Below are 57,671 nucleotides of genomic sequence, written 5' to 3'. Positions count from 1 at the left end.
TCGGGCCGTTCAAATGCCGCCAGATAGGCGCGCCCGAAGCCTGTCCCGGCGACCACTATGCGCGGGGGGCGGGCAGTCACAGCTCTCCCTCCTCCAACCGGAGAGGGCCGAGGACCGGCTGCTGGAGCAGTTCGAGCGTGGTGACCGCCGGAAGGGCCCGGAGCGCCTCGAGCACGGAACCGGCCTCGAGCACGTCGGATGCGAAGTGGATTCCGGGCCCGATCTGTCCGTCCAGCACATCGAGTGCGGCCAGCGCGCTGATCAGCCCGGTGAGGGCGTAGGTGTCGTGGCCGCGCAGTGCCAGGCTCCGGGTCGCGGGCGCGCCGTGGTGGCTGCCGGTGACTTCGAACAGCATCAGCTGGAAGGGTTCCTTGCCGAAGAGGTCGAGGGCCGCGGCCCGGGTCAGCTCGTCGGCGGCCGCGGCCAGGTCGGACTCGCCGCGCATGGCGCCCTGGAGCCGGCTCAGGCAGGCCATCATGTGTGCCCCGCCCTCGAAGACGTTGAACCAGTCGACCTCCGCGAGGCCGAGGTTGTGCGCCAGCGCCTCGGCCTCGAAGCTCAGGTACGGGTAGGCGTCGAGTCGCCGCCCTGCGTACGGAAGCTCGATGTCGGAGCGCGGCTCCAGTTCGCGCTCCACCCGGATGCCATTGCGGATAGCGGCTTGGGCCTCGCCGTAGGAGCCGCCCAGGCTGAGCAGGTAGTCCGCCGCTCCGGCCGGGGTGAGCCGGTCCATCGTTCCTACGTACGCCGTCAGCGTGCGCGGTTCGGACATCGAACGGGCCAGGTGCCGGGGCAGCAGCCCGGTGAGGCCGGGCTGCATGCCTGCCGTGAGCACCGCGGTGCCGGCGAACGTCCCCGGCCGGTGCAGCGCGTCGAAGACCGGCTCGTCCCCGCCCGGGTCGACATAGGCGGCCCCGGCTGCCGTAGCGGCCCACGCCACCCGGTCAAGCACCTGGTACGACGGGCCGGCGCAGTTGAGGACCAGGCGGGCGCCGCGGCAGAACTCGGCGAGCGACCGGCCGTCGTCCAAGTCGGCCTGCCGGGCCTCGCCCTCGATGCCGAGCTTGTCGAGGAGCGCCTGCGCCTGTGCCTCGTTGCGCCCGCCGATCCTGACGGTCATGCCGGGGCGGCGCTCGGCGACGGACTGCAGGGCGGCGGCCCCGACCGCGCCGTAGCCGCCGAGCACCGCGATGTCGACCTCTGTCACGACGCCTCCTCTGGCAGGTCGATCAGGTCGCGGGTGAGGGTGTCGGTGCAGGTGAAGTGGGAGCCAGGGATCTCCTCGACCTCGAGGCCGCCGACGCAGACGTCCTTCCAGTAGGCGCGGCTGTCGCTCGCCATCGTCGGCCAGATGGGCGACTCCTCGCTGTGCACAAGGAGCCGGACCTCGCCGGTGTAGATGTCCGGCTTGTGCGTGGCGTTCGCGTTGAACAGCGCGCAGGTGCCCCGCAGCAGATCGGAGATGGCGTCCGCCGGGTAGTCGAACTTCTCCGCCATAGCCGCCACGCGGACCTCGCGAGGGCGCGCGGCGAGCTCGGCGAAGACCGACGCCACTGCCCGCAGCTCCGGCTCCGTACGGTCGGCGAGCCCGGCCAGCGCGTCGGTGGTGATCTCGCCGGACGGCACGAGCTCCTGAAGGGCCCGGCCGAGTGCGGCCGCATCGGGGTATCCCAGCTCCGAGGGGTCGGTGCCGGACCCCATCAGGAACATCGCCTCGTAGAAGGCCTCGTCGTGGATGGCGGCCTGCAGCGGGTAGCTGCTCACCAGGGTGAGTCCGCAGACCGGGACCCCGAGCTCGGTGAGCTGCTGGGCCGTCGTCAGCGCCAGCAGCCCGCCGCCTCGGGCGCCGACGAGGTGGAAGGGCCCGGGGCTGAGCTTGCGGAGTTCCTGGACGACCCCGTGGGCGAGGTCGTCGATCCGCAGCGTGTCCCCGACCGCGAGCATGGGGACCTGGATGACGGGGTCGCGTTCGCCCAGCTCGGCGCCGAGCTGGGCGGCGCCCTCGCCGAAGCCGTCGTTGAACAGGACGTGGACGGGGTTGCCGATCTGCTCGGTGGCCCCGCTCACCACGTACTCGGCCTGGTCCATCGTCTCCTCCTTGGCGGTCGGGGGGCTGTCGTCGAGGTATGTCGCGAGCTCCCGGACGGACGCCCCGTTGAGCAGCTCTCGGAGCAGCTCGTCGAAGAGGGCGGTCGCGGCCTCGGGGACGCTCTCGCGCAGCTGGGTGACCACCTGCGCGGCCAGCAGCGAGTCGCCGCCGAGCGAGTAGAAGTTCGTGTCCGGGTTGACGTCGGGCTTGCGCAGCACCTCGGCGTAGACCGCGGCGATGGTCCGCTGCAGCTCGGAGGTCTCGAGCTGCTCCCCACCGCTCGCCCGCTCGGATGCGGGGTCGCGCTGCTCGGCCCAGGTGGCGAGCGAGGCGCGGTCGACCTTGTCGTTACCGGTCAGTGGCAGCGCGTCCAGCACGTGGAAGTCCGATGGGATCATCTCGGCCGGGAGCCGCGCGGCGAGCCGGCGGGCGAGGTCGTCGGTGTCGATCGCCACGCGGTCCTGCTTGAGCCGGGCGGCGAATACGTGCATGCCGATGTCGGCCAGCTCGTCCGCAGCGTCGGGCAGGCAGTACACCACCTCCGCGCCGGCCTCGGTGAGGAGGTCCTGCCACTGTTGCCGGGCGATGAAGGTCTGGTCCTTGCCGTGCCGTACGTCCTGGAAGTCGCCGGCGGTGGCGTCGAACAGGAACTCCATCGAGGTGAGGATCTGGTAGTTGTCCCGCGTGGTCTCGATGAAGACCAGCCAGCCGCCGGGCACCAGTGCCTCGCGCATCCGGCGCAGCACCTCGCGGGCGTCCTTGGCGTAGTGCATGACGTTGCCGCACAGGATCACGTCGACCGAGTTGGGCCGTACGCCCTGCTCGCGGAACGGCTCGTTGAAGTCGAACATCGCGTAGTCGACCCAGGGGTACGCGCTGTAGGCGTCGGCGGCCTTGTTGAGGAAGAACTGCGAGACGTCGGTGAAGGAGTAGCGCACGTTCTCGCCGTCGAGCGCCGGGATGGTGTCGGCGCTGGTGCCGCCGACGCCGGCGCCGACTTCCAGGACCCGCAGCGGAGCGCTGCCGCGGTGCCGGCGGGCGACGCCGAGCACCGTGCTGGTCGCCAGCCGGTTGAGGTAGCGCGAGAGGAAGCCTTCCATGTAGGCGGCCTCCTGGATGCTCAGGTCACCCTCCGGGAAGAGCAGCTGCACGGGGTCCTGCTCGTCGCGCAGGAGCTGCGGCAGGTGGGCGGCGGCGGTCCTGAAGTACTCCACCAGCTCCGGGCGGTCGTGGGCTTCGGGCATCAGCCGCTCCACCTCGGCCCAGGCCTGTGCCACGTCGGCGGGCGCGATCAGCCGCGGGCACGTGTAGCCGCCGCCGTCCTCGCGGAGGTAGCCGTGCTCGGTGCAGGCGGCCAGCCACCGGCGTACCAGGCGCTCGTGCTTCGGGGCGACGCGGGCGATCCGCATGATGTCCGCGGTGGTGTGCCTCGCCTCGCTCGTGGGCCACAGGCCCGACTGGCGCAGCACGTCGATCATGCCGCGGAGCGCTGCGTCGTCGAGCACCTCGGCGAACTCGACCACCTTGGTGACTTCGACTCCCTTGCGGACCTCGTCGCCCGCCGCGACGACGTCGCCGACGAGGTCGGCATCGTCCGACGCAGGGGCGGGGGCGGCCTCGCTGCCGGCGGTCTCGACGAAGGCGACGAGCCTGCGCTCGTTGCGCTGGCCCCGGGTCGTCACGGCGACCGCGTTGACGTCCGGCTCGGCGGCCAGCGCGGACTCGACCTCGGCGAGTTCGACGCGGTGGCCACGGATCTTGACCTGGCGGTCGTCACGGCCGATGAATTCGATCGTCCCGTCGGGCAGATAGCGGCCCAGGTCTCCGGTGCGGTAGACCCGCTCCCCGGACGGCAGCTCGACGAAGGAGCGCGCGGTCTTCTCCGGATCGCCCAGGTACCCCTTGGCGAGGCCGGCGCCGGCGATGTACAGGTCGCCGACAACAAGGTCGGGTCGCGCCCGCATCGTGCTGTCGAGCACATGGAAGCGCTGGTTCTCCAGCGGCGTCCCGTAAGGGATGCTCGGCCAGGTGGCGTCGACTCGGCCGATCGGGTAGGCGATCGACCAGATCGCGGCCTCCGTTGCGCCGCCCAGGCTCGCGAGCTCGATCGACGGGATGCGGGAGCGGATCGCGTCGGGCAGGGACACCGGTATCCAGTCGCCCGACATCATGGCGAGCCGCACGCCGGCGCAGTCGACGGCCGCGCCGCGCAGGTACTCCTCCAGCAGCATCATCTGCGCCGGCACGGTGTTGAGCACGGTCACCCGGTGGTCTGCGACGAGCGCGGCCCAGTGGGACGGGTCGGTGCGCCGCCGGGCGTCGGGCAGGACCAGGGTCCCGCCGCGGCCGAGCACGCCGAAGATGTCGAAGACGGACAGGTCGAAGGCGAGGCTGGAGAGCCCGAGTACGGCGTCGTCCGCGGTGACGGAGAAGCGCCGGCACACGTCGTCCAGCGTGTTGACGGCCGCCTCGTGGCTGATCTCCACGCCCTTGGGCTCGCCGGTGGAGCCGGAGGTGAAGATGACGTAGGCGGAGTCCTGTGGCGTTCCCTGCGGACGGTGCGGGGTGCCCTCGGCATCGGCGAGGGTGTCGACATCGATACGGGCGCACTCCTGCGGCACGGTCGCCTCGTCCCCCGAGCGGGTGAGCACGATGCGCACGCCCGCGACGTCCAGAATCCGCCGGCTGCGGGCCTCCGGCTGGCTGGTTTCGACCGGCACGTACGCCCCGTCGGCCAGCAGGATGCCGACCGCGGCCGCCACCTGATGCCAGCTCTTGTCCATGACGACGCCGACGCGGTCGCCGCGACCGTGGCCGGCCGCGCGCAGCGCGGCCGCCACCGCGCCGGCCCGCGCCAGCAGCTCCCGGTAGGTGACCGCGGCCCCGCCGCCGTCCACGACGGCCACGGCGTCGGGACGGGCCAGCGCCTGCTCGACGAGAGCATCGGGGAGCAGGGCCGTGCTCAACGGCCGGGCCGTGTCGTTGACTTCGGCACGCCGGGCGAGCTGGGCCGCGGGCAGCGCCACCGGGGCGTCGCCGTACCAGGCGGCGTCGTCGTCGGCCAAGCCGTGCAGAAGCGTCTCGAAGGCCGCGAACATGTCGTCCAGCACGGCCGGGGGGATCACGTCGTCGCGCGAGTCCCAGTTGATCAGGAGGCCCTTGCCGTCCTCCATGGCCTGGCAGTCGAGCCAGGCCTGCGGGGTCTGGCTGATGCCGTTCTCGATCCGGGTGCGCATGGGACCCGAGGGCGCCGATACGCCCGACAGCCCGATCGCGCTGGTGAACACCACCGGCATCAGTGCGCCCTGCTGCCCGCGGCGGCGGCTCAGCTCGCGGATTACCTCCACCCCGGAGAAGAGGCGATGGTCCAAGTCCTCGAAGAGCTGCTCACTGAGCGCCTTGGCGCGGCCGAGGAAGTCGGCGGCGGCCGTCGTGTCGACAGCCAGCAGCTCCACAGAGGTGAAGTCGCCCACGATCGCGGTGACGTCCTGGTGCAGCGGCAGCCGGCTGAGGACCGTGAGGTCGAGCGTGAACCGGGGACGGCGACTCCACAGTGCGAGCACCTCGGCGTACGCGGCCATGACCACGTTCGACGCGGACAGGTGGTGGGTGCCGGCACGCTGCTTCAGAGCGGCCCAGGCGTCGGCGTCCAGGTACATCTCCCGCCGGGTGAACCGGGCAGCCCCGTACCGGCTCGGCTCGGCAACCACCGGCAGCTCCGGCGCGGCCGGCAGCTGGTCCAGGCGCTCCAGCCAGTACGCCCGGTCACGTTCGTAGGCCGGCCCCTGTCGCATGGTGCGCTCGGCTCGCAGATAGTCGCGGAAGCTGATCGCCGGCGCCGGCAGTTCCGTGCCGGGGTTCTCGTAGAACGCGCCGAACTCGTCCAGCAGCCGGTAGATGCTCACGTAGTCCGCGATCAGGAAGTCGATGGAGAAGTGCAGTACGGCACGGTCGGCGAGCTCAGTGACCGCGATGCTGTACAGCGGGCACTCGGTGACCTCCTTCGACTCGTGAGAGAGCCGCTCCCGGGTCTTCGCCAGCCGGTCTTCTGCGGCAGCCGGGGGCAGGTCACGCGCGTCGGTCCAGTCGATCACCGGGGCCGGCGGGTTCTCCAGGACGCGCTGGAAGCCGTCGTAGTCGATGACAATGCGCAGCATGTCGTGCCGGTCGACCACCGTCGACCAGGCCTGCTGGAGGCGGTCGCGATCGAGGGAGTCAAAGAACAGCTCGCCGTAGGCGTGGCACGGCACCGAGCCGTACTCGAACGCGTCCCGTCGGCCGAGGAGGTAGGCGGACTGCACATCGGTCAGCGGGAAGGGCTCGAAGCGCGCCTCGGGCTCGGAGTGCACTGCCTGACTGTCCTGCTCGCGCAGCACACGGAGCACTTCGTCGCGGCGGCCGGCGATCAGGGCACGACGCTCCGGCGTCATCGCCCCCTCGGGGCCGCGGAAGCGAAGCTTTCCGTCGTCTTCCCACAGTTGGATGCCGGCCAGTCCAAGCTCGGCGATGACGTCGCTGGCAGTCACAAGACACCTTCTTCCAGTCGGACGGGCGCGTCGAGGTCGTCGGTCACCCGGGTCAGTTCGTCGATGAGGGCTGCCACCTGGGTGAGTGTGGGGTGGTCGAACAGTTGCCGCAGAGTGAGTTCGACGGCGAAGCGCCGGGCGAGGCGCTGGGCCACGTGCATCGCGGTCAGGCTGTCTCCGCCGAGTTCGAAGAAGCCGGCGTCGCGGGAGATCTCGGTGACCTCCAGCACGTCCTGCCAGATCTCGGCGACGGCGCATTCCGTCGTGCCCTGCGGAGCGTGACGGATCCGGGCTGGTTCGACGGCCGCCGTCGAGGCGCGGGCCAGGGCCGCTCGGTCGATTTTGCCGTTGGGGGTCAGGGGCATCGCGTCCAGGAGCTGGATGTGCTCGGGGACCATGTAGCCGGGGACAGCGGCCGCGAGCTGCGCCCGTACACCGTCCGCCTCCAGGCCCGTACCGGCGACGGCGGCCACCAGACGCTTCCCGGTACCGGCGGCATCCACCCAGGCCACCGCATGGGAGACGCCGGGCAGCTCCCGCATCCGGGTCTCGATCTCGCCGAGCTCGATGCGGTGGCCGCGGACCTTGACCTGATGGTCGGTGCGACCGAGGAACTCCAGGCTCCCGTCGGGGTGATAGCGGCCCTGATCGCCGGTGCGGTACCAGCGCCGGCCGTCGTCGGTGGTGGGGAACGAGGCCGCGGTGCGCTGCGGATCGCCGCGGTAGCCGCGGGCCACACCCGCGCCGCCGATCCACAACTCGCCCGGAACCCAGTCCGGACGATCCCGGCCGTACGGATCCACCACCCGGTAGCGCTGGTTGGGCAGCGGATGCCCGTACGGGATCGACACCCAGGCCGGATCGATACGGTCGACGTCGAAGACATTCGACCAGATCGCCGCCTCGGTGGCACCACCCATGGCGACCAGGCGGGCGTGCGGCGCGATCGCATTCAGCCGGTCCATGAGATCGAGGCCGACCCAGTCGCCGGAGACCATCGCCACCTTCAGACTCGGCAGCCGGTGCCGGCCCTCCGCAGCGATCAGCAGCATGTCCAGCAGCGTGGGAACCGTGTTCCACACCGTGATGTCATGCTGCCGCACCAAACGGGCCCAGGCCGCCGCCTCACGACGGATGTCCTCAGTGATGGTGACCACCTGCCCGCCGACCGCCAGCAGACCGAAGATGTCGTAGACCGACAGGTCGAAGTCCAAAGCGGAGACCGCCAGCACCCGGTCCTTCGCCCCGATCACGTAGCGGTCGTTGAGCGCGTCGATCGTGTTCGCCGCCGCCGCGTGGGTGATCTCGACACCCTTGGGCTCCCCGGTCGAGCCGGAGGTGAAGATGACATACGCCAGCTCGTCCGGGGACGGCTGGGCCGGCACCTTCAACGGCGGATGGGCAGCCGCATCGAGCAGGTCGATGAGCTCGACCTCCGCCGGCCATTGCCCAGGATCATGGTCCCCGGTAACCAGCACGTGCCCGGCCCCGGCGGTGGCCAGAATCCGGTTGCGCCGTGCGGCCGGCTGATCCACGCCGATGGGTACGTAGCAGCCACCAGCGGCCAAGACCCCTAGGACAGCGGTGATCTGATCAGGACCCTTGGGCACCGACACCGCCACCGGATCACCCTCACGCACCCCCCGGGCACGCAGACAACCCGCGATCGCCAGCGCCTGACCGGCCAGCTCACCATAGGTGAGGACCCGGCCGGTGCCGCCCGCCCGGACCGCGACACGATCCGGAACCCGCACCGCATGCGCAAACACCGGCTGATGCAGCAACCGCGGCTCAATCGGCACGTCAGTCGCATTCACCCGCTCCCGCACCGCTGCCTGATCGACCGGCACCAAAACCGGCAACGGTGCTTCGTTCCAGTCGTGGTCGGCCAGTGACTCCAGGAGAGAGCGCATCGCATCGGAGGCGGCTTCGATGACGCCGGGCGAGAACAGGCCCTCGACGTAGTCCCAGTTGACGTTGAGTCCGCCGCCCTGCTCGATCACCTGGCAGTCCAGGGTGACCTGCGGGGTCTGCGACAGGCCTCGGGTCTGGGTTCCGAAGGAGAGCTCCAGGTCGGGGAATGCCCCGGCAACTCCCAGGGTCGAGGTGAAGACGACGGGCATGAGCATCTGCGCCGCGCCCTGGCGCTGTGCGAGCTGCTGCAGCACCCAGGTCGCGGAGACGCCGTTGTGCTCCATGCCTTCCCAGACCTGCCCCTGCACCCTGCGTACGGTCTGTGCCCACGGCTCGTCGGGTGTGCTCGTGTGACCCAGCAGCATCAGGGAGGTGAAGTCGCCGACCACCTCGTTGACCTCGGGATGGAGGTTCTGGCGGTCGAAGACGGTCAGGGTGAGGGTCAGTGCGGGGTCAGCGCTCCACGCGGCCAGCACTTCGGCGAACGCCGTGGCCACGACCGTCGAGATGGTCAGTCCGTGCTCGGCGGTCCGCCGCCGCAGTTGCTGCCACTGGTCCGGCTCGATCCGGAACTCGCGCCGGGCGAACCGGGGCTTTCCCACCTGCTCGGGCTCGACCTGCAGCGGCAGCACCGGCGGCGGTGGCAGCTCATCGATCGTCCGGAGCCAGTAGTCCTCGTCGCGCCGGCGGACGGCGTCGTCGACCTTGGTGGCCCGCAGGTAGTCCCGGAATGACAGCTCCAGCTCCGGCAGCTCCGTGCCAGGGTCGGTGTACCGGGCCGAGACCTCGCTGAGGACCGTGACGATGCTGAGCGCGTCGAGGACGATGTAGTCGAACCCGACGCCGATCACCGTACGCCCGTCGTCGCACTGGACCGCGCGCACATCGAACAGCGGCCAGCTCGTCACGTCCAGGATCTGGCTGTCCATGCGGCGCAGTTCGGCCACGGCTTCGTCGTGGTCTGCCCTGGTCGTGGTACGTACCGCGAGCCGGAAGCGCGGCACGGTCGGCAAGATGCGCTGGCTGCCGTTGTCGTCGAGGACAGCGCGCATCATCTCGTGCCGCTCGATGACCCGGTTCCAGGCGTCCTCGAGGCGCATGAGGTCCACCGAGTCGGCTTCGAACTCCCAGTACCAGTAGGAGCCGACCCCGCCCAGGGCGAAGTCGGGGTGGCGGCCCAGCCAGTAGGCGCGCTGCACGTCCGTCAGCGCGAACGGGTCGTGCCTGCGCTCCAGGTCGACCTCGATGACGCCGGTTTCGTCGCCGGAGCCGTCCAGCGGGGCGAGTCGGCCGGCGAAGCCCGCGACGGTCGGGGAGCTGAACAGGTCGCCCAGGCTGCCGGAGAGGCCTTTGCGGCGCAGGTCCGCCAGCATCCGGGTGGCCAGCAGGCTGTCGCCGCCGAGGTGGAAGAAGTTCGACTCGCTCGTGAGCGATGGCGAGCCGAACAACTCGGCCCACACGGCGGCGAGGGTGGCCTCCACTCCGGTGAGCTCAGTGGCCGCAGTTGCGCCGGCTTCGGTGTGCGCAGCGAGCTGCTCTGCGAGGTCCGTCTGCACCTTCGCTCGGTCGATTTTGCCGTTGGGGGTCAGGGGCATCGCGTCCAGGAGCTGGATGTGCTCGGGGACCATGTAGCCGGGGACAGCGGCCGCGAGCTGCGCCCGTACACCGTCCGCCTCCAGGCCCGTACCGGCGACGGCGGCCACCAGACGCTTCCCGGTACCGGCGGCATCCACCCAGGCCACCGCATGGGAGACGCCGGGCAGCTCCCGCATCCGGGTCTCGATCTCGCCGAGCTCGATGCGGTGGCCGCGGACCTTGACCTGATGGTCGGTGCGACCGAGGAACTCCAGGCTCCCGTCGGGGTGATAGCGGCCCTGATCGCCGGTGCGGTACCAGCGCCGGCCGTCGTCGGTGGTGGGGAACGAGGCCGCGGTGCGCTGCGGATCGCCGCGGTAGCCGCGGGCCACACCTGTACCGCCGATCCACAACTCGCCCGGAACCCAGTCCGGACGATCCCGGCCGTACGGATCCACCACCCGGTAGCGCTGGTTGGGCAGCGGATGCCCGTACGGGATCGACACCCAGGCCGGATCGATACGGTCGACGTCGAAGACATTCGACCAGATGGCGGCTTCGGTGGCGCCGCCCATCGCGACCAGCCGGGCAGTCGGCGCGACCGCCCGCAGCCGGTCCATGAGATCGAGGCCGACCCAGTCGCCGGAGACCATCGCCACCTTCAGACTCGGCAGCCGGTGCCGGTCCTCCGCAGCGATGAGGAGCATCTCCAGCAACGTCGGGACCGTGTTCCACACCGTGATGTCGTGCTGCCGGACGAGCCGGGCCCAGGCAGCGGCCTCACGGCGGATGTCCTCGGTGATGCTGACGACCTGCCCACCGGCGGCCAGCAGGCCGAAGATGTCGTAGACGGACAAGTCGAAGTCCAAAGCGGAGACAGCCAGCACACGATCTTCCGACCCGATGCCATATCGGTCGTTGAGGGCATCGATCGTGTTGGCCGCCGCGGCATGGGTGATCTCCACACCCTTGGGCTCACCGGTCGAACCGGAGGTGAAGATGACATACGCCAGCTCGTCCGGGGACGGCTCGGCCGGCACCTTCAACGGCGGATGCGCGGCAGCATTGAACAGGTCGATGACCTGCACCTCCGCCGGCCACTCCCCAGCCTCGTAATCTCCGGTGACCAGAGCATGACCGGCCCCGGCGGTGGCCAGAATCCGGTTACGCCGGGCAGGCGGCTGATCAACACCGATCGGCACGTAACAGCCACCAGCGGCCAGCACGCCCAACACAGCGGTGATCTGATCCGGCCCCTTGGGAACCGAGACGGCGACCGGGTCACCCTCACGCATCCCCCGGACACGCAGACACCCCGCGATCGCCATGGCCTCACCGGCCAGCTCACCGTAGGTAAGAACCCGGCCAGTGTCGCCGACCCGGACCGCGACACGATCCGGAACCCTCGCCGCATGCGCAAACACCGGCTGATGCAGCAACCGCGGCTCAATCGGCGCCTCAGTCGCATTCACCCGCTCCCGCACCACCGCCTGACCCACCGGCAACGACACCGGCAACGGCTGGGACCAGGCGCCGGCAACCGTGGCGAGCTGCCGCACCCGGTCCACGAACGCCTCGAGCATGGCGGCCGGCACACCCGGGCTGAACAGGTTCTCGGCGGCCTCCCAGTTGATCAGCAGGCCCCCGTCCCGCTCGACGAGCTGCAGGTCGAGCCAGACGCCCGGGGTCTGCGAGCTCATCCAGACCGGCTGGCCGAGCAGTTCCCGTGCGGGCGCGTCGAACAGCTCGCCCAGGCTCATCGCACTGGTGAACACCACCCCGGAGCGGTGGCCGAGCCCGGCCGCGGTGCGTGCCAGGTCGCGCAGGACGGAGGTGCCACCGTAAGTGGAGTGGGCGGCATCGCGCCGGTACTGCTCCTGGACGGCCCGGACCCGGTCGATGAACGGCCTGGTCGGGTCGGGGCGGACCTCCAGCAGCAGCAGATCCGTGAAGTCGCCGACCAACTCGTTGACCTCCGGGTGGACCGGGAGCCGGTTCAGCACGGGGAGGTTGAGGAGGAAGTTGGGACTGTCGCTCCACGCCGCGAGCACATCGGCGTACACCGTGGCGAGGGTCATGGAGGTCGTCACCCGGTGTTCCCGGGCCAGTTCGGCCAACCGGGCGTAGGCCTCGGGCGGGAGCCACGCGTGCCGCCGCACCGTCACGACCTCGTCGAGCTGTTCGGGAGCGGTGGACAGCGGAAGCGCGGGTGCGGTGGGCAGGGACTCGGCCCGGTCGCGCCAGTACGCGACGTCCCGGTCACGGATACGGTCCGACTGCTCGACCAGCCGCAGGTAGTCGGGGTACCGCAGGGCCGGCGGCCGCTCGTCGATGCCGTCCGCGGCGTAGAGCCGCGCGAGGTCACCGACCACGATGCCGAAGCTCCCGGCGTCGCAGACGATCATGTCGATGTCGAGGAACAGCCGGCACGACTCCTCGTCGACGAGGGCCAGCCGGGCGTCCACGCCCTGGCCGTCCTCGATACGCAGCGTCTGGTGGGACATCTGCGCCCGGATCTTCTCCAGCCGCGTGGCCCGCGCGTCGGCGTCGAGCCCGCGGAGGTCCACCACCTCGTCCAGCCCCCAGAGGTCGGGCCGGACCCGCTGGCTGCCTTCTTCGCTGACACAGGTCCGCAGCATCGGGTGCCGCGCGCGGAGCGCGCTGACCGCCCGGTCGAGCCGGCCGACGTCGAGCGGGCCGGTGTCGAATTCGAAGTAGAAGTGCGAGCCGGTGCGCATCGGCATGCCAGGCCGCCGACTGGACCAGTAGGCGTGTTGCATCGGCGCCAAGGCGAACGTCCCGTCCTGCACCGGCTCCTCCGGCGCCTGCCGGGTGGCACCACCCCGGCCCAGGAGTCGCTCCCAGGCCGTGAGCGTGGGCTCCTCGATCAGGTCGCCGAAGGTGATGTCCACGCCGGCCGCCTGCCAGGCCGTTGCGAGGACCATGACTCCGAGGGAGTCGAGGCCGAGGCCCACGAGATCGTCGTCTGCCCCGATCTCGGTGGCCGGGATCCCGAGCTTCGCCGCGACCTCCGCACGGATGGTGTCCGCCTGCGGCGGCAGGGAACGTTCCGTTTGGCCGATTTCTTGCTCGATCATGCGGACCCTTCCTACTCAGGCCATGGCTCAGCCGGCCGAGGCCGTGCAGATCTCGACGTACGCGGCGAGCAGCTCGCGGACGAACTCCGGGGAGAACCGGTCGGGGTTGTAGAACAGGAGGATGCGGACCGTGTCGCCGGCCGGCACGGCCACCAGCTCCAGCTCGAAGCGCGTCGCGACGTCGTCCGGTACGAGGACTTCGATGTCCAGACCGCCGGCCCGCGTGTTGTAGACGGGGTCAGGCATCATCTGGAAGACCACGTCGTCCAGCCGTCGGCTCGCATCCTTCAAGGTGAGCGGCAGCATCTGGAGAGGCAGTGCCTGATTGACGAACGCGTCCATGACGGTGGTGTGCGTGGCGCGCAGGTCGGCGGCGAAGTCCGCGCCGTGCTGCAGCCGCGTGCGCAGGAGCACCATGTTCGCCAGGAACCCGACGGTGTCGCGGTAGTCCGGCGCACGGTTGGCGAACAGCGTGGCCACCGCCAGGTCGTTGCTGCCGCTGACCTGCTGCAGGGCCCGGTAGTAGGCAGTGAGCAGGCCGACGAACAACGTGCTGCGCTCGCTGCGCGCGACGGCGTCCAGCGCAGCCACGGTCCCGGCGTCGAGCGTGTGCTGCACGAGGTCGGTATCGCGTTCCGCTCTTGGCGTGGCGGGGGACATAGGCAGCGGCGGGAGCGTGAGGTCGCGCAGTTGCCTGGACCAGAACGCGGTGAGCCGTTTGCCCGCATCCGAGGCCAGGGCCTGCCGCTGGTCCGCCGCGAAGGCCGAGTAGGGCCTGGCCGCCGCGGGGGCCGGCTCGTCCTCGGGCCGGTCCAGCGCCGCGCACAGGTCCTGGAGGATCACGCGGCACGACCATGCGTCGGTGATCATGTGGTGCATGTTGAAGCAGAGCACGTGCTCGTCCGCGGCGAGCCGCCACAGGGTGAGCCGTACCCCGTTCTGCGTCGGGTCGATGCGGGTGCCGAGCTCGGCCGTGACGGCCTCGCGGACGGCCGCCTGCGGGTCCGGCGCGCCGGACAGGTCGACCTCGTGTACCAGGGGTGACACGTCCTCGGCGACCAGCGCCCTGAGCCGGCGCCCGCCACCCGCGAACGTCGTACGCAGCGCTTCGTGCCGCGTCATGACGTCGGCGACGGCGCGGTAGAGCCGCGCCGTGTCGAGCGGCCCGCGGATTCGGCACAGGGTCGGGCAGTTGAGGGCTCCTTCCTCGCCGCGGTAGCGGTCGAGGAACCAGAGCAGGGACTGGCCGACGGAAGGCTGGATTTGGACTGCCACGCCGGAAACGTAGCCACACCGGTGTCCCGCCCAGGGAACCGGTGAAAGAAAGGTGCGAGGACTTGCCGGCCGCGGCCGCCGTGCCCCCTTCATGAACCTTTCGCAGGCCAGGGCGCCGACACGGCCGACGCGCCATCGTGGGCCCGAGGTGCGTCCAGGTGCGGCACGGAACCGGGCTGCGGCACCGCGAGATCTCGGAGGTCAGCGATGAGCCGGAACCTGTTCGAACGAGACGGGCAGAACTATGTAGTACTGCAGAACCACCGCGGTCAGCTGTCACTGTGGCCCGAGTCGCATCAGGTGCCCGAGGGCTGGTCCGTCGAATACGGGCCGGCCGGTCGCCACGAGGCGGACGCCTTCGTCGCGCGCGCGTGGCCCGACGTCCGTTCCGTACGCGGCCCGGCCCCCGATCTGCCGACGCTGCCGGAGTACTTCGCCCGGGTCGCGGCCGACCACGCGCGGCAGCCCGCGGTCGAGACGGACGGGAAGGTGGTGACGTACGCCGCGCTGGCGACGCGGGTCAACCGGCTCGCCCGGGTGCTGATCGCCCGTGGGCTGGGCCCCGGGGACACCGTCGGGCTCTCGATCGCCCGGGGCGCGTGGCTGCCGGTCGCGGCTCTTGCGGTCAGCACCGCCGGAGCTGCTTACGTGCCGCTGGACCCGGCCTATCCGAGCGAACGCATCGAGCACGCGGTGGGGGACGCCGCACTGAGCTGTCTGCTGCACAGCGGCTCACATGGCGCCGTCACCGACACGGTTCCGGTCCTCGACCTTGACGGTCCGGAGACCGGGCGCCTGTTGTCCGCCGCTGAGCCGCACCCGGTCGTGCCGGCGGAGCGCATCCGGCCGCTGACGGCCGACGATCCGATGTACGTCATCTACACCTCCGGCTCGACGGGGGTGCCGAAGGGTGTGGTCGTGCCGCACGCGGGCGTCTCGGACCTGGTCGCGACGCAGCGTCAGTGGATCGGCACCGGGCCCGGGGACCGGGTGCTGCAATGGGCTTCGTTCAACTTCGATGCCGGATTCTGGGACATGACTTTGGCGCTGCTCTCCGGCGCCACCTTGGTGATCACCGATGAGCACGAGGTCCTGCCCGGCGACGACTTGCACCGCACCTTGCGGCAGCGGCGCATCAGCCACGCGGTGCTGCCCCCGGTCGCGCTCAGCCTCACCGACAGCACCGGCGTCCTCGACGGCGGTGTGCTGCTGTCCACGGGGGACGTCTGCACGCCGTCGCTGGTGCGCGAATGGGCCCCGAACCGGCGCATGTACAACGGCTACGGCCCTACGGAGATGACCGTCGGCGTCACGATGGCCGGCCCGGTCGCGCCCGGCGATCCGGTGAGCATCGGCCGCCCTTGGCCGGGCAACGAGGTGCGGGTGCTGGACGACGACCTGCGCCCCTGCGGGCCCGGCACGGAAGGAGAGCTCTACCTGGCCGGCTCCGGTGAAGCGCTGGGTTACCTGAACCGGCCGGAGCTGACCGCCGACCGGTTCGTCGCCGACCCTTTCGGCGAGCCCGGCGGACGGATGTACCGCTCCGGCGACCGCGGCCACCGTTCGGCGGACGGCGAGCTGTTCTTCGCCGGCCGGTCGGACCACCAGGTCAAGCTGAACGGCTACCGCATCGAGCTGGGCGAGGTCGAGGCGGCGCTGGACGCCTGCCCCGGTGTGACGCTCAGCGCGGTGGTGGTCAGCGGCGCGCTCGACACGGCGCAGATGACGGCGTACGTCGTGGCGCGCCCGGACGACGCCCCGACGCCGGAAGGCCTCCGTGGGCAGCTGGCGCAGAGGCTGCCCGCCCACATGCTGCCCGCCCACATCGTGCTGCTGGCTGCCCTGCCGACGACGAGCAACGGCAAGGTCGACCGGCGCGCCCTGGAAGGACTGCACACGCCGGCGTCCGGGCGGGCCGAGGGGATTCGGCCGGCCGGATCTCCCGGCGGGCGGCGCCTCGACGCGCTGTGCGACCTGGCGGCGCAGGTGCTGAGCACCGAGGAGATCAAGCCCGACGAGAACTTCTTCGACCGGGGTGGCCACTCCGTGCTTGCCGTCAAGCTGTCCCGCAGAGTGCGGGACGAATTGGGGCTGACCCTTCCCGTCCGCGCGGTCATCGAGAGCCCCACGATGGCTGACCTGTGCGAGAGTCTGCGGGACTGAGCCCGGCCGGACGCGGATCGCCGGCCGGGCCCGGATCGTCGGCCGGGCCCGGATCGTCGGCCGGGCCCGGTCCGGGCTCAGCGGAGGGCGAGCTGCAGGTCGGTGTACCCGAAGAGGAAGGTGCTGTAGACCCTGCTCGGTGCCGCCAGCACCTCGATGGTCCGCACCCGGCGCAGGATTGAGGACAGTACGGCGGTGAGCTCGAGCCGGCCCAGGAAGGCGCCCAGGCAGAAGTGCGGGCCGCGGCCGAGGGCCACGTGTGGATTGGGGTCGCGCCCGACGTCGAAGGACCGGGGACGGTCGAACACTTCGGGGTCGTTGTTGGCCGAGATGTTCCACAGACTCACGATGTCGCCGGCCCGGATCTGCTGTCCGCCGATGTGCAGATCGCGGGTTGCGGTCCGGGCGAAGTGCATCGCGGGCGTGACCCAGCGGAGCACCTCTTCGACGGCCGTCTCGACGGTGGCGGAGCGCGTCGTGAGACGCTGCCACTGGTCGTCGTAGCGGCCCAGGGCATCCAGCGCTCCGATGGTCGACATGCGGGTGGATTCGTCCCCGCCGATGATCAGGCTGTAGCAGTTCAGGGCGACATCGTCGTCGGACAGCGGCTCGCCCTCCACGGGCACGGTCGCGAGCATGCTGATCACGTCCTTGCCGGGCCGCCGCCGGCGCTCGCGTACCACCTCGGAGAAGTAGGCGAGGATCTCACTGCGGGCCTCCAGGGCGTCCACCGGGTCCGCCTGGTCGTCAAGGGATGACAGCGCGCGCTTGTTCCAGGCGAGGAGGACCGGCCGGTCGGCGGCGGGCAGCTCCAGGAGGTCGCAGATCGTGTTGATCGGCAGTACCTCGGCGACCTCGCCCGCGAAGTCGAAGGGCCCCGCCCCCACGACGCGGGCCACCAGCTCATCGGCGCGGGCCGTGATCTGCTCCTCGACGTACCGGATCAGCCGGGGCGAGAACGCCCGCAGCAGCACGCTGCGCAGGTCGCGGTGGCGGGGACGGTCCATGACGGCCAGCATCCGGCCGCCCGCGGAGTCGCCGCCCTGCAGGAGCACATCGAGCACGGTGCCGCGGGCAGAGCTGAGGTTCGCCACGTCCTTGTAGGCGGCGACGACGTCGGCGTGCCGGGCGAGCGACCAGAACCCGGTGCCGTGCGGCGACTCGTGCCAGGCCACCGGTGCCTCTTCGCGCATCCGCTCCCAGTAGGCGTAGGGATCGTTGTCGACAAGCGCGGCGGGATCGGTCAGATCCAGATGGGACACCGGTCCGGCAGACCTGGGCATGACTCGGTCCTCCTGTTGCTGGGGCGGCATGAGACGTTCCTGCTCGAGCTCGCCTGAGAGCGTGGCAAGAGCGGGCGGCCAGGAGTAAGCGGCTTGAATGAAACCGGAAGGATTCAGTTGGCAGTTGACGGACGTGTGCCAGTGTCGGATGCCCATCGACCGAACGGAGGGCGGCATGGCAACACGCACATGGGTGAGATCCCTGGATGCTCGCCGCGTCTCTCCCAGCCGGTGCCGGACCCTCCTGGTCTGCTGCCCGCACTCGGGCGGCTGGGCCCAGAGCTTCGCACCGTGGCGCGAGCACGTCCGGGACATCGACGGCGATGCGGAATTACTGGCAGTCCAGTACCCGGGGCACGGCGACCGGGGCGCCGAGCGGCCAGAAGCAGACGTGCGAGCCATGGCGGATGCGATCAGTACGGAGCTGATCGCCCTGGCCCCGGCGGAGGTGCTGCTCTTCGGGCACAGCTTCGGCGCGATGGTGGCCTACGAGACGACGCGGCAGCTGGAGTCCGCCGGCGTGCCGCCGGCCGCGCTGGCGGTCAGCGGTGCACGGGCCCCGGGCGATCCTGCCGCACCGCGGGGTGACGCGGACCTTCCGGACGAGCAACTGTGGTGGCGTGTCGCGGAGCTTGGCGGCATCGACCCGCTGGTGGCCGAGGAACCCGACCTGCGCGACCTGGTGCTGTCCGGCCTGCGCGCCGACATCACCGCACACGAGCGGTACGTGTCCGCGCCGCCGGCCGCCCCCGTGAACGTCGGCATCCGGTGCTACTTCGGCGCCGACGACCCTCTGGCGCCCGAGGACGCCGGGCGGGGGTGGGCGGCCCGGACCAGGGGCCGGGTACGCACGCGGGTGCGGCCTGGCGGGCACTTCCACCTCTTCGAGAGCCCTCACAGTCTCCTGGCTGATCTGCTCGCGGATCAGCCAGGAGAACCGGCCGGGACCGAACCGGAGTCAGTGGCGTGGGCGTGAGCGGCTCCTGGTCCGGGATGCGTGTTGTGGTCACGGGCGGCGGTTCGGGTATCGGGGAGGCCATCGTGCGCAGGGCGGCCGCACTCGGCGCCGCCGTGCTGGCGGTCGGCCGCGACGCCGGCCGGCTGGCGCAGGTGGGCAAGGAGGCGGGCCCGGAAGTGTGCTTCCACGCCGGTGACGTGACCCGCCAGGGGGCCGCCGCGGCCATCGTGGCCGCCGCACACGAGCAGCTGGGCGGGATCGACGCCGTGGTCAACAACGCCGGACACGCGCGGTTCGCACCGCTGGAGCAGGCCGATGCACGGGAGTTCGAGCAGATGCTCGCCACCAACGTCGTCGCGGCCGCCGAGCTGACCAGGGCGGCCCTGCCGGAGCTGCGGGCCAACCGCGGCAGCGTCGTCAACGTGTCCTCGGTGGGCGGAGTACTGGCGATGCCCGGCCGCGCGTACTACGGCGCGAGCAAGGCGGCACTGAACTCCCTGACCCGCTCACTGGCCGTGGAACTGGCCCCCGACGTGCGGATCAACGCGGTGCTGCCCGGCCCGGTGGACACCAAGCTCTGGGAGCGAGCCCTGCCGGACGGCCCGGACGGCGTGGCCGAGCTCCGCGAGCAGGTCATCGCGGGCACGCCGATGGGGCGTTTCGGCACACCCGACGAAGTTGCCACCTGGGTCTGCCATCTGCTCGACCCCGGCGGAGCGGCCTGGGTCACCGGATCGGTGATCGCTGTGGACGGTGGCCGGACAGCCTGAAGGACATCCCATCGAGCTCAGGAGAATTCACGACCATGGCGCAGAGGACTCCGCACGCCCCGATCTTCCCGGAGGCGTCCGCAATACCCACGTCCTGGCTGTACGAATCGTTCAGGCTGGCCAACGAGCGGGAGGACCAGGCCGGTCCGTTGATCAAGCTGCATGTCGGTGAACCCGCGTTCGGGCCGCCCGAGTCAGTGGGCAGGGCCCTCGCCGAGGCGGTACTCGACGGCCGGACCCGGTACATCGACGTGCAGGGCCTCCTGGAGCTGCGGGAGGCGATCAGCGAGAAGCTCGCCACCTGCAACGGTATCGACGCCCCGCCGGACCGTCTCTTCGTCACTCCGGGCTCATGCCAGGGCCTGGTGGCTCTGCTGCGGACCCTGGCCGAACCGGGCGCCGAGATCCTGATCCCTGAGATCCACTGGCCGGTGCACCTGCAGCAGGCGCTGCTGGCCGGCCTGCGGCCGGTGTTCTACGGCCTGGACGACTCCCTCGCCCCCGACGTGGAGTCGGTGCGTGCCGAGTCCGGTCCGAACACGCGGATCCTGCTGCTCAACTCGCCCTCCAACCCGACCGGTGCGCTGCTGACGCGCGAAGCGCAGACGCGGCTGTACGAGCTGGCCTCCGAGCGGGGGTGGCAGATCGTCAGCGACGAGGCCTACGAGGACTTCGCGTTCGCCGCGGAGCATATGTCGATCGCCTCCCTCGAGCGCGGCGTGGCGGCCTCCCAGCGGCTGGTGAACAGCGTGTTCACGTTTTCCAAGGGGCTGGCGATGACCGGCTACCGGCTCGGCTACGTCGCCGTCGCGCGCCCCAAGGTGTGCGACGCGATGCGGATGGTGCAGGAGTCGAGCATCATCGCGCCGTCCGCCCCGATCCAGTACGCCGGGCTCAGCGCGCTGAAGGCGCAGGAGTCGATCGCCGGGAATCACGCGTTCGTACGGGCGAACCGCGACCGCGTGCTGCCGGCCCTGACCGAGGCCGGGCTGCTGCCTGCGCTTCCGGGTGGCGGCTGGTACGCGATGGTCGACATCTCGGCCAGCGGCATGACCGGCGAGGAGTTCGCCGCCGAGCTGCTGCGGTCCGAGGACGTCGCCGTGGTGCCGGGCGGGGGATTCTCCGCCCGCCCGGAGTTCGGCGCGGACGGCACGCTGCGCCCGCTGCGGCCGGGCGGTGTCGCCGGCGGTCTGGTGCGGATCGCGTTCTGCGCCGACCGGGAGCAGCTGGCCCTCGGGGTTGAGCGCATCGTGGCGCTGGTCGAGCAGAAGCGGAAGGAGATGCACTGATGGACACCGAGGAGTCCTACGAGAGTTACTTGTGCCTGGACCAGCTTCTGTCCTTGCAGCAGCCGTCCTCCTCGGGGCGGGCGAGCGGGCAGACGGTGCTGTCGGAGCAGTTCTTCATCGTCTGCCACCAGACGTGCGAGCTGTGGCTGAAGCAGGTCCTCGCGGACCTGTCGGCCGTCATGGAGGCGTTTTCCACGATGCGCCCGACCGACCTGGAGCACGCGGTCGCGCTGCTCCACCGTGCGGGCGAATTGCTGAGGCTGCTGCACGAGCAGCTGATCGTGCTGGAACGACTGCCCTTCGAGGACTTTGCGGCCTTCCGGCCGTTCCTGGGCTCCGCCAGTGGCGCCCAGTCCCCCCAGTTCCACCAGCTGGAACGGTTGATCGGCAATGCCGTGCGCACTGGCACGCTCTACATGGAGTTCGCCCGGGGCGCGGAACGCGCCGGCAGCACCGTGGACACCATCGTCGAAGCCGGCCCGGAGGCGGGCGTCGAGCACCGCATCGTCGAGGGGCTCTTGGACCTGGGCAACGGCTACACGCGCTGGAAGGTCGGCCATGTGGCGCTGACCAGCAGGATGCTGGGTGACAGCCCGGGTACCGGCGGGTCCGCCGGCGTGGCGTATCTGATGGACCACGCGACGCTGCCGTTCGCCGAACTGCGTCTGCTGCGTGGCAAGTCGCACCAGCGCATCGCGGAGACCCACAGTGGTGCGTCAACCGCATTCCACGCCGGGCTTCCCTAAAGAGCCAGATGTATGAACGGTCAACATACGGATTTCGTCAATTGGTGCGTATCTCTTGCCTGCCCGCACCGCCGCTCCTAACGTGAAGATCGCGACCGATAAAGCGAAAAAAACAAATCACTGAGTGACGCCGAAACGAGGGCACGCTATTGAATCGCCGCTACTGCACGCCCGACGCCCGTGCCACGACCGGCAATTGGACGGCCGGTTTCGAATTACCGACACTCCTTCACCGACCGGAGTGCGACTCGCTTCTTTGACGCCATCTGCATCACTGCACGAGTTCAGGATGCCCGAACACTGCAGGAATGACGGCTCAGCCGGCCTCCACGGAACCGGCTGCGGTAAACCAGATTAGAAATGCGCCGAACGGGGATCGAAATGCAACGCATTCGGGAATTCCGCACCCCAGTCGACTGTTGCCCGCCGCACCACAGACGCGTATCCCGCCTACAAAGAGAGGAAGCGTATTCAAGGGGCGCCGAATGAGCGCCCGCGATGTCGTGTTCCTCCGCTGGCCGGCCCAGGCCAGTGAGCGCACCCGGCTGCGCGAGACTGGAGTGCCTTCGCTGCTGGTCGTGGAGGGAAGCGCCCCACCGCCGACCGATATCGCCCCCAATGAAGACTGGATACGCCCTCCTGTCGCGCGCTGCGACGTCGAGGCCCGCGTATCGGTGCTGAGACAACGCACGGCCAGCGCCATGCCCGTACTGGATCCCACCGGGGTCCTCTACTACGCCAACGAATCGGTGCCGGTCTCAAAAGCCCAGGTGGCAATGATGCAGTGCTTCCTCGCCGATTTCCGGCAGGTCGTGTGCCGCGAAGAGCTGAAGGAAGCTCTGGCCAGCATCAACGTGGGATTCTCCAATAATGCGTTGGATCTGCATATCCTGCGGCTCCGCAAACGAATATCCAGGGTCAGCCTCGAATTGCGAACGGTGTGGGGGCGCGGATATCTCCTGGAGTGGTCGGACTTCACTGACATCGCAGATCAGCTGCCATGACCCTGCAGCTGTAGACCAGGGCAAGAGGGCTGCGGGAAGACATGACCGTGAATATCCGGCATGTCTTCCCGCGCCGTGTCAGGCCGTAGGCGCCCGGACCAACCACGCGTGGCCAAAAGAGTCCTTGACGCGGCCGGTACAGGCCTCGCACACGGCCACCGATCGATCCGGCCGCGAGAGCATGCGGACAACACGACCGCCGCCCGGAATGACAGGACGACGGCAGATTCGAAACAGCATTCAGCGGCAGCCAAAGCCAAGTGGCTAGCATGGCGGCCATGTTGATGTTTCCTCGAATGATCGTGCCCGACCCGGACCGTGCGGCGAAGTTCTACCAGAACGCGCTCGGTGCCGAGGAAGTGCTCCGAGTACCGGGCGAGGACGGCCGTCCCACCGTCATCGACCACCGCCTGGCCGGCGGGTCCTTCAGGATCTCGCCGGCCGTGGCGGAGTGGGGGTGGCTCTCGCCGGATGACCTCGGCGGCTCCCCCGTGCTCATCGAGATCGACGTCGATGACCCCGACGCCGTGGGCGAGCGCATGACCGCCCACGGCGCCGAGGTCATCGTGCCGATCGAGAACCGGCCCTACGGAAAGCGCTCCGGCCGTATCCGTGACCCGTTCGGCCACCTGTGGATCCTCACCGGCGAACTCCGCTGAGAGCCGGCCCGCCCCCGGTCACGCCACCTGGCCGGCCGGGGGCAAGGGGTGCAGCCGGTACCCGTAGTCCTGCGCGTTGTCCTTGATCGCCTTCTTGACCGCGACCGGCATGATGAGGTCGCGTATCGTCCGCTGCCACCAGTGCCGCGGGGTCATGACCGCGCCCATACGCTGGGCCTGCTTGTTCATCTCCGCCACGCGGGCGCGGCGGAGAGTCTGGAAGGCTCCGAAGGCGGTGGCGACATCTGACTCCCGCCGCAGCGCGGCAGTCAGCTCGTACGCGTCCTCCACGGCAAGCGTCGCTCCGATGCCCAGGTGCGGCTGGATGGCGTGGGCCGCGTCGCCGATGACGATCCCCGAGCCCCGGTACCACTGCTCCAGCTGCGGAACCTCGTACACCGGCCAGCGCCACACTGTCCCCGTGGAGGCACCGATCACTTCGCTGATCACCGGGGGGTCCGCGCGGTGCCGCTCGACCATGGAACGCACCCAATCGGCGTCCGAAATCGCGGCGAGCTCTGCGTACGAGCGCTCCTCGTACTCGTAGTGGTTCTCGAACCAGAGGACCTTCCCGGGGCGGACGACCTGATAACCGATGAAGCCCCGCAGCCCGAAGGTCATGTGGAAGAGCCCGTCGACCTCGTGGCGCTCTGAGACCTCCGACCAGCCCCCGGAGCCGACGACGCCCGCGTAGCGCGCCTTGGGGGCCTGCGGCAGCAGGTGGCCGCGGACCTCGGAGTGCACGCCGTCGCAGCCGATCACGATGTCGGCCTCGGCCTCCGCGCCATCCGCGAAGGACAACTCCCAGCTGCCGTCCGGCCTCGCGGCCAACGAGGACAGCCGGCTGTCGAGCCGCACGCCCACGCCGTCCTCGGCAGCCGCCTCGCGGAGAGCCGCGCTCAGTTCACCACGCATGATGTTGGTGGTGTTCTCCGGATTGTGCGCGAGCCGGCGCCCTTTGTGGTTGCGGAAGGAGAATCCGGTACAGGCCGATCCGGTCGTGAGCGCCCGGTCCGCCACTCCCAACTCCTGCAGAACGGTGCGGCCGAGCCGCGCCAGATTGAAGAACGAACCCACGGCCTCGGGCCCCTTCTTGTAGGCCTCGTAGAGGGTCACGTCGTATCCCGACCGGGCGAGACCGATCGCGACCGTCGGACCGGCCACTCCTCCTCCGACGACGGCTACGCTCTCGCCGCGCCTCGATCCACTCATGTCGGATTCCCTCCCGCAGATTGACTGTTGTCGCGATTCCTGCGCTTGCCACGCGGCCGCCTCCCGCTCCGGCGCACCTCAGCGCGCTTCGGCAGCGACCGTGGGCTCCCCGTCGGTGGTCAGCTCCTGCTGCTTGATGCGCAGCCCGAACACGATCAGGGCCGCCACGCCGAGCAGCATGATGCCGACGACCAGGAAGGCCCGGCCGGCCCCCTCCGTGAACGCGATCTCGAAGAACTTGTCCTTCGCCTGCCGGCCCATGTCTCCCGCGGCTGCCCCGGCGGCCAGCTCCGCCTGCTTGTCGAGCATCTCGCGCACCCACACCGTCGACAGCACCGCGATGCCGAGGGCGCCGCCCACTTGCTGCATGGAGTTGAGTACAGCCGAAGTGACTCCCTGTTCGTCCTGGCCGACGCCGTGGAGGGCCGTCAGGGTCAGCGGAATGAACATCAGCGCGAAGCCGCAGGCCGTGACCGGCATCGGCGGAAACACGTGCGCCCAGTAGGTCGAGTCGGCCTCGAGGAGCGAGTACCAGTACATCCCCGCGGCGGCCAGCAGCGCGCCCACCCCCGCGATCCGCGCCGGGGCGAATTTCGAGACCAAGAAGGACGACAGCTGCGATGCGGCCATCATGAAGATGGCGAACGGCATGAATGCGACGCCCGTCTGCAGAGATGAGTAGTCCAGAACGTCCTGCGCGTACTGGCTGAGGAACATGAAGAACGAGAACATCGCCGCCGACACGATCAGCATCGCGCAATAGCTCACGCCGCGCGTGCGGCTGCGCAGGATGCGCAGCGGCAGCAGCGGACCGGCCGAACGCCGCTCGGCCAGGATGAACACGGCCAGCAGCAGCACACCCGCCCCGAGAGCAATCAGCGTCCCGGTCTCCGACCACCGGCTGCCGCCGCTGGTCGCGTCGCCGCCCGCCCGCGTGAAGCCGTAGACCAGGGCCGCCAGGCCGACCGTCGCGGTCAGCGCGCCCACCAGGTCGAACGATCCGCGCTTCGGCTGCGACTCGATGAGGAACCTGGCCGCCAGCAGCGCCACCACGGCGCCGATCGGCACATTGATGAAGAAGGTCAGCCGCCACGATATTTCGGTCAGTACGCCGCCCAGCAGCAGGCCGACCGCCGAGCCCAGCCCGGACATCGCCGCGTAGACGCCCATCGCGCGGTTGCGCTGGGGACCGGCAGGGAAGGTCGTGGTGATGAGCGCAAGCGCGGCGGGGGACGCCATCGCCGCGCCGACCCCCTGGAGCGCCCTCGATGCGATCATCCATTCCGGGTTGGTGGCGGCGGTGCCGAGCAGCGACGCCACCGCGAACACCGCCGCACCGAGGGCGAAGACACGCCGCCGGCCCAGCAGGTCACCCAGCCGCCCGCCGAGCAGCAGCAGGCCGCCGAAGGCCAGCGAGTACGAGGTCAGCACCCAGGCCAGGCTCTCCGGAGAGAACCCGAGGCCGGTGCGCAGCTTCGGCAGCGCAATGGTGACGATCGTCGCGTCGAGCACGACCATCAGCTGCACCGTGCTGATGAGCGCGAGCGCCATGCCGAGGCGGCGGCCGCCCAGGCCGTCGGCGGCCGACTGCTCCTCGCTCGGTTCGGACAGGTCGGCAGACACGGCGGCCTCCTCGGATCGTTCGTGTGCGCACGGCTTTCGCCGGTGAACGTAGCCCTTCGAAGCCGGGCGACGAGCGCCGGTGAAAGAGTGCTGACAGGCCCCCGACAGGCGTATGGGGCACTGGGGTTAGCTGGCGGGACGGCGGACCGGTCCGATCTTTGGAGGCAGTCTTGTCACCCACAGTCCAGCCCCGGCGCCCGCGCCCACAGGCCGGCCACGCACCCGGCACACCGAGCGCCCAGGGTCTCTCCGTGCGGTTCTTCGGAGCAGGGCTGGCCGCGGCCGAACTCATGGCCTGCTACCTGGGCATCGAAGTCGGTGCCTACCAGGCGCTGGCCGATATCGGTCCAGCGACGCCCGCCGAGGTAGCGGACCATGCCGGGCTCGACGAGCGCATGATCCGTGAGTGGCTGGAGCAGCAGGCGGGTGCAGGAGTCCTGCGCGTAGACGACGCCGGGAAGCCTGCGCAGCTGCGCCGCTTCGAGCTGCCGCCCGAGCATGCCGAGGCCCTCCTCGACTCCGGGAGCCCGCACTGGATCGCTCCGCTGGTCGTGATGCCGATCGGCGGCATGGCGGCGGTCCTCCCGCAGCTCGTGGCGGCCTACCGGAAGCGGACCGGGGTGTCCCCGGACGTCTACGGCGATGCCATGCGGTCCGGCCAGGCGGATCTCAACCGCGGGGTCTTCGACCACCACCTGTCCGGCTGGATCGCCCGGCATCTGCCGGACATCGAGGCCCGGCTGCATGTGCCCGGCGCCTCGATCACGGATGTCGCCTGCGGCTCGGGGCTCTCCACGGTCACGCTGGCCCGGCTGTTCCCCGCGGCGCAGGTGCACGGCGTCGATATCGACTCCGCGTCCATCGCCCATGCCCGCCGGCGCCTGGCCGGCAGCGACCTCGGCGACCGGGTGACGTTCAGTGCCCAGGACGCGGCCGAGGCGGGGCGAAAAGGTGAGAGCCTGCTCGTCTGCGTATTCGATGCCCTGCACGACATGCCGCGGCCGGTCGAGGTCCTTCGCGGCTGCCGGGAGATGCTGGCCCCGGGCGGCTCCGTCCTGCTGATGGAGCCTTCGGTCGCGGAACACTTCACCGCCGAGCCTTCGGACAGCGAGCGTTTCCACTATGCGGTCAGCGTGCTGCACTGCCTCCCGATCGGCATGAGTGAGACGCCCACGGCGGCGACCGGCACCGTCATGCGCCCGGCCACCGTGCGCTCCTACGCGCGCGAGGCGGGGCTGGAGACCGAGGTGATCGATGTCGGGCACCTCTTCTACCGGCTGTACCGGCTGCGGCCCGCCTGAGGACGAGAAGAAGCGGCCGGCCTGAGGCTGGGAGAATGCCTCGGGCCGGCCGCTTCTTCCGGCGGCGGCCGCTTTCGGGGGAACTGCTCAGGCGGCGGCCTCGTCGCGCTGCCGGGCGCTGCCGCGCGGCTTGCCGACCTTGCCGGTCCGCAGGTACTCCCCCACCAGGTTGTTGACCTCGGTCGGCTTCTCCAGCAGGGACGCATGACCGGAGTTGCGGATCTCGGTGTACTCAGCCGTCGGGATCAGGTCGGCCAGCTCGCGGGCGAAGTGCCGGGGAGCGACGATGTCGTGCTCCATGCCGACGATGAGCAGCGGTACGCGCACCTCGCCGACCTGCTCCGGGGAGGGCCGGAACTGCCGGGCGGCCTCGGCATGGCCGATCGCGCCGTGGCCGCCCGACTCGGCCCACCCCTGCAGGCCTTCCAGGAAGGGCCCGATGAACGCATCGCGGTTCAGCGCCCGCGGTCCGAACAGGTACATCGCCCGGTAGACGCCCTCCAGGAGCGCGGGGATCTTCTGGTCCGACTGCAGCCGTGTCACGGCCTCGGCCTGGATGGCCTCCTGAAGCTTGCTGGCCTTCCAGGGAACGCCGATCAGGGCGGCGCGCTCGATCAGGTCGGGCCGCTTCATGGCGAACTCCAGCAGGATCATCGCGCCTACGGAGTACCCGATGTAGGTGCATTTACCGAGGCCCAGCGCCTCGTTGAACGCCGCCAGGTCCTCGCCGAGCATTTCGACGGTGTAGGGCGGCGGAGTCTCCTCCGATGGCGCAACACCGCGCAGGTCGAAGGTCACCACCCGGTAGCCCGCCTTCGTCAGGTGCGGCACCTGCACGTCCTCGAACAGGGACGCCTGGTGCTGCCCGGGGATGAGTACGACGACCGGTCCGTCCTGTGGTCCGTAGATGTCGTAGCTCAGGGTGACACCGGTCGACAGCGTGATCTTCATGCAGTTTCCCTTCGTGACTGAGCCGGCGGCCCAGGTCAGGGCGAGACCAGCTCGTCCTGCTCCGCGAGCTGGCCGAGGACGTACTCCAGCACCTGCTCGGTGGTCTGGATGCCCCGACCGGTTTCCTCATCGATCGGCGGCAGGTCGAAGTCGTCTTCGATCGCGAAGGCCAGCTCGAGCAGGGCCAGCGAGTGGAAGCCGAGGTCATTGACCAGGTTCAGGTCCTTCGCCGAGTCGAACCGCTCCGGCTCAGGTGCGAGTTGCTGGATGATCCCGAGCACTGTCTCGCGGACCTCCTCGGGCTGAAAGGGCATCCGCTTTCTCCTGTCTCGTTGCCGTCATTGCATTCCGGTGGCTCAGGGTGAGCCACAGCTCCCGGCGTCGGCTCTTGCCGCTCGAGGTGCGCGGGATGGTCCCACGGGGAACAGGGACAACGTGCCGTTCGACGCCGGGGCACGTCGTGGTGAGCACCCGGTCGGCGAGCTCAGCGCACTCGGCGCCGAGATCCTCAAGGACGGCATACGCGTGGGCCCGCGAGCCCAGCTCGCCGAGCACCACACAGGTCCGGTTGAGGTCCAGCCCCGCACGGCCGAGCATCATCTCGACATCTTCTGCGAACACAAACCGGGCGTTGACCTTGAGGCTGTCGCCCAGCCGGCCGAGCACGAACAGCTCGCCGCCGCGCTCGAAGGCCACGTCACGGGTGTACAGGCGCCCGTCGCAGAACGACGTCCCCGCCGCCGAGCCTTCCAGATAGCCGTCGGCGAGCGAGGTGCCGGTGACGACAACCTCACCGAGATGCCCTTCGGGCACGGGCTCGCCCTCCGGGCCGGCGAGCCAGACGTCCAGGCCCGCCAGCGGCCGCCCGCAGCTGATCACGTCGACGATCCCGTGCTCGTCCAAGCCGTCGACGTCGGTGCGCACGACCGCACCGACAGCCAGCTCGCCGCGGCGGATACGCACGGAGGAAGCACTCTGGTCGACAGGCACTCCCGTCACCGCGAGCGTGCTCTCGGCGAGGCCGTACGCCGGTGTGAGCGCGCTCGGTTCGAGGCCGTGCCCGGCCATCAGGCCGGTGAACGACTCCACGAGGGCAGGGTCGATCCGCTCGGCACCGACGATCAGGGTGCGCCAGTCGGCGAAGTCCAGGCCGTCGAGCTGCTCGGGGGCGACCCGGTCGACAATGCGCTGCAGCCCGAAGGCGGGAGTCGCCGTGATCGTGGCGCCACCGCGGGCAAAACGGCGCAGGTAGGCCATCGGATGGCGGATGAACGTCTCCGGCGTGCACACCGCGAGATCGTTGTTGCCTCCCGACACCGGGACGACCATGCAGCCGATCAGACCCATGTCATGGTGCATCGGCAGCCAGGAGCACCAGGCGTCGCTCTCCGTGGCGCGCTCCCACGCCCGGATCGCCGCGACATTGGCGGCCAGGGCATCGTGGGAGACCCGCACGCCGCGCGGCCGGCCGGAGCTCCCCGAGGTGAACTGGACAAGTGCGAGGTCCGGGACATCCCGCCGGCCAGGTCCGGCCGACGCCAGCGCGTCGGTCACCAGGAGCCGCACGTGCCGGCTGGACGCAAACCCGGGTTCCTCGGTGACCACCTCCCGCGCGTAGGACTCGTGATCGTTGTCGAGTACGAGCACACGGGCGTCGAGAGCGTCGATCACCTGCCGGATGCGCTCACGGTTCGCGTCGCCGGACATGCGCGTGGGGGGAGGGAGCACGGATACCGCACAGCCGGCCGCCTGGATCCCGTAGAAGCCGGCGATCAGATCCGGGCCGCTCCGGCACAGCAGCGGCACCACCGACCCGGCCGCCACGCCGTCCGCGATCAGCCCGCCGGCGATGGCGAGCGCGCGCTCCGCGAGGCCGGGATAGGGGGCCCTGACGCTCGCCCCGGCGTCGAAGAACTCCACGGCGGTGTCGGTGCGCGGGTGCTCCAGCCAGCTCAGCGGATGGATGCCGGTTGTGGTCATGGCAGGGACCGTATGAGACAGGAACTCGGCGTCGGCCGTCTCTTTCACAGCTCTGTCGCGTTGCCGTGCCGACACCGCGAACTCGCCAAAACTGACTCGCCGTAGGGAACCGTGGCATGCCGTGCGGAAGCCGAGGACGCCGATGACAGACCAGCTCATGCCGATCGAGAAGTTCACGCCGTGGCCCCAGGAAGATGCCGGCCGCTACCGGCGGGCGGGCCTGTGGCAGGGCGTCCCCCTCGGCGACGCCCTCACCGCCGCGGCCGGTACGGATCCGGCTGCGACCGCCGCGGTCGACCGCCACCGGCGCATCACACACGCGCAGTTGCGCGCCGAGGCCGACGAGATCGCCCACGGCCTGCTTGCCGTGGGCATCCGTCCCGGCGACCGCGTGGTCGTGCAGTTGCCCAACGTCGTCGAGTTCCTCACCGTGACGGTCGCAATGCTGCGGGCCGGGATCATTCCTGTGCTGGCCCTGCCCGGCCACCGGCAAGCCGAGGTCGACCACCTCGCCGCGGCCTCCGAGGCGGTCGGCTACGTGACGGTCGGCCGTTTCCAGGGCTTCGACTACCGCTCGCTCGCCCGCCGCCTGCGCAATGCCTCGCCGGACCTCGTCTGTGTGATCAGCGGCGATGCCCAGGAGTTCACCTCGCTCCAGGCGGTACGGGACGCCGGGGCAGCCTCGGCCGGTGCCCCACTGCCGACGGTGGACCCCGCGGGCGTGGCGCTGCTGCTGCTCTCCGGCGGAAGCACCGGCAAGCCCAAGCTGATCCCGCGCACGCACGACGACTACGCATTCAACATCCGCGGCTGTGCCGAGGCCCTCGAATTCGGCCGCGACTCGGTGTATCTGGCCGCCAACCCGGCGGCCCACAACGCGGCCCTGGGCTGTCCCGGGGTGTGGGGAGCGCTGCTCGTGGGCGGCAAGGCGGTGCTCGCGGCGAGCCCCTCCCCCGACGAGGTCTTCGGTCTGATCGAGCGCGAGGGCGTGACCCACACCACGGTGGTGCCCGCGATTGCCGCGCTGTGGTCCTCCGCGAGCACGACGCGACAGGTCGACATGAGCAAGGTGCTCCTGCAGGTCGGCAGCTCCAAGTTCGACGCCGACGCCGCCGGCCGCACCCAGCGCGCGCTGGGCTGCCGCATCAGCAACTGGTTCGGCATCGGCGAAGGGCTGCTGACCTACACCCGGCTCGATGACCCCGAGGAGATCATCCACGGTACGGAGGGCCGGCCGCTGTCGGAGTACGACGAGATCCGCATCGTCGACGAGGCCCTGCGCGAAGTACCGACCGGGGAGGCCGGCGAACTCATCACCCGGGGCCCGTACACGATCCGGGGCTACTGGAACGCCCCCGAGGCGAACCGCACCGCGTTCACGCCCGACGGCTTCTTCCGCACAGGGGATCTCGCGCGGCTGACGCCCGACGGCAACGTGATCATCGTCGGGCGCGTCAAGGACATCATCAACCGTGGCGGCGAGAAGGTGTCGGCCGAGGAAGTCGAGCTCCACCTGCGCAGTCATGAGGCGATCAGCGAGGCGGCCCTCGTGGGACGGCCCGACGCCGCGCTCGGCGAAGCCTCCGTTGCCTTCGTCGTGCCGTCGGGCGACGAGGAGATGAGCCTGGTCGGTCTCAAGCGCTATCTGACGGCCCGGGGCCTGGCCGTCTTCAAGCTGCCCGACGAACTTCGGCTGCTGCCTGCGCTGCCGCGCACCCCGGTCGGCAAGATCGACAAGGTCAGCCTCCGGGCGGACGCGGCCGACGCCGCCGGCTGAGGCCCGGCGTGATCGAGGAGCTGGTGCCGGCGGAGGTCGCCGCATGCGACCTCTTCGGCGACGCGCGCACCCACCGGCTCTTCGACTCCGAGCGTGCGCTGGTGGAAAACGCCGTGGCGGCACGGACCTGGGAGTACACGACGGTCCGGTGGGCTGCCGCGCAGTGCATGCGCCGCCTGGGGCGGATACCCGCGCCGTTGCTGCCCGGGCGGCTCGGCGCGCCGCGCTGGCCGGACGGGCTGGTCGGGAGCCTCACGCACTGCGCGGGCTATCGGGCCGCCGTCGTCGCGCACGCCTCGGCGGTGTCCGGCCTGGGCATCGACGCCGAGCCGGACGAGCCGCTCCCGGACACCGTGGTCGGGCATATCGCGTCGGCCGGAGAGCTGCAGCACCTCGCCGCTCTGCGGTCCGCCCATCCCGCGGTCCGGTGGGACCGGTTGCTCTTCTGTGCCAAGGAGGCCTTCTACAAGCTGTGGTCGCCCGCGACGGGTTCCTGGCTGGGCTTCGACGGCGCCGAGGTCAGGTTCGCCCCGTCACCCGGGGACGCCCGGGGGCGCGGGTACGTCGTGCGGCCCACGGGCGCGGCGTCCGGGTTCCCCGCCGTGCGCGGGCAATGGCTGGCGCGGCACGGTGTCCTGGTCACCGCGATCACAACGGCTGCGGGCGCACTGCCCGCCACCGTTCCGGCCCCGGACGATCAGGACGGCACTGCCGCGACGGGAATCTTCTCGTAGGCCGAGTACGGGAACCGGAAGCCGCCGCTGCTGGGGCTCCAGCGCGTCGGCCCGGCCGGCTCGAGGTGCGAGAAGCGGGCCATCAGCCGGTCGAACACGACCGCGCCTTCGATCCGCGCCAGCGCCGCTCCCAGGCAGAGGTGGACCCCTCCCCCGAAGCTGACGTGCGGATTGGGCGAACGCGTCAGGTCCACCCGGTCGGGCTCCGCGAACACCGATGCGTCACGGTTCGCCGACGCCAGGAGGAGTACGACGACCCGTCCCGCGCGGACGGTGTGCCCGGCGATCTCGATCGGTTCCAGGGCCAGCCGCGAGGTGGCGTGGATCGGCGCGTCGAACCGCATGAACTCGTCGAGCGCTGTGGGGATGATGCTCGGATCCGCGCGCAACGTGCGCTGCGCATGGGGCTCTGTGAGGAGCACGCTGCCGCCCGTGGCGATCATGTTGGTGGTGGTCTCGAAGCCTGCGTAGTACACAAAGAGCGCGTTGTCGACGATCTCCTCATCAGTCAGCGGCTCGGTACCGTCCCGCACCGCCATGAGCATCCGCGACAGCAGGTCCTCGCCCGGCCGCCGGCGTCGTTCGCGCAGCAGGCCGGCGAAGTACTCGCGCAGCTGAACGACCGCCTCATGCGCCTCGCGCTGCTTCTCCTCCGGGATGAACACCGCGAACGCCTGCGCCAGCGAGGTGGACCACCGGGCGACCATGTCACGGTCGGCGTCCGGAATGCCGAGCAGCTCGCTCATCACCGACACCGGGACGGGGACCGCCAGATCTGCCACCAGGTCCCAGGTGTCGCGGTCGGCCAACTGGTCGAGGAGCCGGTCGACGAGCGCGCCGATGGGGCCGTCGAGCGTGCGCACCATGGCGGGGTTCAGCGACTTGGTCAGCAGGCGCCGCAGCCGGACGTGGGCGTCGCTGTCGCGGTTGATGATGATCCGCTGGAGGTAGTCGTTGGCCGGGCCCTGCCCGATCGAAATCGCCTGGTACTGCTCCGGGAACTCGCGGCCCAGGCGGGGCTCGCGCAGCAGCGCGCTGACCTCGGCATGCCGGGAAAACACCCACTGTCCGGGACCGCCCCGGCACACCGGACCGTACTCCCTCAGTCGCCGGTAGACCGGATACGGGTCCTCCACGTTCTTGTTGTCGTCAAGTACGTACCGCGGCATGTCCGACAGCATGAGACACCTCCGAAATCGCCCCCAACGTAGCCGCGGCACCGCGGCGTCCGGCCGGAGCGCGAAGGTTGACCGACAGGTTCGAGGCCGACCCACCCTGGCTCTGCCAGGCTCGGTGGCCGACCGGAACAGGCGACGGCGGAGGTGGCAGACGCAAGATGCGGCAGCTCCCGGCGAAATTCGACTCCCGCGATCCGCGCGTGCTCGAAGACCCCTACCCGGTGTACGCCGAGCTCCGGGCAGCCGGGCGGCTGGCACGCGGTTCCGCGGGGCAATGGGTGGTCTCCCACCACGCGGACGTCTCCCAGCTGCTCAAGGACCGCCGGCTCGGGCATGAATACCCCGCCGAGTTCCACGAGTTCTCCAACGGCACCGGCCCGGCCAACGACTTCCTCCAGCGCATCGTCCTCGACCAGGACCCCCCGACGCACACGTTCTGGCGGCGGATCATGCAGCAGTCGTTCAGCCCCTCGCTGATGCGCCGGCTCTACACCTATGTGGCAGGGCAGGTCGACGAGCTCATGACCGCGGCCCAGGAACGTGGCCACATGAACGTGGTCGACGACCTGGCCTTCCCGCTGCCGGTCACGGTGGTCTGCGAACTGATCGGCATCCCGGACGTGGATCGTGCGGCAGTGCGGCCGCACGCCGTGGAACTCGCCAAGGCATTCGCCCTCTACGTGCCGCCCGAGGAACGGGAGGGAGCACACGCGGCGGTCACCTGGCTGCGCGACTACATCAAGAACCTGGTCGACGAGCACGCCACCCGCCCGTCCAACGACCTGATCAGCAATCTGCTGGCCGTGCAGCGGGAAACGCCGGACCTGGACCACGAGACCCTCATCGACAACATCGTGTTCCTGTTCTTCGCAGGCTTCGAGACCACCACCAACCTGATCTCGACGATCTGGTCGGCGCTGCTCACACAGCCCGACCAGCTCCGGCTGCTGCGCCGGCGACCCGAACTCGCCGCGAGCACCGTGGAGGAGATGCTCCGCTACGACGCCCCGATCCAGGCGACCGCCCGTTACGTGAAGGAGCCGGTGGACATCGACGGAAGGACCGTCCGCCCCGGCCGGATCCTCGTCCTGCTGCTCGGCGCGGCGAACCACGACCCCGCACGTTTCGACCGGCCGGAGGACATCGACATCACCCGCGACCCCAACCCGCACGTCAGCTTCGGCGGCGGACCGCACCACTGCCTGGGCGCCGCCCTCGCACAGGTCGAGGGCCGCGCCGTCGCCGACTGGCTGGCTCGTACGGCCGAGCCCCCGCACCTGGCCGGTGAGATCGTCAGGCGCCCCAGCGTCACATTCCGCGGCTATCAGAGCATCCCCGTCGCGCTGCGTCCGCAGACAGCACATCAGGAGGACAGATGATTGTCAGGCCGAAGGTGGAAGCGTACGCCGAAGAACACTCGGCCCCGGAGCCGGCGTGGCTGACCGACCTGGCCGAGGAGACCCGAAAGCTGTGCGACCTACCGCAGATGATGGTTGGTCCGCTGGAAGGCCGGTTCCTGGCGATGCTGGTACACATGTTCCGGCCGCAGCGCGTGCTGGAGGTCGGCACGTTCACCGGCTACTCGGCGCTCTGCATGGCGGCCGAGCTTCCGCCGGACGGGAAATTGGTGACCTGCGAAATCGACCCCGCGCACGCGGAGATAGCCCAGCGGCACATCGCCAAGTCGCCTTGGGCCGACCGAATCGAGCTACGCACAGGTCCGGCCCTGGAGCAAATAAAGTCGCTGGAAGACTCCTTCGATCTTGTATTCATCGATGCGGACAAGACCGGGTACGGCCGCTATTACGAGGCTGTGCTCCCAATACTTTCCGAACGTGGAGTGATAGCCGTCGACAATGTGCTCCAGTTCGGCGGCGTCGCCAATCCGCAGGACCAGAAGCCGGACACGGTAGCGATGCGGGAATTCAACGAGAAGGTGCGTGACGATCCGCGGGTCGAACAAGTGATGCTGACCATCCGCGAAGGGGTCACGCTCATTCGGCGGGCGTGAGACGGGAAGAGGGCATGGCGGAGATATTGATCGTCGGAGCTGGTCTGGCGGGATCGGCGGCGGCGGTGTTCTGCGCTCGGCGCGGACACCGAGTGACAGTGCTGGAGAGTGGCGGCCCGCCGCCGGGCGACGCTCCCCCCGACGGGGACGTGTTCACATGGGAGCGGTCCGAGGTGTCGCACGCGCGCCAAGGTCACGCTTTCCTCGCCTTGTCGACCCGCATACTCCGGCAGGAGGCTCCGGACGTTCTTGATGCGGTGATCGCACGCGGCGCTCGTCTCACCCCTCTGGAACATGGGAGCAGCGAGACCACCGTTCTCTCCCGCAGGCTCGTCTATGAAGGGGTGGTGCGTCGGGCGGCACAGGCGGAGCCGGGCGTCGAGGTGGTCTGTGGAGCCCGCGTGACGGGCCTCCGCGTCGACGGCTGGGTGGAGGGCGTGCCACGCGTATCGGGGGTACGGACGGCTGATGGCACGGAGTACGTTGCCGACCTCGTCGTGGACGCGAGCGGACGCCGGTCGCAGGTCGCGAAGAGGGTGGCAGAGCTCGGCGTCCGACCGCCGACCGAGCGGGCCCAGCCATGCGGATTCTTCTACTTGACGCAGCATTACCGGCTGCGCGGCGGGGCCGCTTTCCCCTCGACGGACGTTCCTGCGGTGACGGAGCTGGACTACGCCACTGCCCTGGCCTTTCCCGGGGACAACAACACCTTCCAGCTGTCCGCGACGGTCTCCGTCAAGGACCCGCTGCGGCACCAATTGCGCGAACCGGGCGCCTTCACCCGCTTCCTGGAGTCGGTTCCGCAGACAGCTCCCTGGCTCGAGCGCGGCGTACCGACAGGCACTCCTCTCCCCATGGGCAGGATCGAGAACCGGTGGCGCCGGCTGCTCGACGAGCACGAGCGCCCTCTCGTCGCTGGTCTCGTGCTGCTGGGAGACGCCGCGATGCAGACCAACCCCACCTTCGGGCGTGGCGTCTCTCTCACTTTCACCCATGCCCGACAGCTGGCGGACACCGCTGAGGAGGCGGTACGGAACCCGGCCGGGTACGTCGTCTCCTTCGAGCAGTGGACCGCGAAGGTGCTCGGCAGCTGGTTCGAACTTCAGCTTGCCACCGATGCGGTGCGCCACGAGCAGCTGGAGCTCGGCGTCCGCGGCCTCACCGCCAAGCCGGGTACGGACCTCACCAGCCGATTTGTGCAGGCCATGACCGTGTTGCGCGAACACGATCCCCTCGTCCGCAGCGCTGCCCTACGCATGTACCACATGCTGCTGACTCCACAGGAGCTGATGGCTGAACGTACGGTGTCCCGGCACATCATGGCTTATCTGCGCGAGCACCCCCGGCCCGAAGCGCGCACCACTGGACTGAGCAGGGCCGAATTCGAGGCGGTGGTGAAGGGAGCCTCCCACAGCCCGCACGCAGGAAAGGTGAGCTCGTAAAGTCTCGCGCCGTTGCCGCCCTGGAATTCACCGGGGCGGGATTGCAGCGGCGCGACGGGCGCCCAGCTCAGCGGTCAACTCCGCGATCTCGGTGGGCCGACCCGAGTCGTGCAGCTCATCCAGCTCGTCCAGCTCGTCCAGCGACTCGTTGTCACGCACGAGCTGGTGGTGATGCCGATGCAAAGTGTGTCGCCTCGGCTACCGCAGGGTGAGACACGCGGACAACTCTAACCAACCTGCGACACTACGGACACCCCTGCGCGATCGCCTCCTCCACCTCGGCGGTACGTTCCGCCTCCTCCGCCGCGAACCGCTCCGTGTCCAGCCGCTCCGCGATCTCCTCGTCCTGCTCCATCAGCAAGTCGAGATTCGAGTTGCCCATCTCGAAGACACCCATGTCGACATAGGCACGCTGCAGCCGCTCGCCCCACAGCCCGATGTCCTTCACGCACGGCACGATCCGACTGAACAGCAGCTGCCGGAAGCGCTGCAAAGACTCACTGCGCTCGCTCAGCTCGTTCGCCTCCGCCGCCGGGATGCCGAAGTTCTCCAGCACCTCGGTGCCACGCAGCCGGTCCCGCATCAGACAGCAGCCCTCGATCACGAACTCCTCGCGCTCGCGGAGCTCGGCATAGGACAGCTGCTTGTAGTAGTCCCGCAGCGCCATCCGCCCGAAGGCCACATGCCGCGCCTCGTCCTGCATCACGTACGCCAGGATCTGCTTCGGCAACGGCTTGTCGGTGCTATCGCGGATCATCCCGAACGCCGCCAGCGCCAACCCCTCGATCAGGACCTGCATCCCGAGATACGGCATGTCCCACCGCGAATCCTGCAGGGTGTCATCCAGCAGCGACTGCAGGTTGTCGTTGATCGGGTACAGCATCCCGATCTTGTCTTTGAGGAAGCGGCTGTAGATCTCCGCGTGCCGCGCCTCGTCCATCGTCTGCGTCGCCGAGTAGAACTTCGCGTCCAGATCCGGCACCGACTCCACGATCCGCGCCGCGCACACCATCGCGCCCTGCTCGCCGTGCAGGAACTGGCTGAACTGCCACGACCCGTAGTGCTTACGCAGCTCGCCCTTGTCGCGGTCGGTCATCTTGTCCCAGTACGGCGTGCCGTACAGCGTCATCGCCTCATCCGGGACGCCGAGCGGGTCGTGCGGATCCACCTCCAGGTCCCAGTCGATGCGCAGAGCCGAGTCCCACTGCTTGTCCTTGCCCTTCTGATACAGGGCCAGCAGCCGCTCCCGGCCGTCGTCGTATTCCCAGCTGAAGCAGGCCGAGCCGGTCGCCGGCACCTGCCAGAGCATGTCGCCGGGGGTGCGCGTATACAGGTCTTCCGTCGTCATCGGTGACTCCTGAGGTCGCGTCCCGAGGGTGGAGCAAACGAATGCGGATGGGCGCCAGTTGATGACGGCGCGGCCCTCCACGTGCGCCAGAGCTGCGCCCTGGCAATGGCTGCTCCACCGCCGAACCTGACGTGGGGATTGGGGTCGCGATGCCGAGGGCTTCCGGGCGGAGCTCGGCATAACCGGTGTACGGGTGGTCGAGCAGGCGCGGATCGCGAGAGTCGAACTTCACCGGAAGCTGCCGCATCCGCGTGGTGCCACCTCTACCGTTTCGACTGCCAGTGGGCCATCAAGCCTGGCAAAGCAGCGGCTCGCTGACATCGAACCTGTCGCCCAACTGTCGCTATCCAGAGCGGGCCTGGGGTCTATGGCGAATAGTGTGTGCGGTGATGGATGGGCTGTAGTACTCCTGAGAAGGCCCAGAAATACGCCCGTACTCACTTGGAGTCGTCCGATGGCCGTTCGTCGTGTCGTGCCCAACATCCAGTCAGAGGCTGCGCAGGAAAACCGGGAGTTCTACGGCCTGCTGGGCTTCAAGGAGGTCATGAACCACGGCTGGATCATGACACTCGCTTCCCAGTCCACCCCGGCGGCGCAGATCAGCGTCATGACCGGCGACAAGACTGCGCCGCTCACCCCCGACATGAGCGTGGAGGTGGACGATGTGGATGCGGCCTACGCGGTCATGCAGGAGAGCGGTGCGGAAATCGTTCATCCCCTGCAGGACGAGGAGTGGGGGGTGCGGCGGTTCTTCGTCCGCGACCCCAACGGTCGCGTGGTGAACGTGTTGGGCCACCGCTGACGCCTTTCCGCACTCGATGAGCAACAGTTGCGGCCTCCCGAAGCCCCTACTTGTCGGCACGGACAGCGGGTGAGCTGCCCTCCAGGTGCTGGCGGATGCTGACGTAGTACTCGGACCTCCTCCTCGGGAGAGGCGGCCAACCGGTCTTCGACCCAGGCGTCTCACTGCTGACCGGTCTCGTCCAGTCCCTGGGCACCACCTGGGGGCTGTTCCGCCACTACTGGGTACTGGCAAAGCTCGCACTGACCGCCGTTGCCACCTTCCTGCTCCTGCTGCACAGGCAGGTGACCGACCAGGTGGCGGATGCGGTCGCGCGGACGAGCCTGACCGGCTCCGACCTCGGCGGGATGCGGGCGCAACTCGTTCGACGCCGCTGCTGCCGTCGTCGTCCTGCTCACCGACACGACCCTTGTTCCCCGCCGAGGACTCGAAGCTGCGGCCAATCGCCGCTGCGCGTGTCGAAAGCCGTGAGCAGGCGACCTGAACTGCGCTTTCGGTGCCTTCCGGCCATGTGGCGAAGGCGGGGTTGTACAGCGGGGTTGTACATCCGGGCGATGGCCGGGACCGCGCGGGGAAAGCCGCCTCGCTGCCTGCAATTACAAGGGACCGTGCATCGTCCGACTCCTCGCCCTTCCGCAGCCGACCGGCAGGCACTGCAGGCCACACCGCCCCACTGGCGGCGAACCCGAAGGCGTCTCCGGTGTGGGTCGCGGTCATCCGCCAGTGGAGGACCACCCAGCCGCCGGGAAGCTCCTGCTGGAACAGGATCCGGTGCTGCGTGTCGGTGAATCCGTCGCGGACCGCGGCGATCAGCACTCGCATGCCGTCGATGCCCGAGGCGGCGCCGTCAGCGGGGTTGTGGTCGATCAGATCCGGGGCGAACACTTCGTCCGCCCGGCGACATTGCCCGTGTCGTAGAGCTCAAGGTTGCGCGCGGCGCCCCGCAACGCGGTGGTCGTGGCCGAGCGCACCATCTCGCTTGAGGTGTTGGCCGTACTGATCGCGCCCGTCTACAATTTGCCCGTCCTGAAATCCGCGCTGCTCTTGAGGACCGCGGAGTCCATGGTCCAGTTCTCAGGCTGGACCCTCTCCCAGAGACTTCCCTTGCCAAGTTCCCTTCCCAACTGGTCTTCGCGGCGGAACCACTCCTCAGCGCTTCTGATCCTGTTGGGGTGGATTTCGTCGAGCAGGGCGTAGTCCCTGGTGATGATTCCGTGCTTCCACACGTTCCAGAAGCCCGTGAAATTGTCGCGGAAGCTCATGCTGCTCTTGTCGTTGGGATCGGCATTGTATCCGGCAGGGTAATCAGCGATCCCCTTCAGGTCCGGACTGTTCCAATATGTTTCCAGATCGGTGTCGATGTACTGGGCCGGATGCCCGGTGACCTTCTCGAATGCCGCAGCCATATCGGCGTAGGTCATGTGCTCGATGGCGACTTCGAGGTCCATGCCATTGGCTCGTTCCGGATGATCGAAGAGCCAGCGGACATAGAATCCGCAGTCTTCGAGAGCCACATGCGGAACGGCTCCCTCGCCAAGCGGAACTCGCCACGTGACGACGCCGTCCTCGATGCTGGGTTGCATGGGCGTGAGCGGCGAGATCACCATCTCGATGTAGGGACCCGAGGTGAAGACCGCTGCTCCCATGCGGTCCCTGTTCTTCTCGTTCTGGAACAGTACCCATTCGGCCATGCGGCCTTTACCGTCATAGTGGCCGGTGCGGAACCTGGAGTCGTAGCCTGACTTCTTGAGGGCGTAGTCGAGGTTTCCGTAAACGAAGAACTTGATTCCTGCTTCGATCGCTATCTCGTAAGTGCGGATGGCCCAGTAGGTCTCGGTCTTCTCGCCTGTGTTGAACCCGTCGATGTTGATGAACGCCCCGTCACAGTCCCGAAAACCTTCGCGTAGCACGTCCTCGTCGGCGAACGACCCTTCGAGGATGGAGACGTTGCCGAGTGCGAGGAGAGCCTGGGCCCGGGGGGATGCGGCATCCCGGGTCAGGACCCGGACGGAGTACTTCTTGTCGGCGACAAGAGCGCGGACGATGGGTATCCCTTGGGCCCCTGTACCTCCGATGACGAAGATGGTGGAGGTGGCATGAGAAGACATGGTCTTTGACTCCGGAGGTTGAGTACGCACGCGATCAGCACGCGCCGGGTACAGCGCATTAGGGACTGATCCCTGCATCAGCTTGGCGATCAACGGCACCGACCGACGGACGCTGCGCCGATACCCGTAGGTCACGAGCACCTCAGAAACCGATCGGTTTCTCATACCGTACACCGATCGGTTTCCGGGCGGCAAGCACCGGGGTCCGGTTCCTCACAGTTGAGCGGTGCGGAGATACCTGCGCGCTCGGCGCGCGGTCACGCACCGCGTACGTAGGCGCCGGTGTCGGCGTTGCGGAAGCCGAAGGTGGTCCACGTGATGGCGGTCGGCGCCGGTACTCAGGTTGACCTCGCGGCGCCCAGCGGTCTGATCGCGTTTGGGATCCAGAGCCGGTTTACCGTTTCCCGACTCATTGCGCACAGTGCGCAGTTCGGTGGGCGTGGCGTTGTCCGCGGATTCGATGTCAGCCGACCCCGACCCGAACGGGACGACTAGGGCAGCAGACCCTGTCGACGTGCGGCAACCACTGCCTCGAAGCGGGTGCCGGCTCCCAACTTGCGCATCGCACTGCGCAGATACGATCTGACGGTTTCGGGCAGCAGCGACAGCCTGCGCCCGGCTTCGGCGTTGTTGCAGCCCAGCGCCACCTGCGTCAGGACGTCGAGTTCCCGGGGTGACAGCCGCGGGCCCGGCGCCGAGTGGGCGGCGGACGGCCCGGCCAGCCGCCCAGCCGCGTCGAGCAGCTGGCCGCGCAGGTCATCGTCGGGCACCTGCTGGGCCATGCGCCGCAACTCGGCGTGGACCTGGCGGAGTTCTTCCAATGGCACGCCCCGCGACCTGCCCACAGCGCTGCCCTGTGCTGCGTCCCGCAGGCGCAGGCGGTGGTCTACCTCGTCACGGATGGCGAGCTCGGCGGCCAGTCGCCGGGAGGCGTCGGCAACCGCGTCGGCCGCCCGGTCCCCGAACGGGGCCGGGCCTCGACTGGCCCCGTAGAGCACCGCACGCACCGTACCGGACACCAAGAACGGGCACGGCGACGACGGAGCGGATCCCCTCCGTCAGCACGGGGCGGTCGTAGTCGTGGGTGATCGAGCGGGCCGACCTGTAGTCGGTCACCTTGGCCGGCCGCCCCTGGTGAGTACTCGGCCGCCGAGCCCGGTCTCGGCGCGCACCCTGAGTCCGCGCAGACCGGCTGTCCGCACGCCGCTGTACTGCGACAGGCTCAGCAGTGCGTATCTGGGAGGCCGCGCACCTGTCGCTCGGCGCCGACAGCGAGGAGACCGCGAGCTTCTTCGCCTGCGGCATGCTCGGCAACGCCCTTGCGGCCATGGGGCTTCCCCTGAGCACAGGGCAGTAATGGAGCGTTCCGGAAACGCGATGCGTCAGCGCATGCCTGCCGTATCGAGCAGGGCGGCCACAGTGGGCGCGATGAGCCCCGTCAGTTTGTCGGCCCCGATCCCCGCGCGGGCGCTGGCGCCGTCGAAGACCAGGATCAGCTGCCGGGCCAGCAGGTCGGGATCACTCGCGCCACCCTTCTCGGCCTCGGCACGGAGGAAACCCGTCAAATTCGCCTTGATCCGGTGGGCCACCCGGCTCGCAGGGTGGCTCTGATCCTTGAGCTCAACCTGGACAGCCAGGTATCGGCAGCCTCGGAACTCGGGCGCACCCGACTGCGACTCCAGCTGCTCGAAGACGTACAGGATCCGCTCGCGGGGTGAACGGCCGTCGTCCGCTGGGGGCAGGAGCCCGGCCACGAAGGCGGAGGCGCGTTCCTCCAGGCTTGCTGCCAGCAGTTCATCCTTGCTCTCGAACAGCTGGTACATGGAGCGCTTTGACACTCCGGCCGCCTTGCACAGGGCGTCGATGCCGATGCCGACACCGTCTCGGTAGGTGAGCGTGGCCGCTGCCTCCAGCAGCCGCTCTCTGGAACTCGGCTTCACTACGGTGGTCATACTGCGAGATTAACTCGATGTGGACGAAATGGAAACCGATCGGTTTTTGACGTTTTGCCGGGGAGCTACGTTGGCGCCGCCCACGCCGAGCGGGCATGTGAGTGCGGTTCCGCTACGCCGGCGGGCGGTCTTCTCGGGCTTCGCCTCGTCGGGGATGCGCCTCAGCCCCTGCCGGCCGGAACCAGCCCGTCACTTCCGAAGCCGAAGCGTGCGGCCGCGATGAGGCCGACGGTCATCCTCACCCAGCCCCGGTCCAGGCCCGTGCCCCCTGGACGCCGTTGCAGACGATCGAGCGGACCGCCGGTGATCCGCCGCAGCGGCTCGGACTCCGCGAGGAAGCGGTAGCAGACGGGCAGCACCTTGAGGGGGTGGTGGCACCGGCCGTCGGCACCGCATTGCGACACAGAACAACGTGACCACCAGCATGCCGGGCGTGCCGAACACGGCAAGGAGGTCAGCACACCGATCTCGGAGACCGCGATGGCGCACGCCGAGTACGGCCGCAGCAGCGGCACGTAGGAGGCGTCCACCCTATGAGGCCAACCCCACCCGGCATGACCAGCGTGCCCATCAGCTGCGTGAATTCACACATCGTGGATCTGAGGCGTGTTGACGGACGGTGCCCGCTACCTGTGGTGATCAGTTTTCTGAAGACGGATCGCGCGGGTAGATGTGGGAGCCATCTCGGAGATGCCCTGTCTTCCTTCGCTGATCTGTGCCTTGAGGGAGCCAATCAGCGCAGGTAGCAGGGCATTTCCCACAGTTCACTCGTCGTGACAAGCGCGTACCTCGGTGGATTCAGGCTCAGTGGGCGATCACGGGCTCGCCCTCCGACGGTGCCAGGGCCGCATTCGGCAACAGGAACGCCGCGAGTACCGCACCGACCGCGAAGATTCCGGCGCCCCACGCCAGGGTGGCCGTGTAGCTCTCGACCCCGGCCTGCGCCACGGTCAGCGCGCCGGGCTTGTGCGAGGACAGGTAGTCGGTCGCGGCCGATGAGGCAACGGTGGTCAGCAGCGCCGTGCTGATCGAGCCACCCACCTGCTGGCTGGTGTTGATCAGCGCCGAGGCGACGCCGGCGTCCTCGTGGTGCACGCCTGCGGTCGCACCCTGGAACGCGGTGGTCATCACCCCGCCGATACCGAGGCCCAGCAGGATCATGCCCGGCATGATGTTGGCGACGTAGGCGCTGTTGAGCGTGAGCTGGGTCAGCAAGGCCATACCGGATGCGGCGACCAGGAAGCCGACGCTGACCACGACTTTCGGACCGACCCTGGGCAGCAGCAGTGAAGGCACCGTGGTCGACGAGGCGACGATGCCCCCGACCATCGGCAGGAAGGACAGACCGGCCTCGATCGGCGAGTAGCCGATGCTGGCCTCCAGGTAGTAGGTCAGGAACAGGAAGATCGAGAACATTCCCATGCCCATGACGAACACGGCCAGGAACGAACCGCCTCGGGTCCGGTCCAGCACGACTCGCAGCGGCAGCAGCGGATGCGCGACCCTGAGCTCCAGCCATGCGAATACCGCGAGCAGCACCACGCCGCTGATCATGGAGCCGAGGGCGACCGGGTCGGTCCAACTGGTGGATTCGACGTGCGCGAACCCGTAGACGATGCCGAACAGGGCGGCGCTCACCACGACGGTGCCCGGAATGTCGAGCTTGGGCCGCTCGGTGACCACAGGCTTGGCCAGCCACAGCAACGCACCGACCAGCGCGACGCCCGCGAAAATGACGTTCACGTACATCACCCAGCGCCACGACGCCCATTCGGTCAGCATGCCGCCGAGCAGCAGCCCGACCGCGGCGCCCGCACCGGACAACGCACTGAAGATGCCGAACGCCTTCGCCCTTTCGACCGGCTGGGTGAAGGTCACGCTGAGCAGCGAGAGCGCCGCGGGCGCGAGCAGCGCGGCGAACAGGCCCTGGGCCACACGTGCCGCGACGAGCAGTTCGAAGCTGGTGGCCGCGCCGCCGACGACGGACGCGCCCGCGAAGCCGATCAGACCGGTCACGAAGGTCGCACGTCGGCCGAACATGTCACCGAGTCGGCCCCCGAGTAGCAGCAGGCTGCCGAACGCCAGGGCGTACCCCGTGATGACCCACTGCCGGCTGCCGTCACTGAAACCGAGGTCATGTTGCGCTTCGGGCAGCGCAATGTTCACGACGGTCGCATCGAGCGTGACCATGAGCTGTGCCACTCCCAGCACGACGAGCACCCACCAGCGCACGGCATGTGAGCCACGGCGGCCCGAGTCTGTTTTCCCGGAGGCAGGCGCCCCCGGATCGTAGGTGGTAGTCATGTTTTCCCTTTGTTGCTGGTCATGGGCTGCACACCGGCATGAAACCGATCTGTTTCCACATAGGGAAACAGATCGGTTTCCACGGTGCAAGTGAACCGGACGTCTCTGATCTGTGAGCAACCCGACAGCGCCGACGTCCGCGCCGGCCGCCGGTGCTGTCTCGACGCCTGATCGACTGCTCGACGTCGCGGCGCAGCCGTTCCACGAACAAAGCGACCGCATCGGCGGCATCGGCGTCGACACGTTGTGCCGCGCCGCTGGGGTATCGCCGCGGTGGAGCTGCGTCACCGCCGGCGCCCGGCTCGAAGCGCTGCCGAACCCCGGCTGACCAGATCGTTCCCTTCCCTGCGAGCAGCACAACCCCACCGGAGCCGTGGAACCCGGCGGGCACCCCACGCGACAGCCGGGCCCTCACGCTGCCCGCCATCAGCCCAACAAGCCGAAACGGCCCGTCAGTTGCACTGACGAGCCGTCATGAAATGCCGGGGTTAAGGCTTGAGCACCGCCAGTACATCGTCGAGCGAAACGTCGGCGGGGTCGCTCATATCGGAACCATCGAACGTCTGCCAGACATAGGCCGCCGTCCCGTTCTCCCGCAGCGGATGCAAGTCGGCCAGGTCCGGATCGTCCCGGAAGCTGTTGAACGCCTCTTCGGAATCCCATTCAACGAGAAACAGAACCTGCCGTGGTGCGAGGTCACCGGCTACGCTGTCCCGGAAACGGCCAAACGCCACCATTCGACCACCATATTTCGGAGCCACTTCGGGCAGGCGGCTGAAATACGCAAGGTACTTCTCCACGTCGACCACGTCAAACATATTCAGGGCGTAAAATTTTTTCTTCTGCGGATTCGCACTCATTCCGATACCTTCTCCGGTCTCAGGAAACTGGTGTTTGCTGCTCCAGGCGGGCGCGGGGCACCGGCAGCGGGACGCCGAAATTGTTGGATGGAGACTGAGGTCGCGGGAATCTCAGCATGCTGCCGCGACGAAAAACTGATCGGTTCCCCCTCATCGTAAACCGATCAGTTTCCACCCGCAAGTCCGAGCGGAAGGGCGTCGTTCGGTGTGCCCTGATGTCCGCGCGGACTGGCCGTTCGAGGCTGGTTTGGTAGGAGCGGCAGCGCCCAGACCGACGCATGTCACTACCTCCATAGCCGAGGAGTCAGCGGCCTGCCGCTCATATCGGTAGGGGGCGATATTCAGGAGTCGGAAGCAGGGCAGAACAGGCCCTCAGTGAGGCGGGTGGTACTCACTCCTTCTCAGTCCGTTCCTGTCCTTGCGTCCCGAACGCGTCCCGAAGGCCTGCTGGAGGACCGGCTCAGCCGATCCGAAGCCGATCGCGCCAGTTCGGGGATCGGTCTCGGACCCGCCCGCAGCGGATTCCCCTTCCAACGCGTAGCGGAGACTCAGCGCGACATATCACGAGGACGCTCGCCCCACGATGCGGCGCTGCCACGCGTCGCGCAGTGCGGGGACGATGCCGCGCGGCAGGAACAGCACGACGAGGATGAGAAAGGCGGCGTACACGGCGTAGTTGAGGATGCTGGGGGCACTGGCGGGCATGCCCGGCCTGGAGCCCAGGTCGTTGAGGAACTGCACGATCAGGGTGATCGCGGTGGCGCCCAGGAGCGCGCCCCAGATGGTGCCGAGCCCGCCGACGACGGCCATCACCAGGAACTGGATGGACAGCAGGACCGGGAACGACCCCGGATTGATGTAGCCGATGAAGAAGGCGTAGATCCCTCCGGCGAGTCCGGCGAACGCGGCGGCCAGGGTGAACACGGCGAGTTTGTAGCGGGCCACCGGCACTCCGCTGGCGCTCGCCGCCGTCTCGCTGGTGGCCAGCGCGCGCAGTCCGCGGCCGACTCGTGAGGTGACGACGTTGCGGGCGACCAGGACGGTGACGGCCACGGCAGCCCAGGCCAGGTAGGCGTAGTGGATGTCCTCGCCGAGTTCCGTACCTCCGGCGGAGAGTCGTGGGATGCCCTGCAGACCGACCGAACCACCGGCCCAGTCCGCCTCGCCGAGCAAGGAGATGAGGATGAGCTGCAGGGCGATGGTGGCGAAGGCCAGGTGGTGCCCGCGCAGCCGCAGCAGCGGTCCACCGATGGCGGCGGCGAACAGTGCGGCGATCAGTGGTGCCGCGGCCAGCGCCAGCAGCGGCGGCGTGCCGTGGACGCTCAGCAGGCCGGCCGCGTAGGCGCCGATGGCGTAGAACGACGCCTGGCCGATGGAGACCTGGCCCGCGTAGCCCATGAGCAGGCTCAGCCCGACGGTGACCATGGCGGACAGGGCGAGCAGGATGTACACCGAGAGCTGGCTGGCGGTCAGCATCGGAGGCAGGGCGAGGGTCACGGCCACCGCCGCGCCGGCCGCGACGAGGCCGGCCCGCCTTCCCCGGCCGACGAAACGGGCGCCGAGGGGCCCTCGGGCGTCCGACGACTCAGTGTCCCCCGTGCCGCCCGCGCCGCCGGGGGGCTGGGAGGCGGCCCGTTCACGGCCGGAGGTGACGGCGCTCATATCGTGCTGCCTTTCTGGTGCGGCGGATACGGATCAGGCACGGACGGGGTGCCCCATGCGTGCATACGCCCGGTGTACGCGGAGGGCAGCGGGCGTCCCGCAAAGGACTGATGAGGCGTCATCCGGCCTCCGCCACGACGCTGTGGGTGCGGGCCGCCTGCCCGATCATCAGCGCCAGGACCAGGCCCAGCGCCACCACGGTCTGGTACGTGGCGCTTCCATAGCCCGCGACCATCGCTTCGGCCACTCCGAGGAACAGCGCACCGGCCAGGGTGCGGCCGATGTGATGCATGGACCCGACGACCGCCGCCGCGAAACCGTTGATGATCAGCGCCACGTCGGAGTCGAAGGCCATCGAGTTCATGGGCGCCAGCAGAACGCCGGCCAGACCGCCGAGAGCGCCGCCGATGGCGAAGGCGATCAGCCCCATGCGGGTGACGGAGATCCCGACGACGCGGGCGGCGTACGGGTTGGCGGAGCACGCGGAGAGGGCCTTGCCCGCGTCGGTACGGCCGAACAGCGTGGCCATCGCGGCGAAGACTGCCATGGTGACGCCGATGATGAGCAGGTAGTGGGTCTGGATACGGGCGCCGAACACGGTCACGGCGCCGGAGAGCCCCTCGGAGGACCGGCCCTGGTCCCCCCAGAGCATGACCTCCACGGCGTACGCCAGAATGCCCAGTCCCAGGGTGACCATCAGCGCGGCCTGCGGCGAGGTGCCCCGCCGGCCGATGGCGATCATGCCGAAGAGCAGTCCTACGACGGCGGCGACGGCGACCCCGAGCAGTTCGGCGAGCCCGTGCGGGAGGCCGGTGTCGAGGAGCGAGATGGCGGTCAGCGCCCCGACGACGGCGAAGGTGCCCTGGGCGAAGTTGACCACCCGCGTCACCCGGTGGATGAGCACTAGGCCGCTGCCGATCAGCGCGATGCCGCAGCCGGTGCCCAGTCCGGTGATGAGGTAGACGAGGAAGTCGCTCATTTCGCCCCCCGTGTCGCGGCCTGCGCGGCCTGGACGGCGGTGTCCTGGTTGCCCCGGGCGGTCTTGGCAGTGCCGGGCATGGGTGCGGGGTCGGCCGTGGCCCGGTCGTGCGGACCCGGGTCGTCCGGACCCCGGTCGTCCGGATCCGGGTCGTCCGGACCCCGGTCGTCCGGATCCGGGTCGTCCGGACCCCGGTCGTCCGGAGGGCTCGGGCGTCCCTGGGCCTCGCCGAGGTAGGCCCGGGCGATGTCAGGGCTGGCGGCCAGGTCGGCGCTGTCGCCCTCGGCGGCGATCCGTCCCGCTTCCAGGACGTAGGCGCGGCTGCACAGGTCCAGGGCGAGCCGTGCGTTCTGCTCGATGAGCACAACGGCAGTGCCCTGCTCCCGGTTGAGCTCGGTCACGTGCTCGGCGAGGTCGGCGACGATGAGGGGCGCGAGGCCGAGGGACAGCTCGTCGATCACGAGGACCTCCGGCCGGCTCATCAGGGCGCGTCCGACGGCGACCATCTGCTGCTGGCCTCCCGACAGCCCGCCCGCCTTCCGGTCCCGTACCCGCACCAGGTCGGGAAGGAGCTCGTACACCCATGAGGTGTCGCGCTGCTTACGGCGGCTCTGGCCGCGTCCGCGCAGCTGCCAGGCACCCAGGCGCAGATTGTCGTCGACGGTGAGGTCGCCGAACATCTGCCGCCCCTCGGGTACCTGAGCGATCCTGGCCCGGACCACCACGCTGCCGGAGGCCGGTGTCAGGATCCCGGTCAGGGTGTTGACCAGGGTGGACTTGCCGGCTCCGTTGGGCCCGACGAGGGCGACCATCTCACCGGGCGCGACACGCAGCGAGACGTTGTCGAGAGCGGTCGCCGCGCCGTAGCGGACCACCAGGTCGCGTACCTCGACGGCATCGCTCCGGGACGGTTGCGAGGCGTTCATGCGGCCGCCTCCGTGCCCAGATACGCGGTGACGACCCGCGGGTCGGTACGTATCTCATCCGGTGTGCCCTCGGCGATGACCTTGCCCAGGTCCAGAACGGTGACACGGTCGGCGAGGCGGCCGACGAGAGCGACGTCGTGTTCGACGAGCATGATGGTGAGTCCGTCCGCGCGCAGTTGCTCGACGAGGTCGGCGAGCCGGTCCCGCTCCGCGGCCCGCAGACCGGAAGCGGGTTCGTCGAGGAGCAGCAGGGTGGGTTCCCCGCACAGGGCGCGGGCGACCTGGAGCGCGCGCTGCTGCCCGAGCGGCAGCAGCTCTGCGGGGCGGTCCGCCCAGGCCTCGAGCCCGACCCGCCGTACCGCCTCGCGTGCCCGCTCGGCGATCAGGCGTTCCTCCCGGCGGTGGCGCGGCAGCCTGAGTGCGGCTGCCGCGAACCCTGCGCCGGTGGTGGCATGGGCGCCGACCATCGCGTTCTCCAGCACGCTCATCCCGTGGAAGGTGCGGGCGCCCTGGAAGACGATGGCGATCCCGAGGCGGGCCCTGTGGTGGGGTGGCAGCCGGTCGATGCGTCGTCCGTCGAGCCGGATCTCGCCCCGCTCGGCGGGCAGTTGACCGCTCACCAGGTTGAACAGGGTCGACTTGCCCGCCCCGTTGGGGCCGATGACGCCGAGGATGCTGCCCCGGTCCGCCGTCAGGTCGACGCCGTCCACGGCGTACACCCCGCCGAACGACCGTGACAGGCCGCTCACCTGGAGCAGGGGCTCGGTCACTCGGCCACCTTCTCCAACTCGCTCTTCGACCAGACGGTCGGCACGAACGTGCCGTCGGTGACCGCGTTGACCGAGATGTAGTCGGGAGACAGGCCCGAGTGGTCCTTCTCGCTGTAGCGGTAGGTGCCGTTCGGGGTGGTGAGCGTCAGCTCCTCCATCGCCTGCCGGATCTTCTCGTGGTCGGTGCTCTTCGCCTTCTCGATGGCGGCGGCCAGCAGCTGGACCCCGGTGTATCCGTCCTGCGCGAACTGCGGCGGCTGGTAGTTGTACTTCTGCGTAAACGGCTTGTTGACGGCCTCGATGGCCTTCTTCTGGGCTCCGTCCGGCAGCGTGTCGCCGACCAGGCCGATGGAACTGGCGACGATGGCGCCCTCGGCGGCCTTGCCGGCCGGGTCGAGCCACAGCTTGCTGGCCTGGGAGCCGGTGAAGGAGATCGGGATGTCCAGTCCCGAGGCGGCGTACTGCTTGGTGAGGACGACGGACGCGGGGCCGGTCACCCACACCGCGAGCGCCTGGGCGTCGGTGTTCTTGACATGCGTGAAAACGGCGCTGAAGTCGGACGCGGTGCTCTGAATCTCCTCGGTGGCGACGACCTTGATGCCGTACTCCCCGGCCTTCGCCTTCATCGCCTTGTAGCCGGCGGTCGGATACGCGGTCTTGGTGTCGTAGGCCACGGCCAGCTTGGTGACGCCCTCCGACTTGTAGTGCTGCAACAGCCGCTCGGCGTAGTCGGAGGCCAAGGCCGGTACCACGAAGACGTAGGGGTGGACGGGCGCCACCTGCTCGTCGGCCGGAGACAGGGAGACGTACGGGATCTCCGCCCGGTCCACCGCGGGCAACGTGGCCAGCGCCGACCCCGCGGACGGTGAGCCGAGGACCGCGGTCACGCCTTGGTCCTTGAATGCGTTGAAGGCAAGTACGGACTGGTCGGGCAGGCTCTTGTCGTCCTTGACCGTCAGCTCCAGCTTCCGTCCGAGGACCCCGCCGTCCTTGTTGATCTGCTCGACCGCCAGTTCCGCGGCCTTGCGGCCCTCGGTACCGAGGGTCTGGAGCTGACCGGTGAGCGAGGTGATCATGCCGATCTCGATCGGGCCGTCATCAGGGGAGGAGGACGCGGACGTACCGCCTCCGCACGCTGTGACGGTGAGCACCAGACCGATGGCGAGAGTGGCAAGGGGCGTACGAGGGCGCACGGGAACCTCCCGGATACGGAGCGGGAACGGCACGGGGAAGAGGCACGGGGAAGAGGCACAGGGGAAAGACGCACACGCACCCGGAGGAGACCCCGTGTGCACGAAAACGATGCAGGAAGAGCCGATTTGCGGGCTTTTGCGGCTTGCAGCCCGATCGACGGGTTGAACATAAGCCGCGACCACATGGGGGTCAACACTTCAAGCCAAGATTCTTGGACTCAAGTCCAAATCTACTCTCGGGTCCGCCGATCACCAGGACGAGACGGACGTACCGCAGGGCCGGCCACGAACCGGGCGAGGCCTCCGCCCGTCATCGGCGGGACACCGACGACCGCACCGCCTGCGGGTCAGCCGCCATGACGCCTCAGCGGCGCTCCCCCGCCCCTACGCTCCTCCGCGCCGGTCACGGATGCGCGAGGATCCCCAGCAGGATGATGTCGAGCGCCCCATCGAGGCGGCCGGGCAGGTCGAACGGCGGCGGCTCCTCGCGGATCCAGCGCAGGACCGAGGAGAAGTAGCAGGACGCGAGCAGAGCGCCGGCCTGGTCGGGGTCGACCTGCGAACGGATCTCTCCGCGCTGCCGTCCCTCCTCGACGATCTTCGTGAGTTCGGTTTCCAGGGAGGGGTCCTGCAGCAGGCGGCCGAAGCGTGCGGAGGCGTCCATCAGGACAGTGGTCTCCGCACGGGAGGCGACGTTGAGATCGGCCATCTCCCCCAGATAGCGGCGCAGCCGGTCGCCGACCGGCAGGTCCTCGGCGTGCTCCTGGCCGAGGATGGCCGCGACCCGGGCTCGGCGCCGGACGCCCCACTCCTCCAGAAAGCCGACCTTCTGTGAGAAGTGGTTGAAGACGGTGGCCCGGGCGACGTCGGCGGACTCGGCGATCTGCTCCATGGTCGTCGCCTCGTATCCCTGGGCGACGAACAACTCCACCGCGGCGCCGTAGAGCTGGTCGCGCACCTGCTGCCGCTTCCGCTCGCGGCGCCCGAGGGGCGGGGCGTCCTGTGCGGATGCGCCTCCTGCCTCAGAGATCGTCATGGGCCCAGTACAGCACAGGCATACGCAGGTATTGACCTCCCCGAGCCACCTCTTTAGATTACGCCCCATGAATGGACTCAAGTCCATCAATGGATCCCAGTCTCGATTTGCTGCTTCGGGACGTGGACAGGAGGCAGCGTGGCTTCCGTGCTTTCCCCAGCCGGCCGGATCGACCTCGGCCATGGCTGTCATGCGTGGGTACCGGGTGCGGCCGGATGGGGTATGAGCAACGCCGGGCTGGTCACCGGCCGGGGCGAGTCCCTGCTCGTCGACACCCTCTACGACCTGCGCCTCACCCGGGCCCTGCTCGACGGGCTGGCGCCGGTGACCGACGCCGCGCCCGTCTCGACGGTGGTCAACACCCATGGCAACGGCGACCACTGGTTCGGCAACCAGCTCGTGGCCCACGCCGAGATCATCGCGGCCCGTGGCTCATTGACCGACATGCGGCAGGTGGGCCCGGCCGAGATGCGGGCACTGACCGGCGCGGACACTGCCGCGGGACGGTTCGCCCGCCGGATCTTCGGCCGCTTCGACTACTCCGGCGTCCGGCCCGTGCTTCCGCACCGGGTGTTCGACGGCGAGACGGTCCTGGACATCGGCGGGACGGAGGTCCGTCTGATCGACGTGGGCCCCGCACACAGCGCCGGGGACACGATCGTCCATGTCCCGCGTGCGCGGACCGTCTACACCGGAGACATCGTGTTCGCCGGCTCCACACCGGTCATATGGCACGGCCCGTTCGCCAACTGGCTCACCGCCTGCGACCTGCTCCTCGGCCTCGACGTGGACATCATCGTGCCCGGCCACGGCCCGGTCACCACGAAGGAGGCGGTCCGCACCGTCCGCGACTATCTGTCGTACGTCCACGAACAGGCCACCGCCCGCTTCAGCGCGGGAATGCCCGCCGAGGCAGCCGGACGCGACATCAGTCTCGGGCGCTTCGCCGACCTCGACGAGAGCGAACGCCTCGCCGTCAACGTGCACACCGTCTACCGCGAACTCGACCCCTCGCTGCCCCCGCTCGACGGCCCCCGGCTCTTCGGCCGCATGGCCGACCTCGCCTGCCCCTGCCCCGGCCTCTGAGCCCCTTCAGGCCCGGGGTCCATTGCCTGGCCGTATCGCCTCGGTCTCCCCCCGGGCCCCCCAAGGAGAAGACATGGTCACCAGCACCGTCCACGGCGCACCCGCCGTCCCTTCCGGCGGCCCGCCCACCCGGCACACCGGCACCGTCATCGCCGGATGCCTGGCGATCCGCCTCGCCTGGATCCACCCCGCCCCGGCTGAGACAGAGGAGAGCGCGGCGTGAAGTTCGCGACCTTCGTGCACGACGGGAAGCGGCAGGCGGGAGTCGTCGCCGATGACCATGTCCACCCCTTCCAGCACCCCGCCGTGCTGCTGGACCTGATCGTGGAGGGCGAGGAGTCCCTGCACAGGGCGGGAGAACGCGCGCTGACCGGCTCGCTGCCGGTGCCCCTGGCCGACGTCGGGCTGCTGCCGCCGCTCCAGCCGCCGACCGTCCGCGACTACATGACCTTCGAGAGCCATGTCGCGGGTGTCGCCCGGGGATACGGTGACACCGTCCCCGAGGAGTGGTACGCCGCGCCCGCGTTCTATTTCACCAACCCGTACGCGACGATCGGCGCCCACGAAGACGTACCCGTGCCACCCGGCTGCCTCCGCTTCGACTTCGAACTCGAGGTGGCCGCCGTCATCGGCAAGGCCGGCCGGGACCTGACCCCCGAGCAGGCACGCGAGCACATCATCGGCTACACGATCCTCAACGACTGGTCCGCTCGCGACCTCCAGGGCCGCGAGATGAGGGTCAAACTCGGCCCCGCCAAGGGCAAGGACACCGCCACCACCCTCGGCCCCTGGCTGGTCACCACCGACGAACTCGAGCCCCACCGCACTGCGGAGGGTTTCCTCGACCTGGCCCTCACCGTCCAGGTCAACGGCGAGACGATCGGGCGGGACAGACTGGCCAACATGGCCTGGACGTTCGAGGAGATGGCGGCGTATGCCTCCCGCGGCACATGGATCCGCCCCGGCGACGTCCTCGGCTCCGGCACCTGCGGCAACGGCGGCTGCCTGGCCGAACTCTGGGGCCGCAACGGCGCCTTGGAGCCCTCACCGCTCATCCCCGGCGACACCGTCACCATGACGGTCGAGGGCATCGGAACCCTCAGCAACACCGTCGTCGAGGGCGTCGCTCCGGTTCCTCTGCCCCCTGCCCGCCGCAGGCAATGACCGCCGTACGTCCGGGAAACGCCGTACGTCCGGGAAACAGGGCCGGCACAGTACGGCTCGGCCCGTCCCGACTCCCGCCCCCTCACCAACCGGCTTTGACAACACCCCGGTGCCGGATCGCCCGTCCGGCACCGGGAGAAAGGCACGAACAACGTGGACAAGGTCATGGCCTCGGCCGCCGACGCGGTCGCCGACATACCGGAAGGGGCATCTCTGGCGGTGGGCGGCTTCGGACTGTGCGGCATCCCCACCGTCCTCATCGACGCCCTGCACGCCCAGGGCGTCGGCGGACTGCGCGTGGTCTCCAACAACTGCGGCGTTGACGGTCAGGGGCTCGGCGTCCTGCTGACGGCCGGCCGGATCGTCCGGGCCACCGGCTCCTACGTCGGGGAGAACAAGGAGTTCGCCCGCCAGTACCTCGCCGGTGAACTGGAGGTGGAGTTCACCCCGCAGGGCACCCTCGCCGAACGGCTGCGCGCCGGCGGCACCGGCATCCCCGCCTTCTACACCCCGGCCGGGGTCGGCACACAGGTCGCCGAGGGCGGACTGCCCTGGCGCTACGGCCCCGACGGCAGCGTCGCCGTGGCCTCCCCGCCCAAGGAGACGCGGGAGTTCCGCGGCCGGACGTACGTCCTGGAGGAGGCCATCACCACCGACTTCGCCCTGGTGCGGGCCGCCCGCGGCGACCGGCACGGCAACCTCGTCTTCCACCGCAGCGCCGCCAACTTCAATCCCCCGGCGGCCATGGCGGGCCGTATCACGATCGCCGAGGTAGAAGAACTCGTCGAACCCGGCGCCATCGATCCGGACACCGTCCACCTGCCCGGCATCTACGTCGACCGGGTCGTGGGCCCCGTCCCCGCCGACGGCAAGGGCATCGAGAAGCGCACCGTCCGCACACGGAAGGAGCGGCACTGATGGCCTGGACCCGCGACGAGATGGCGGCGCGCGCCGCCCTCGAACTGTCCGAAGGCTCCTACGTCAACCTGGGCATCGGCCTGCCCACCCTCATCCCCGACCACCTCCCGCCCGGCGTCCAGGTGGTGCTGCACTCGGAGAACGGCATCCTGGGCACCGGCCCCTACCCGACGGTGGACGAGGTCGACCCCGACCTGGTCAACGCCGGCAAGGAGACCGTCACCGTCCGGCCCGGCGCCTCCTTCTTCGACTCGGCGCTGTCCTTCGGGATGATCCGCGGCGGCCGCATCGATGTGGCCGTGCTGGGCGGCATGCAGGTCTCCGCAGCCGGGGACCTCGCCAACTGGGCCGTACCCGGCAAGATGATCAAAGGCATGGGTGGTGCCATGGACCTTGTGCACGGCGCCGGCAAGGTCGTCGTCCTCATGGAACACACCGCCAAGGACGGCTCACCGAAAATCGTCGACGAGTGCACGCTGCCGCTGACCGGGCAGGCGTGCGTCCACCGGATCATCACCGACCTCGCCGTCCTCGACATCACCCCGCACGGCCTGTCCCTGGTCGAACTCGCCCCTGGAGTGACCCTCTCCGACGTCCGCGAGCGCACCGGGCCAGACGTTGCGCAGCGCCCCGGTGGCCCATCGCCACACCGCACGCGCCCGGCCACCCACAGCCAGACGGCGTAGGTGATGGTGCCCAGGCAGCCACTCCCGATTACCTGCGTCCTGCCGGCGTCCCGAATTCAGCGTCCAACCGCTTGCACAGGCCACGTGCCCGTAGTGAGACGCACACATACGCGAATCGCCAAAGGCTGCGTCGGTGACCGTTGTCATGTCAGCTAGCAAGCCTCTGAACTGCGCAAACCTGCAGCCCAGCGGAAGCGCCCGAGCGGGCCGCGTCACGAGCTCCACCCTGTCGTGAACCGGTGGGCGGGGTGGTCGGTACGCTGCCAGGGTGTACGGGCCTCGCGGTTGCGTTCCGTACCCCGCCCCGTCACCCGCCGCC

General features: G+C 69.4%; 47 protein-coding genes and 1 pseudogene (1 of these 48 running past the window's edge). 20 read left to right on the top strand and 28 right to left on the bottom strand.

The features are described 5' to 3' along the window. The 5 genes in view from G5C60_RS09470 to G5C60_RS09450 are tightly spaced (at most 27 nt apart) and all read right to left on the bottom strand, a layout consistent with a single transcriptional unit that may run on beyond the window. Positions 1 to 80 carry the beginning of a Gfo/Idh/MocA family oxidoreductase gene (locus G5C60_RS09470; RefSeq protein WP_165256730.1) on the bottom strand. Its footprint begins 1,015 nt before the window's first position, so only the first 80 of its 1,095 coding nucleotides appear in the window; its start codon is at positions 78 to 80; its stop codon lies beyond the left edge, outside the window. After that, complete coding sequence (locus G5C60_RS53600; RefSeq protein WP_165256728.1) at positions 77 to 1,207, bottom strand: saccharopine dehydrogenase NADP-binding domain-containing protein; 1,131 nt, start codon at positions 1,205 to 1,207, stop codon at positions 77 to 79. Before G5C60_RS53600 ends, G5C60_RS09470 begins: the two co-directional genes overlap by 4 nt. After that, positions 1,204 to 6,615: a non-ribosomal peptide synthetase gene (locus tag G5C60_RS09460; RefSeq protein ID WP_165256726.1), complete on the bottom strand. Its 5,412-nt coding sequence runs from the start codon at positions 6,613 to 6,615 to the stop codon at positions 1,204 to 1,206. Before G5C60_RS09460 ends, G5C60_RS53600 begins: the two co-directional genes overlap by 4 nt. Next, the gene (locus G5C60_RS09455; protein ID WP_165256724.1) at positions 6,612 to 13,202 is read right to left on the bottom strand and encodes a non-ribosomal peptide synthetase; all 6,591 of its coding nucleotides are present in this window, start codon (positions 13,200 to 13,202) and stop codon (positions 6,612 to 6,614) included. The genes G5C60_RS09460 and G5C60_RS09455 overlap by 4 nt, the downstream gene beginning before the upstream one ends. A 27-nt stretch (positions 13,203 to 13,229) precedes the next feature. After that, positions 13,230 to 14,477: a condensation domain-containing protein gene (locus G5C60_RS09450; protein WP_338145755.1), complete on the bottom strand. Its 1,248-nt coding sequence runs from the start codon at positions 14,475 to 14,477 to the stop codon at positions 13,230 to 13,232. Positions 14,478 to 14,684: 207 nt separating this feature from the next. Between G5C60_RS09450 and G5C60_RS09445 the strand changes: the two genes are divergently transcribed. After that, positions 14,685 to 16,640, top strand: coding sequence for an amino acid adenylation domain-containing protein (locus G5C60_RS09445; RefSeq protein ID WP_165256720.1), 1,956 nt, complete (start codon positions 14,685 to 14,687; stop codon positions 16,638 to 16,640). A gap of 77 nt (positions 16,641 to 16,717) precedes the next feature. Here G5C60_RS09445 and G5C60_RS09440 read toward each other — a convergent pair whose 3' ends face one another. Next, a complete protein-coding gene (locus tag G5C60_RS09440) occupies positions 16,718 to 17,923 on the bottom strand; it encodes a cytochrome P450 (protein WP_165256718.1) in 1,206 nt (401 codons plus the stop codon). Between the two features lie 175 nt (positions 17,924 to 18,098). Here G5C60_RS09440 and G5C60_RS09435 point away from each other — a divergent pair, with 175 nt between their 5' ends. The 6 genes from G5C60_RS09435 (at position 18,099) to G5C60_RS09410 (ending at position 23,349) form a co-directional block, all read left to right on the top strand. Next, on the top strand, positions 18,099 to 18,899 hold the full coding sequence (locus G5C60_RS09435; RefSeq protein ID WP_165256716.1) for a thioesterase II family protein: 801 nt from the start codon (positions 18,099 to 18,101) through the stop codon (positions 18,897 to 18,899). After that, on the top strand, positions 18,896 to 19,651 hold the full coding sequence (locus G5C60_RS09430; protein WP_165256714.1) for an SDR family oxidoreductase: 756 nt from the start codon (positions 18,896 to 18,898) through the stop codon (positions 19,649 to 19,651). The genes G5C60_RS09435 and G5C60_RS09430 overlap by 4 nt, the downstream gene beginning before the upstream one ends. Before the next feature lie 35 nt (positions 19,652 to 19,686). Further along, a complete protein-coding gene (locus tag G5C60_RS09425; protein WP_165256712.1) occupies positions 19,687 to 20,940 on the top strand; it encodes a pyridoxal phosphate-dependent aminotransferase in 1,254 nt (417 codons plus the stop codon). Beyond that, on the top strand, positions 20,940 to 21,686 hold the full coding sequence (locus G5C60_RS09420) for a tryptophan 2,3-dioxygenase family protein (protein ID WP_241266625.1): 747 nt from the start codon (positions 20,940 to 20,942) through the stop codon (positions 21,684 to 21,686). Before G5C60_RS09425 ends, G5C60_RS09420 begins: the two co-directional genes overlap by 1 nt. Positions 21,687 to 22,171: 485 nt before the next feature. Continuing rightward, positions 22,172 to 22,690: a winged helix-turn-helix domain-containing protein gene (locus G5C60_RS09415; protein WP_165256710.1), complete on the top strand. Its 519-nt coding sequence runs from the start codon at positions 22,172 to 22,174 to the stop codon at positions 22,688 to 22,690. Between the two features lie 278 nt (positions 22,691 to 22,968). Further along, a complete protein-coding gene (locus tag G5C60_RS09410) occupies positions 22,969 to 23,349 on the top strand; it encodes a VOC family protein (protein WP_165256708.1) in 381 nt (126 codons plus the stop codon). A gap of 18 nt (positions 23,350 to 23,367) precedes the next feature. Here G5C60_RS09410 and G5C60_RS09405 read toward each other — a convergent pair whose 3' ends face one another. Continuing rightward, positions 23,368 to 24,561, bottom strand: coding sequence for an FAD-dependent oxidoreductase (locus G5C60_RS09405; protein ID WP_165256706.1), 1,194 nt, complete (start codon positions 24,559 to 24,561; stop codon positions 23,368 to 23,370). Between the two features lie 78 nt (positions 24,562 to 24,639). Further along, positions 24,640 to 26,112: a DHA2 family efflux MFS transporter permease subunit gene (locus tag G5C60_RS09400; RefSeq protein WP_165256704.1), complete on the bottom strand. Its 1,473-nt coding sequence runs from the start codon at positions 26,110 to 26,112 to the stop codon at positions 24,640 to 24,642. A 323-nt stretch (positions 26,113 to 26,435) separates the two neighbouring features. Between G5C60_RS09400 and G5C60_RS53595 the strand changes: the two genes are divergently transcribed. Beyond that, a complete protein-coding gene (locus G5C60_RS53595) occupies positions 26,436 to 27,485 on the top strand; it encodes a class I SAM-dependent methyltransferase (RefSeq protein WP_338145754.1) in 1,050 nt (349 codons plus the stop codon). An 87-nt stretch (positions 27,486 to 27,572) separates the two neighbouring features. On the opposite strand, the gene G5C60_RS09390 is transcribed toward G5C60_RS53595, so the two are convergent. Genes G5C60_RS09390 through G5C60_RS09380 form a run of 3 tightly spaced genes read right to left on the bottom strand, consistent with a single transcriptional unit; the run spans position 27,573 to position 30,416 of the window. Further along, positions 27,573 to 28,436 (bottom strand): alpha/beta fold hydrolase, encoded by an 864-nt coding sequence (locus G5C60_RS09390; RefSeq protein ID WP_165256702.1) that lies wholly within the window; start codon positions 28,434 to 28,436, stop codon positions 27,573 to 27,575. 35 nt (positions 28,437 to 28,471) lie between these two features. After that, entirely contained in the window at positions 28,472 to 28,750 is a 279-nt protein-coding gene (locus G5C60_RS09385) for a phosphopantetheine-binding protein (RefSeq protein WP_165256700.1), read from the bottom strand. Next, entirely contained in the window at positions 28,686 to 30,416 is a 1,731-nt protein-coding gene (locus tag G5C60_RS09380) for an AMP-binding protein (RefSeq protein WP_165256698.1), read from the bottom strand. Before G5C60_RS09380 ends, G5C60_RS09385 begins: the two co-directional genes overlap by 65 nt. Before the next feature lie 142 nt (positions 30,417 to 30,558). Between G5C60_RS09380 and G5C60_RS09375 the strand changes: the two genes are divergently transcribed. Both G5C60_RS09375 and G5C60_RS09370 read left to right on the top strand, forming a co-directional pair. After that, positions 30,559 to 32,193 carry a (2,3-dihydroxybenzoyl)adenylate synthase gene (locus tag G5C60_RS09375; protein ID WP_165256696.1) on the top strand — a complete coding sequence of 545 codons (1,635 nt, stop codon included), beginning with the start codon at positions 30,559 to 30,561 and terminating at the stop codon, positions 32,191 to 32,193. Between the two features lie 8 nt (positions 32,194 to 32,201). Beyond that, a complete protein-coding gene (locus G5C60_RS09370; protein ID WP_165256694.1) occupies positions 32,202 to 32,927 on the top strand; it encodes a 4'-phosphopantetheinyl transferase superfamily protein in 726 nt (241 codons plus the stop codon). Here G5C60_RS09370 and G5C60_RS09365 read toward each other — a convergent pair. Further along, a complete protein-coding gene (locus G5C60_RS09365) occupies positions 32,891 to 34,096 on the bottom strand; it encodes a cytochrome P450 (protein WP_241266624.1) in 1,206 nt (401 codons plus the stop codon). The genes G5C60_RS09370 and G5C60_RS09365 overlap by 37 nt on opposite strands. A 167-nt stretch (positions 34,097 to 34,263) precedes the next feature. Between G5C60_RS09365 and G5C60_RS09360 the strand changes: the two genes are divergently transcribed. Genes G5C60_RS09360 through G5C60_RS09350 form a run of 3 tightly spaced genes read left to right on the top strand, consistent with a single transcriptional unit; the run spans position 34,264 to position 37,558 of the window. Next, positions 34,264 to 35,484, top strand: coding sequence for a cytochrome P450 (locus tag G5C60_RS09360; protein WP_165256690.1), 1,221 nt, complete (start codon positions 34,264 to 34,266; stop codon positions 35,482 to 35,484). Next, positions 35,481 to 36,116, top strand: coding sequence for an O-methyltransferase (locus G5C60_RS09355; RefSeq protein ID WP_165256688.1), 636 nt, complete (start codon positions 35,481 to 35,483; stop codon positions 36,114 to 36,116). The genes G5C60_RS09360 and G5C60_RS09355 overlap by 4 nt, the downstream gene beginning before the upstream one ends. A gap of 14 nt (positions 36,117 to 36,130) precedes the next feature. Next, a complete protein-coding gene (locus G5C60_RS09350) occupies positions 36,131 to 37,558 on the top strand; it encodes an NAD(P)/FAD-dependent oxidoreductase (RefSeq protein ID WP_165256686.1) in 1,428 nt (475 codons plus the stop codon). A 27-nt stretch (positions 37,559 to 37,585) separates the two neighbouring features. Here the strand turns inward: G5C60_RS09350 and G5C60_RS53040 are convergent, their stop codons facing one another. Together G5C60_RS53040 and G5C60_RS09345 are read right to left on the bottom strand one after the other, a co-directional pair. Next, positions 37,586 to 37,717 carry a hypothetical protein gene (locus G5C60_RS53040; RefSeq protein ID WP_277611151.1) on the bottom strand — a complete coding sequence of 44 codons (132 nt, stop codon included), beginning with the start codon at positions 37,715 to 37,717 and terminating at the stop codon, positions 37,586 to 37,588. 85 nt (positions 37,718 to 37,802) lie between these two features. Beyond that, entirely contained in the window at positions 37,803 to 38,906 is a 1,104-nt protein-coding gene (locus G5C60_RS09345; protein WP_165256684.1) for a ferritin-like domain-containing protein, read from the bottom strand. Between the two features lie 454 nt (positions 38,907 to 39,360). Between G5C60_RS09345 and G5C60_RS09340 the strand changes: the two genes are divergently transcribed. Continuing rightward, positions 39,361 to 39,708: a VOC family protein gene (locus G5C60_RS09340; protein ID WP_165256682.1), complete on the top strand. Its 348-nt coding sequence runs from the start codon at positions 39,361 to 39,363 to the stop codon at positions 39,706 to 39,708. 161 nt (positions 39,709 to 39,869) lie between these two features. Here G5C60_RS09340 and G5C60_RS09335 read toward each other — a convergent pair whose 3' ends face one another. From G5C60_RS09335 to G5C60_RS53590, 4 genes and pseudogenes are all read right to left on the bottom strand, one after another. After that, positions 39,870 to 40,106 (bottom strand): hypothetical protein, encoded by a 237-nt coding sequence (locus G5C60_RS09335; RefSeq protein ID WP_165256680.1) that lies wholly within the window; start codon positions 40,104 to 40,106, stop codon positions 39,870 to 39,872. A gap of 277 nt (positions 40,107 to 40,383) precedes the next feature. Continuing rightward, a pseudogene (locus G5C60_RS54025) lies at positions 40,384 to 40,614 on the bottom strand (ester cyclase); the annotation flags it as partial. Positions 40,615 to 40,718: 104 nt separating this feature from the next. Next, positions 40,719 to 41,951: an NmrA family NAD(P)-binding protein gene (locus tag G5C60_RS09325; protein ID WP_338145753.1), complete on the bottom strand. Its 1,233-nt coding sequence runs from the start codon at positions 41,949 to 41,951 to the stop codon at positions 40,719 to 40,721. 356 nt (positions 41,952 to 42,307) lie between these two features. Next, positions 42,308 to 42,814, bottom strand: coding sequence for a LuxR C-terminal-related transcriptional regulator (locus tag G5C60_RS53590; protein ID WP_206439288.1), 507 nt, complete (start codon positions 42,812 to 42,814; stop codon positions 42,308 to 42,310). 230 nt (positions 42,815 to 43,044) lie between these two features. Between G5C60_RS53590 and G5C60_RS53035 the strand changes: the two genes are divergently transcribed. After that, entirely contained in the window at positions 43,045 to 43,173 is a 129-nt protein-coding gene (locus G5C60_RS53035) for a hypothetical protein (RefSeq protein WP_277611150.1), read from the top strand. Positions 43,174 to 43,198: 25 nt separating this feature from the next. Here G5C60_RS53035 and G5C60_RS09310 read toward each other — a convergent pair whose 3' ends face one another. The 10 genes from G5C60_RS09310 to G5C60_RS09265 form a co-directional block, all read right to left on the bottom strand. Continuing rightward, positions 43,199 to 43,768, bottom strand: coding sequence for a TetR/AcrR family transcriptional regulator (locus tag G5C60_RS09310; protein ID WP_165256678.1), 570 nt, complete (start codon positions 43,766 to 43,768; stop codon positions 43,199 to 43,201). 161 nt (positions 43,769 to 43,929) lie between these two features. Further along, positions 43,930 to 44,298 (bottom strand): hypothetical protein, encoded by a 369-nt coding sequence (locus G5C60_RS09305; RefSeq protein WP_165256676.1) that lies wholly within the window; start codon positions 44,296 to 44,298, stop codon positions 43,930 to 43,932. A 274-nt stretch (positions 44,299 to 44,572) separates the two neighbouring features. Further along, entirely contained in the window at positions 44,573 to 46,072 is a 1,500-nt protein-coding gene (locus G5C60_RS09300; RefSeq protein WP_165256760.1) for an MFS transporter, read from the bottom strand. A 488-nt stretch (positions 46,073 to 46,560) separates the two neighbouring features. Beyond that, the gene (locus G5C60_RS09295) at positions 46,561 to 46,932 is read right to left on the bottom strand and encodes a DUF1330 domain-containing protein (RefSeq protein ID WP_165256674.1); all 372 of its coding nucleotides are present in this window, start codon (positions 46,930 to 46,932) and stop codon (positions 46,561 to 46,563) included. Positions 46,933 to 47,493: 561 nt separating this feature from the next. Continuing rightward, positions 47,494 to 48,594, bottom strand: a complete 1,101-nt coding sequence (locus tag G5C60_RS09290) for a branched-chain amino acid ABC transporter permease (RefSeq protein ID WP_206439287.1) — start codon at positions 48,592 to 48,594, stop codon at positions 47,494 to 47,496. A 118-nt stretch (positions 48,595 to 48,712) separates the two neighbouring features. Continuing rightward, complete coding sequence (locus G5C60_RS09285; protein ID WP_165256672.1) at positions 48,713 to 49,573, bottom strand: branched-chain amino acid ABC transporter permease; 861 nt, start codon at positions 49,571 to 49,573, stop codon at positions 48,713 to 48,715. Beyond that, a complete protein-coding gene (locus tag G5C60_RS53030; protein ID WP_206439286.1) occupies positions 49,570 to 50,499 on the bottom strand; it encodes an ABC transporter ATP-binding protein in 930 nt (309 codons plus the stop codon). The genes G5C60_RS09285 and G5C60_RS53030 overlap by 4 nt, the downstream gene beginning before the upstream one ends. After that, on the bottom strand, positions 50,496 to 51,269 hold the full coding sequence (locus tag G5C60_RS09275) for an ABC transporter ATP-binding protein (protein ID WP_338145752.1): 774 nt from the start codon (positions 51,267 to 51,269) through the stop codon (positions 50,496 to 50,498). Before G5C60_RS09275 ends, G5C60_RS53030 begins: the two co-directional genes overlap by 4 nt. After that, positions 51,266 to 52,462, bottom strand: a complete 1,197-nt coding sequence (locus G5C60_RS09270; protein ID WP_206439285.1) for an ABC transporter substrate-binding protein — start codon at positions 52,460 to 52,462, stop codon at positions 51,266 to 51,268. Before G5C60_RS09270 ends, G5C60_RS09275 begins: the two co-directional genes overlap by 4 nt. Before the next feature lie 403 nt (positions 52,463 to 52,865). Next, positions 52,866 to 53,498, bottom strand: a complete 633-nt coding sequence (locus G5C60_RS09265; protein ID WP_165256670.1) for a TetR/AcrR family transcriptional regulator — start codon at positions 53,496 to 53,498, stop codon at positions 52,866 to 52,868. 222 nt (positions 53,499 to 53,720) lie between these two features. On the opposite strand from G5C60_RS09265, the gene G5C60_RS09260 reads away from it, so the two are divergent. From G5C60_RS09260 to G5C60_RS09240, 5 genes are all read left to right on the top strand, one after another. Continuing rightward, positions 53,721 to 54,584: an MBL fold metallo-hydrolase gene (locus G5C60_RS09260; RefSeq protein ID WP_241266623.1), complete on the top strand. Its 864-nt coding sequence runs from the start codon at positions 53,721 to 53,723 to the stop codon at positions 54,582 to 54,584. 73 nt (positions 54,585 to 54,657) lie between these two features. Continuing rightward, positions 54,658 to 54,807, top strand: coding sequence for a hypothetical protein (locus tag G5C60_RS09255; protein WP_165256666.1), 150 nt, complete (start codon positions 54,658 to 54,660; stop codon positions 54,805 to 54,807). Next, positions 54,804 to 55,748 carry a fumarylacetoacetate hydrolase family protein gene (locus G5C60_RS09250; protein WP_165256664.1) on the top strand — a complete coding sequence of 315 codons (945 nt, stop codon included), beginning with the start codon at positions 54,804 to 54,806 and terminating at the stop codon, positions 55,746 to 55,748. Before G5C60_RS09255 ends, G5C60_RS09250 begins: the two co-directional genes overlap by 4 nt. A gap of 153 nt (positions 55,749 to 55,901) precedes the next feature. Continuing rightward, the gene (locus tag G5C60_RS09245) at positions 55,902 to 56,666 is read left to right on the top strand and encodes a CoA-transferase (protein WP_165256662.1); all 765 of its coding nucleotides are present in this window, start codon (positions 55,902 to 55,904) and stop codon (positions 56,664 to 56,666) included. After that, entirely contained in the window at positions 56,666 to 57,352 is a 687-nt protein-coding gene (locus G5C60_RS09240) for a CoA transferase subunit B (RefSeq protein WP_165256660.1), read from the top strand. The genes G5C60_RS09245 and G5C60_RS09240 overlap by 1 nt, the downstream gene beginning before the upstream one ends. Positions 57,353 to 57,671 lie beyond the last annotated feature (319 nt).

This window comes from Streptomyces scabichelini, assembly GCF_011045015.1.
Classification (GTDB): Bacteria; Actinomycetota; Actinomycetes; order Streptomycetales; family Streptomycetaceae; genus Streptomyces; species Streptomyces scabichelini.
The sequence above is the reverse complement of the archived record's forward strand: the minus strand, read 5'-3'. Positions and strand labels throughout refer to the sequence as shown.

What these genes read in the sequence shown, in the direction of transcription:
- G5C60_RS09350 (WP_165256686.1), top strand. Translation starts at nt 36,131, where the DNA reads ATGGCGGAGATATTGATCGTCGGAGCTGGTCTGGCGGGATCGGCGGCG.
- G5C60_RS09310 (WP_165256678.1), bottom strand. Translation starts at nt 43,768, where the DNA reads ATGACCACCGTAGTGAAGCCGAGTTCCAGAGAGCGGCTGCTGGAGGCA.
- G5C60_RS09440 (WP_165256718.1), bottom strand. Translation starts at nt 17,923, where the DNA reads ATGCCCAGGTCTGCCGGACCGGTGTCCCATCTGGATCTGACCGATCCC.
- G5C60_RS09290 (WP_206439287.1), bottom strand. Translation starts at nt 48,594, where the DNA reads ATGAGCGCCGTCACCTCCGGCCGTGAACGGGCCGCCTCCCAGCCCCCC.
- G5C60_RS09400 (WP_165256704.1), bottom strand. Translation starts at nt 26,112, where the DNA reads ATGGCGCTCGCGCTCATCAGCACGGTGCAGCTGATGGTCGTGCTCGAC.
- G5C60_RS09380 (WP_165256698.1), bottom strand. Translation starts at nt 30,416, where the DNA reads ATGACCACAACCGGCATCCATCCGCTGAGCTGGCTGGAGCACCCGCGC.
- G5C60_RS09260 (WP_241266623.1), top strand. Translation starts at nt 53,721, where the DNA reads ATGAGCAACGCCGGGCTGGTCACCGGCCGGGGCGAGTCCCTGCTCGTC.
- G5C60_RS09285 (WP_165256672.1), bottom strand. Translation starts at nt 49,573, where the DNA reads ATGAGCGACTTCCTCGTCTACCTCATCACCGGACTGGGCACCGGCTGC.
- G5C60_RS53030 (WP_206439286.1), bottom strand. Translation starts at nt 50,499, where the DNA reads ATGAACGCCTCGCAACCGTCCCGGAGCGATGCCGTCGAGGTACGCGAC.
- G5C60_RS09375 (WP_165256696.1), top strand. Translation starts at nt 30,559, where the DNA reads ATGACAGACCAGCTCATGCCGATCGAGAAGTTCACGCCGTGGCCCCAG.
- G5C60_RS09415 (WP_165256710.1), top strand. Translation starts at nt 22,172, where the DNA reads ATGAGCGCCCGCGATGTCGTGTTCCTCCGCTGGCCGGCCCAGGCCAGT.
- G5C60_RS09255 (WP_165256666.1), top strand. Translation starts at nt 54,658, where the DNA reads ATGGTCACCAGCACCGTCCACGGCGCACCCGCCGTCCCTTCCGGCGGC.
- G5C60_RS09355 (WP_165256688.1), top strand. Translation starts at nt 35,481, where the DNA reads ATGATTGTCAGGCCGAAGGTGGAAGCGTACGCCGAAGAACACTCGGCC.
- G5C60_RS09385 (WP_165256700.1), bottom strand. Translation starts at nt 28,750, where the DNA reads ATGCCCTTTCAGCCCGAGGAGGTCCGCGAGACAGTGCTCGGGATCATC.
- G5C60_RS09295 (WP_165256674.1), bottom strand. Translation starts at nt 46,932, where the DNA reads ATGAGTGCGAATCCGCAGAAGAAAAAATTTTACGCCCTGAATATGTTT.
- G5C60_RS09410 (WP_165256708.1), top strand. Translation starts at nt 22,969, where the DNA reads ATGTTGATGTTTCCTCGAATGATCGTGCCCGACCCGGACCGTGCGGCG.
- G5C60_RS09435 (WP_165256716.1), top strand. Translation starts at nt 18,099, where the DNA reads ATGGCAACACGCACATGGGTGAGATCCCTGGATGCTCGCCGCGTCTCT.
- G5C60_RS09265 (WP_165256670.1), bottom strand. Translation starts at nt 53,498, where the DNA reads ATGACGATCTCTGAGGCAGGAGGCGCATCCGCACAGGACGCCCCGCCC.
- G5C60_RS09405 (WP_165256706.1), bottom strand. Translation starts at nt 24,561, where the DNA reads ATGAGTGGATCGAGGCGCGGCGAGAGCGTAGCCGTCGTCGGAGGAGGA.
- G5C60_RS09340 (WP_165256682.1), top strand. Translation starts at nt 39,361, where the DNA reads ATGGCCGTTCGTCGTGTCGTGCCCAACATCCAGTCAGAGGCTGCGCAG.
- G5C60_RS09360 (WP_165256690.1), top strand. Translation starts at nt 34,264, where the DNA reads ATGCGGCAGCTCCCGGCGAAATTCGACTCCCGCGATCCGCGCGTGCTC.
- G5C60_RS09240 (WP_165256660.1), top strand. Translation starts at nt 56,666, where the DNA reads ATGGCCTGGACCCGCGACGAGATGGCGGCGCGCGCCGCCCTCGAACTG.
- G5C60_RS09345 (WP_165256684.1), bottom strand. Translation starts at nt 38,906, where the DNA reads ATGACGACGGAAGACCTGTATACGCGCACCCCCGGCGACATGCTCTGG.
- G5C60_RS09300 (WP_165256760.1), bottom strand. Translation starts at nt 46,072, where the DNA reads ATGACTACCACCTACGATCCGGGGGCGCCTGCCTCCGGGAAAACAGAC.
- G5C60_RS09365 (WP_241266624.1), bottom strand. Translation starts at nt 34,096, where the DNA reads ATGCCGCGGTACGTACTTGACGACAACAAGAACGTGGAGGACCCGTAT.
- G5C60_RS09455 (WP_165256724.1), bottom strand. Translation starts at nt 13,202, where the DNA reads ATGATCGAGCAAGAAATCGGCCAAACGGAACGTTCCCTGCCGCCGCAG.
- G5C60_RS09445 (WP_165256720.1), top strand. Translation starts at nt 14,685, where the DNA reads ATGAGCCGGAACCTGTTCGAACGAGACGGGCAGAACTATGTAGTACTG.
- G5C60_RS09420 (WP_241266625.1), top strand. Translation starts at nt 20,940, where the DNA reads ATGGACACCGAGGAGTCCTACGAGAGTTACTTGTGCCTGGACCAGCTT.
- G5C60_RS09390 (WP_165256702.1), bottom strand. Translation starts at nt 28,436, where the DNA reads ATGAAGATCACGCTGTCGACCGGTGTCACCCTGAGCTACGACATCTAC.
- G5C60_RS09425 (WP_165256712.1), top strand. Translation starts at nt 19,687, where the DNA reads ATGGCGCAGAGGACTCCGCACGCCCCGATCTTCCCGGAGGCGTCCGCA.